Source organism: Streptomyces blastmyceticus (assembly GCF_039521185.1).
Lineage (GTDB): Bacteria > Actinomycetota > Actinomycetes > Streptomycetales > Streptomycetaceae > Streptomyces > Streptomyces blastmyceticus.
In genome coordinates this window covers 149,135-204,913 of record NZ_BAAABW010000028.1, presented here as the reverse complement: position 1 = coordinate 204,913, position 55,779 = coordinate 149,135, and the positions used below count along the sequence as shown (strand labels likewise).

General features: G+C 70.3%; 52 protein-coding genes, 1 tRNA gene and 1 pseudogene. 34 read left to right on the top strand and 20 right to left on the bottom strand.

All coding sequences use genetic code 11. The annotated features are described in order from the left end of the window. Window positions 1-273: 273 nt before the first annotated feature. The 4 genes from ABD269_RS28610 to ABD269_RS28595 all read left to right on the top strand — a co-directional run bounded on the left by ABD269_RS28610 (window position 274) and on the right by ABD269_RS28595 (window position 4,644). A complete protein-coding gene (locus ABD269_RS28610; RefSeq protein ID WP_344122518.1) occupies window positions 274-1,323 on the top strand; it encodes a hypothetical protein in 1,050 nt (349 codons plus the stop codon). A gap of 306 nt (window positions 1,324-1,629) precedes the next feature. Further along, window positions 1,630-2,868, top strand: a complete 1,239-nt coding sequence (locus ABD269_RS28605) for an amidohydrolase family protein (protein ID WP_344122516.1) — start codon at window positions 1,630-1,632, stop codon at window positions 2,866-2,868. A gap of 185 nt (window positions 2,869-3,053) precedes the next feature. Continuing rightward, window positions 3,054-3,521: a hypothetical protein gene (locus ABD269_RS28600; protein WP_344122514.1), complete on the top strand. Its 468-nt coding sequence runs from the start codon at window positions 3,054-3,056 to the stop codon at window positions 3,519-3,521. 199 nt (window positions 3,522-3,720) lie between these two features. Further along, a complete protein-coding gene (locus ABD269_RS28595; RefSeq protein ID WP_344122512.1) occupies window positions 3,721-4,644 on the top strand; it encodes an FkbM family methyltransferase in 924 nt (307 codons plus the stop codon). Window positions 4,645-4,890: 246 nt separating this feature from the next. Here the strand turns inward: ABD269_RS28595 and ABD269_RS28590 are convergent, their stop codons facing one another. After that, on the bottom strand, window positions 4,891-6,018 hold the full coding sequence (locus ABD269_RS28590; protein ID WP_344122510.1) for a GntR family transcriptional regulator: 1,128 nt from the start codon (window positions 6,016-6,018) through the stop codon (window positions 4,891-4,893). A 345-nt stretch (window positions 6,019-6,363) separates the two neighbouring features. Beyond that, window positions 6,364-6,645, bottom strand: a complete 282-nt coding sequence (locus tag ABD269_RS28585) for a hypothetical protein (RefSeq protein WP_344122508.1) — start codon at window positions 6,643-6,645, stop codon at window positions 6,364-6,366. 116 nt (window positions 6,646-6,761) lie between these two features. Between ABD269_RS28585 and ABD269_RS28580 the strand changes: the two are divergent. Next, window positions 6,762-7,518 (top strand): annotated as a pseudogene (locus tag ABD269_RS28580) (GntR family transcriptional regulator). On the opposite strand, the gene ABD269_RS28575 reads toward ABD269_RS28580, so the two are convergent. After that, complete coding sequence (locus ABD269_RS28575) at window positions 7,508-8,269, bottom strand: glycosyltransferase family 2 protein (protein ID WP_425573001.1); 762 nt, start codon at window positions 8,267-8,269, stop codon at window positions 7,508-7,510. The pseudogene ABD269_RS28580 and the gene ABD269_RS28575 overlap by 11 nt on opposite strands. A gap of 5 nt (window positions 8,270-8,274) precedes the next feature. Then, window positions 8,275-9,063, bottom strand: coding sequence for a GntR family transcriptional regulator (locus ABD269_RS28570; RefSeq protein ID WP_344122503.1), 789 nt, complete (start codon window positions 9,061-9,063; stop codon window positions 8,275-8,277). Window positions 9,064-9,422: 359 nt separating this feature from the next. Here ABD269_RS28570 and ABD269_RS28565 point away from each other — a divergent pair, with 359 nt between their 5' ends. The 8 genes from ABD269_RS28565 (at window position 9,423) to ABD269_RS28530 (ending at window position 16,372) form a co-directional block, all read left to right on the top strand. Next, window positions 9,423-9,797 (top strand): hypothetical protein, encoded by a 375-nt coding sequence (locus ABD269_RS28565; RefSeq protein ID WP_344122501.1) that lies wholly within the window; start codon window positions 9,423-9,425, stop codon window positions 9,795-9,797. Window positions 9,798-9,984: 187 nt separating this feature from the next. Continuing rightward, on the top strand, window positions 9,985-12,138 hold the full coding sequence (locus ABD269_RS28560) for a P-loop NTPase family protein (protein ID WP_344122499.1): 2,154 nt from the start codon (window positions 9,985-9,987) through the stop codon (window positions 12,136-12,138). A gap of 209 nt (window positions 12,139-12,347) precedes the next feature. Next, complete coding sequence (locus ABD269_RS28555) at window positions 12,348-12,530, top strand: hypothetical protein (RefSeq protein ID WP_344122497.1); 183 nt, start codon at window positions 12,348-12,350, stop codon at window positions 12,528-12,530. Between the two features lie 21 nt (window positions 12,531-12,551). Further along, entirely contained in the window at window positions 12,552-12,746 is a 195-nt protein-coding gene (locus ABD269_RS28550) for a hypothetical protein (RefSeq protein WP_301893686.1), read from the top strand. 41 nt (window positions 12,747-12,787) lie between these two features. Next, window positions 12,788-13,030 carry a hypothetical protein gene (locus ABD269_RS28545; protein WP_344122494.1) on the top strand — a complete coding sequence of 81 codons (243 nt, stop codon included), beginning with the start codon at window positions 12,788-12,790 and terminating at the stop codon, window positions 13,028-13,030. Between the two features lie 85 nt (window positions 13,031-13,115). Continuing rightward, window positions 13,116-13,760: a hypothetical protein gene (locus ABD269_RS28540; protein WP_344122491.1), complete on the top strand. Its 645-nt coding sequence runs from the start codon at window positions 13,116-13,118 to the stop codon at window positions 13,758-13,760. After that, window positions 13,757-14,119: a hypothetical protein gene (locus tag ABD269_RS28535; protein ID WP_344122489.1), complete on the top strand. Its 363-nt coding sequence runs from the start codon at window positions 13,757-13,759 to the stop codon at window positions 14,117-14,119. The genes ABD269_RS28540 and ABD269_RS28535 overlap by 4 nt, the downstream gene beginning before the upstream one ends. Window positions 14,120-14,812: 693 nt before the next feature. Next, window positions 14,813-16,372, top strand: coding sequence for a LacI family DNA-binding transcriptional regulator (locus ABD269_RS28530; RefSeq protein ID WP_344122487.1), 1,560 nt, complete (start codon window positions 14,813-14,815; stop codon window positions 16,370-16,372). Between the two features lie 132 nt (window positions 16,373-16,504). On the opposite strand, the gene ABD269_RS28525 is transcribed toward ABD269_RS28530, so the two are convergent. The 3 genes from ABD269_RS28525 to ABD269_RS28515 form a co-directional block, all read right to left on the bottom strand. Next, window positions 16,505-16,578 (bottom strand) — tRNA-Pro (locus ABD269_RS28525). 47 nt (window positions 16,579-16,625) lie between these two features. Further along, on the bottom strand, window positions 16,626-17,384 hold the full coding sequence (locus tag ABD269_RS28520; RefSeq protein ID WP_344122485.1) for a Pr6Pr family membrane protein: 759 nt from the start codon (window positions 17,382-17,384) through the stop codon (window positions 16,626-16,628). A gap of 39 nt (window positions 17,385-17,423) precedes the next feature. Then, window positions 17,424-18,356: a metallophosphoesterase gene (locus ABD269_RS28515; RefSeq protein ID WP_301893679.1), complete on the bottom strand. Its 933-nt coding sequence runs from the start codon at window positions 18,354-18,356 to the stop codon at window positions 17,424-17,426. A 188-nt stretch (window positions 18,357-18,544) separates the two neighbouring features. Here ABD269_RS28515 and ABD269_RS28510 point away from each other — a divergent pair, with 188 nt between their 5' ends. Continuing rightward, window positions 18,545-19,009, top strand: coding sequence for a GatB/YqeY domain-containing protein (locus tag ABD269_RS28510; RefSeq protein ID WP_344122483.1), 465 nt, complete (start codon window positions 18,545-18,547; stop codon window positions 19,007-19,009). A 103-nt stretch (window positions 19,010-19,112) separates the two neighbouring features. On the opposite strand, the gene ABD269_RS28505 is transcribed toward ABD269_RS28510, so the two are convergent. Further along, on the bottom strand, window positions 19,113-21,341 hold the full coding sequence (locus ABD269_RS28505) for a transglycosylase domain-containing protein (protein ID WP_344122481.1): 2,229 nt from the start codon (window positions 21,339-21,341) through the stop codon (window positions 19,113-19,115). A gap of 385 nt (window positions 21,342-21,726) precedes the next feature. Here ABD269_RS28505 and ABD269_RS28500 point away from each other — a divergent pair, with 385 nt between their 5' ends. Next, on the top strand, window positions 21,727-22,062 hold the full coding sequence (locus tag ABD269_RS28500) for a WhiB family transcriptional regulator (RefSeq protein WP_205519362.1): 336 nt from the start codon (window positions 21,727-21,729) through the stop codon (window positions 22,060-22,062). Between the two features lie 168 nt (window positions 22,063-22,230). Here ABD269_RS28500 and bagB read toward each other — a convergent pair whose 3' ends face one another. Then, window positions 22,231-23,649, bottom strand: a complete 1,419-nt coding sequence (gene bagB / locus ABD269_RS28495; RefSeq protein WP_344122478.1) for an ATPase BagB — start codon at window positions 23,647-23,649, stop codon at window positions 22,231-22,233. Continuing rightward, a complete protein-coding gene (gene bagA / locus ABD269_RS28490; RefSeq protein WP_301893671.1) occupies window positions 23,646-24,641 on the bottom strand; it encodes an ATPase BagA in 996 nt (331 codons plus the stop codon). The genes bagB and bagA overlap by 4 nt, the downstream gene beginning before the upstream one ends. Before the next feature lie 240 nt (window positions 24,642-24,881). On the opposite strand from bagA, the gene sp36 reads away from it, so the two are divergent. The 4 genes from sp36 (at window position 24,882) to ABD269_RS28470 (ending at window position 27,349) form a co-directional block, all read left to right on the top strand. Continuing rightward, a complete protein-coding gene (sp36, locus tag ABD269_RS28485; protein ID WP_301893670.1) occupies window positions 24,882-25,040 on the top strand; it encodes a Sp36 family protein in 159 nt (52 codons plus the stop codon). Then, window positions 25,037-25,501 (top strand): RidA family protein, encoded by a 465-nt coding sequence (locus ABD269_RS28480; protein WP_301893669.1) that lies wholly within the window; start codon window positions 25,037-25,039, stop codon window positions 25,499-25,501. Before sp36 ends, ABD269_RS28480 begins: the two co-directional genes overlap by 4 nt. Before the next feature lie 106 nt (window positions 25,502-25,607). Continuing rightward, on the top strand, window positions 25,608-26,522 hold the full coding sequence (locus ABD269_RS28475; protein WP_344122474.1) for an NUDIX hydrolase: 915 nt from the start codon (window positions 25,608-25,610) through the stop codon (window positions 26,520-26,522). Continuing rightward, entirely contained in the window at window positions 26,519-27,349 is an 831-nt protein-coding gene (locus ABD269_RS28470) for an MBL fold metallo-hydrolase (protein ID WP_301893667.1), read from the top strand. The genes ABD269_RS28475 and ABD269_RS28470 overlap by 4 nt, the downstream gene beginning before the upstream one ends. A gap of 194 nt (window positions 27,350-27,543) precedes the next feature. Here ABD269_RS28470 and ABD269_RS28465 read toward each other — a convergent pair whose 3' ends face one another. After that, entirely contained in the window at window positions 27,544-28,218 is a 675-nt protein-coding gene (locus ABD269_RS28465) for a Crp/Fnr family transcriptional regulator (RefSeq protein WP_030367278.1), read from the bottom strand. Window positions 28,219-28,468: 250 nt separating this feature from the next. Between ABD269_RS28465 and nth the strand changes: the two genes are divergently transcribed. From nth to ABD269_RS28450, 3 genes are all read left to right on the top strand, one after another. After that, window positions 28,469-29,404, top strand: a complete 936-nt coding sequence (nth, locus tag ABD269_RS28460; protein ID WP_344122471.1) for an endonuclease III — start codon at window positions 28,469-28,471, stop codon at window positions 29,402-29,404. A gap of 57 nt (window positions 29,405-29,461) precedes the next feature. After that, window positions 29,462-30,145 carry an NUDIX hydrolase gene (locus tag ABD269_RS28455; RefSeq protein WP_344122469.1) on the top strand — a complete coding sequence of 228 codons (684 nt, stop codon included), beginning with the start codon at window positions 29,462-29,464 and terminating at the stop codon, window positions 30,143-30,145. A gap of 84 nt (window positions 30,146-30,229) precedes the next feature. Further along, a complete protein-coding gene (locus ABD269_RS28450) occupies window positions 30,230-31,429 on the top strand; it encodes a MarP family serine protease (RefSeq protein WP_344122467.1) in 1,200 nt (399 codons plus the stop codon). Between the two features lie 87 nt (window positions 31,430-31,516). Here ABD269_RS28450 and ABD269_RS28445 read toward each other — a convergent pair whose 3' ends face one another. The 7 genes from ABD269_RS28445 to ABD269_RS28415 form a co-directional block, all read right to left on the bottom strand. Continuing rightward, a complete protein-coding gene (locus ABD269_RS28445; RefSeq protein ID WP_116213082.1) occupies window positions 31,517-31,729 on the bottom strand; it encodes a hypothetical protein in 213 nt (70 codons plus the stop codon). A gap of 171 nt (window positions 31,730-31,900) precedes the next feature. Continuing rightward, entirely contained in the window at window positions 31,901-32,914 is a 1,014-nt protein-coding gene (locus tag ABD269_RS28440; RefSeq protein ID WP_344122465.1) for an alpha/beta fold hydrolase, read from the bottom strand. Continuing rightward, complete coding sequence (locus ABD269_RS28435; protein ID WP_301893660.1) at window positions 32,911-33,399, bottom strand: phage holin family protein; 489 nt, start codon at window positions 33,397-33,399, stop codon at window positions 32,911-32,913. The genes ABD269_RS28440 and ABD269_RS28435 overlap by 4 nt, the downstream gene beginning before the upstream one ends. A 66-nt stretch (window positions 33,400-33,465) precedes the next feature. Further along, complete coding sequence (nhaA, locus tag ABD269_RS28430) at window positions 33,466-34,863, bottom strand: Na+/H+ antiporter NhaA (RefSeq protein WP_301893659.1); 1,398 nt, start codon at window positions 34,861-34,863, stop codon at window positions 33,466-33,468. 202 nt (window positions 34,864-35,065) lie between these two features. After that, entirely contained in the window at window positions 35,066-37,033 is a 1,968-nt protein-coding gene (gene acs, locus ABD269_RS28425) for an acetate--CoA ligase (RefSeq protein WP_344122461.1), read from the bottom strand. A gap of 229 nt (window positions 37,034-37,262) precedes the next feature. Continuing rightward, window positions 37,263-39,575, bottom strand: a complete 2,313-nt coding sequence (locus tag ABD269_RS28420) for a SulP family inorganic anion transporter (protein WP_344122459.1) — start codon at window positions 39,573-39,575, stop codon at window positions 37,263-37,265. 298 nt (window positions 39,576-39,873) lie between these two features. Beyond that, a complete protein-coding gene (locus tag ABD269_RS28415) occupies window positions 39,874-40,869 on the bottom strand; it encodes an ATP-binding protein (RefSeq protein WP_344122457.1) in 996 nt (331 codons plus the stop codon). 101 nt (window positions 40,870-40,970) lie between these two features. Here ABD269_RS28415 and ABD269_RS28410 point away from each other — a divergent pair, with 101 nt between their 5' ends. Continuing rightward, window positions 40,971-41,792, top strand: coding sequence for a Fic family protein (locus tag ABD269_RS28410; RefSeq protein WP_344122455.1), 822 nt, complete (start codon window positions 40,971-40,973; stop codon window positions 41,790-41,792). Between the two features lie 401 nt (window positions 41,793-42,193). Here the strand turns inward: ABD269_RS28410 and ABD269_RS28405 are convergent, their stop codons facing one another. Then, the gene (locus ABD269_RS28405; protein WP_344122453.1) at window positions 42,194-43,039 is read right to left on the bottom strand and encodes an HAD family hydrolase; all 846 of its coding nucleotides are present in this window, start codon (window positions 43,037-43,039) and stop codon (window positions 42,194-42,196) included. A gap of 453 nt (window positions 43,040-43,492) precedes the next feature. On the opposite strand from ABD269_RS28405, the gene ssd reads away from it, so the two are divergent. Genes ssd through ABD269_RS28370 form a run of 7 tightly spaced genes read left to right on the top strand, consistent with a single transcriptional unit; the run spans window position 43,493 to window position 48,437 of the window. Continuing rightward, window positions 43,493-44,608 (top strand): septum site-determining protein Ssd, encoded by a 1,116-nt coding sequence (gene ssd, locus ABD269_RS28400; RefSeq protein ID WP_344122451.1) that lies wholly within the window; start codon window positions 43,493-43,495, stop codon window positions 44,606-44,608. Next, window positions 44,605-45,762, top strand: a complete 1,158-nt coding sequence (locus tag ABD269_RS28395; RefSeq protein WP_344122449.1) for a TadA family conjugal transfer-associated ATPase — start codon at window positions 44,605-44,607, stop codon at window positions 45,760-45,762. Before ssd ends, ABD269_RS28395 begins: the two co-directional genes overlap by 4 nt. Then, window positions 45,759-46,694 (top strand): type II secretion system F family protein, encoded by a 936-nt coding sequence (locus ABD269_RS28390; RefSeq protein WP_344122447.1) that lies wholly within the window; start codon window positions 45,759-45,761, stop codon window positions 46,692-46,694. The genes ABD269_RS28395 and ABD269_RS28390 overlap by 4 nt, the downstream gene beginning before the upstream one ends. Then, window positions 46,691-47,509, top strand: a complete 819-nt coding sequence (locus tag ABD269_RS28385; protein ID WP_344122445.1) for a type II secretion system F family protein — start codon at window positions 46,691-46,693, stop codon at window positions 47,507-47,509. The genes ABD269_RS28390 and ABD269_RS28385 overlap by 4 nt, the downstream gene beginning before the upstream one ends. Before the next feature lie 2 nt (window positions 47,510-47,511). After that, on the top strand, window positions 47,512-47,772 hold the full coding sequence (locus ABD269_RS28380; RefSeq protein ID WP_344122443.1) for a DUF4244 domain-containing protein: 261 nt from the start codon (window positions 47,512-47,514) through the stop codon (window positions 47,770-47,772). Next, on the top strand, window positions 47,759-48,103 hold the full coding sequence (locus ABD269_RS28375; RefSeq protein WP_344122441.1) for a TadE family type IV pilus minor pilin: 345 nt from the start codon (window positions 47,759-47,761) through the stop codon (window positions 48,101-48,103). The genes ABD269_RS28380 and ABD269_RS28375 overlap by 14 nt, the downstream gene beginning before the upstream one ends. A gap of 7 nt (window positions 48,104-48,110) precedes the next feature. Further along, window positions 48,111-48,437, top strand: a complete 327-nt coding sequence (locus ABD269_RS28370; RefSeq protein ID WP_344122439.1) for an Rv3654c family TadE-like protein — start codon at window positions 48,111-48,113, stop codon at window positions 48,435-48,437. Window positions 48,438-48,694: 257 nt separating this feature from the next. On the opposite strand, the gene ABD269_RS28365 is transcribed toward ABD269_RS28370, so the two are convergent. Beyond that, window positions 48,695-51,151, bottom strand: a complete 2,457-nt coding sequence (locus tag ABD269_RS28365; RefSeq protein WP_344122437.1) for a DEAD/DEAH box helicase — start codon at window positions 51,149-51,151, stop codon at window positions 48,695-48,697. A 54-nt stretch (window positions 51,152-51,205) separates the two neighbouring features. On the opposite strand from ABD269_RS28365, the gene bldG reads away from it, so the two are divergent. The 4 genes from bldG (at window position 51,206) to ABD269_RS28345 (ending at window position 55,747) form a co-directional block, all read left to right on the top strand. Then, window positions 51,206-51,547, top strand: a complete 342-nt coding sequence (bldG, locus tag ABD269_RS28360) for an anti-sigma factor antagonist BldG (protein ID WP_030367299.1) — start codon at window positions 51,206-51,208, stop codon at window positions 51,545-51,547. A 118-nt stretch (window positions 51,548-51,665) separates the two neighbouring features. After that, complete coding sequence (locus tag ABD269_RS28355; protein ID WP_344122435.1) at window positions 51,666-52,121, top strand: ATP-binding protein; 456 nt, start codon at window positions 51,666-51,668, stop codon at window positions 52,119-52,121. 450 nt (window positions 52,122-52,571) lie between these two features. Then, window positions 52,572-54,962: a sodium-translocating pyrophosphatase gene (locus ABD269_RS28350; protein ID WP_344122433.1), complete on the top strand. Its 2,391-nt coding sequence runs from the start codon at window positions 52,572-52,574 to the stop codon at window positions 54,960-54,962. A gap of 239 nt (window positions 54,963-55,201) precedes the next feature. Continuing rightward, the gene (locus ABD269_RS28345; RefSeq protein WP_116213095.1) at window positions 55,202-55,747 is read left to right on the top strand and encodes a small secreted protein; all 546 of its coding nucleotides are present in this window, start codon (window positions 55,202-55,204) and stop codon (window positions 55,745-55,747) included. Window positions 55,748-55,779 lie beyond the last annotated feature (32 nt).

Here is a 55,779-nt window from a genome sequence, read left to right as displayed (position 1 = left end):
TTGGGCGGGAGCTGTCGCGGCGGGGGCAGTGCTGCCATTTCTCGCAGGGCTGTCGGCGCTAGGTATGCGCCTACAGGGACAGCTGGACTCGCGGGCAAGGTTGCTCATGTCCCCACGAGCCGCTGGCTGAGCAGCGATATGCCGATCAGGGGTGCTGCCGGTAGCGCTGTCGGATTGCACGGTAAGCCGGGCCGGGGCCCCTGTTTGCCCGGGGCCAGTCCCGAAGGGCGCGGGGGCGTAGCGTTCGACGGCGGTGGTCAGCTGCGCCGCACGGTGCGCGTTTCCTGGGAGGAACGGCACGAGCGTGACGAGCAGCGCACGGTGCGGGTCTGGAACGGGGGCATGGGGGTGCGCGTCGTTGTGGATATGACGCCTGAACTAGTGACTGCTGTTGCGGCTTTGCTGGGTGTGGTTTTGGGGTTGGTTGGTGCTGTCGTGACGGCTCGGATTCAGGTGCGGGGTGCTGTTGCTCAGGCCGTTGCAGCTGAGGAGGGGGCGCGGGCTCAGGCAGAGGCTGGGTTTCGTGCGGCGGTTCATACGGCGCGGGAGCAGCGTGCGGTCACGTTGGATCAACAGGCGCGTGAGGCACGGCGTGCGGTGTATGCCCGTTTTCTTGCTGCTGCCCATGCGTGCAGGGATGGCCTCGACAGGCTGATGGACGGGAGCGCGGTTCGGGAGTCGCTGAGGGACGAGGTTGCGGAGTTGAGGCGTGAGCGGGTTTTGGTGGAGTTGGAGGGGCCGGAGGAGGTCGAGCGGCATCTGGCTGATGTGTGCCGCCTCGTCGAGCACCAGCTTTACTCTGTGTATGAACGGCGGGATCTGCTGTATGCCTTGTTTGTTTGCGAGAATTTCGAGCTGCCGGGGGGCCAGCAGCTCACGGAGGCTCAGGTGGGCGTCGTCGGGGATGTGGATGATGCTCTGCGCGAGATCGGGAGCGTGAGGGAAGGTATCTCTCCGCTTTGGTGCGACGTTCTGGTGCGCACGTTTACTGATCCTGAGCCGGAACGCGCGGAGAGGCGTGCCCGAATGATGGAGCGGAGCCGCGACCCTGTTCCGGATGAGCGGGCCTTGCAGAGGTTCGACGATGTCCTGGAGAGGGTATGGCCAGCTTTTGGCGCGGTGGTCGAGTCGGGGGCGATGACGTCGCGGCAGATGTCTGAGATCCGGCGGTATGTGGCGCGGACGGGGCGGGGTTGGGACTTGCCCCGCTATATGGAGGGCCGACGTGATGAGCTGGAGGTGGCCATTGCTGGTTTTCGCTCGACGGCGCGCCGGACTCTACATGATGCAGCGCCCGCTGGGTCCCCCTCCCCTGATCTTTAGGAGCAGAGCCGAACTGACCATCTGCGGGAGATCGCCGAGTATCTGGAGTGGAAGCCGACGAAGGCAATCGAGATCACGGATTCTCGCACCGCGTAGGTCTTTGTGAGCGGAAGTCTGCCGCTCCGAAGCCGTATTCGGCCCTCTGCTTGCGAAGCTGACGCGACGTCACCGTCACTCCAGCGAGCCTGCGCCAATGCATTCGCGACCGGATCCCGCCCGGTGTCGTTCTGCTTGCACTTCATCACGTTCTGACGCATCGTCATATATGGATGAAGGTGAGCCCAGCAGGGGCAGGGGGGAATTGCCGTGGTTGGCACCGTTGGACGGATCAGCGATCTACCCAAGGTCATCAGCGTGGACGATCACGTGATCGAGCCCGCGCACCTCTTCGAGACGTGGCTCCCGAGCAGGCATCGCGAGCAGGGCCCGCGCCCCTTCGCCGCCGGCATTGGCGATCTCCAGTACGTTGGAGGCAAGTACCGCTTCACGACGGATCCCGACGGGCAGCTGACCGATTGGTGGGAGTACGAGGGGCAGATCTTCCCCTACAAGCGCGTGATCGCGGCCGTCGGCTTCTCGCGTGACGAGATGACCCTCGACGGCATCACCCGTGAGCAGATGCGGCGCGGCTGCTGGGACCCGAAGGCCCGGCTGGAGGACATGGACCTCAACCACGTCGAGGCGTCGCTCTGCTTCCCCACCTTCCCGCGATTCTGTGGACAGACCTTCGCCGAGGCGCAGGACAAGGAGCTCGCGCTTGCGTGCGTCCGGGCCTACAACGACTGGATGGTCGAGGAGTGGTGCGGTGACAGCGGAGGCCGGCTGATACCGCTGTGCCTGATACCGCTGTGGGACGTGGACCTGGCGGTCGCCGAGATCCACCGGAACGCCGCCCGTGGCGTGCGCGCGGTGACCTTCAGCGAGATCCCGACGCACCTCGGTCTGCCGTCGATCCATTCCGGCTTCTGGGGTCCGTTCTTCGCGGCGTGTGAGGAGACCGGCACGGTGGTGAACATGCACATTGGGTCGTCGTCGCAGATGCCGGCTGCATCACCGGACGCTCCTCCCGCCGTGCAGGCGGCGCTGAGCTTCAACAACGCGATGGCGTCTATGACCGACTTCCTCTTTTCCGGCGTCCTGGTGAAGTTTCCGCGCCTCAAACTTGCCTACAGCGAAGGCCAGATGGGATGGATTCCGTACATCCTGGAACGCGCCGACAACGTCTGGCGAGAGCACCGCGCGTGGAGCGGGGTCAGAGATCTGATCCCGGAACCGCCGTCGACGTACTACTACCGGCAGATCTTCTGCTGCTTCTTCCGCGACAAGCACGGCGTCGCTTCGATCGACACCGTCGGGGTCGATAACGCCACGTTCGAGACCGACTATCCGCACGTCGACTCGACCTGGCCGCACACGAAGGAGGTGGCGGCCGAGCATGTCGTCGGGCTCTCCGAGGAGGTGGCGTACAAGATCCTCCGCGGGAACGCGATCCGGATGCTCGGTCTGCCCTTCGATGAGCACCAGGCCTCTGTGACCGTGGGCTGACGGCCCGGCCGCGGTGACGCCGCAGGGCCTGTCCGATAGGTCGGTGACGAGCTCAAGGCCCACCTTCGACCGGTTGGCGGGACCGATGTCGGGGTGCTTGTACATATCTGCCGTACGGGGGAACACACACCGGGCCCGCCCTCAAGCGCACGGTCCCGGGCCGGCCAGTCGCGACAATCGCGGTCATGACATCAATGACGGAGACCTTCCACCAGGCCCTGCAGAATGCGCTGGCCGTTCGGGAGACAGTCAGCATTCGCAGCACCCTGATCGAGGTGCTGGGGCGGGATCCCTACAAGGGGGAGATCTCGGCAGCCCACAAGGCGGCCCGAAGGATCGCCGAGGACGGGGACGCGGTCCTCATCTCCTTGCTTCCTGACCAGGCTGGCGCCGACGTCTACGTGCCTACGGCCCGTGGGGCCGGGAGGCGGGCGTCGAATTACCTAACCGTGGACGAGAAGATCATCAAGGACTTGCCCTGCCGCGTCGAGCTTGCCACAGAGAAGTGGGACGTGGTCATCGACGAAGGCATGCGGCTCACCCAGCAGAAGATCGAAAGCGACCCGATGCTATCGATGCTCCTGCCCAGCTGGAAGGCCGAACCGCGTGCCGAGAAGCGGGCCCGCCTCACGGCAGAGACAGCAGCCAGCTGACCCGCCGTTCAGTGCACCTGTGCTAGCGCACAAGGCAGGAAGCGCGGCGCAGGCGATGGAGCTTTGAAGAACACCGGCACTCCATCGCCGCACCGCCTCGATGACGCCCGCCCAGATCCGTGACCCATCGGACAGGCCCTGGGCACGTCAGCGGCCTCGGCGTACGGTTCGAACAGGACTGGCGGGGAGAGGCGATCGGATGGGCAACCACGTTGCGGAGGTCCTGGCCTCTCTCGGCCACTGGTACGTGCGCCACGGTCCCGGATCGCTCGGAAAGGCTTCGCTGGTCGCGGATTACCTGAATTCCCGGTTACGCGACCACCCTCGTCAGGGCGTTGTCCGTTCCCGAGCTGGCGACCGCTTCGTTGTAGATACGCAGGATCTGATCCAGCGGTACCTGTACCTGTTCGGGGTGTGGGAGCCGCACATGACGGGCTGGCTCCGACGCCGGCTGCGGCTCGGGGACACCTTCGTGGACGTCGGCGCGAACATCGGGTACTTCAGCGTGCTCGCGTCCCGCCTCGTCGGCAGCGAAGGCCACGTGGTGGCGATCGAGGCGTCCCCGGTCTTCCATCAGAGCCTTCTACGGAATGTTCGGCTCAATGGGTGTCACAACGTCCGCGCGATCAACACCGCCGTGTCGGGCAAGCGGGAGCTGCTGGAGTTCGTGCTCGCCAGCGATTACAACATGGGGGCGAACAGCATCGTCCCGTACGACGGCCCGGTCGCTTCGACCTTTGAGGTGGAGGCCCGGCCGCTAGCGGAGGTTCTCACGGCCACGGAGATCACCGCCGCAAGGGTGATCAAGATAGACGTGGAAGGGGCCGAAGGCAGTGTCGTTCGCGGCATGGCCCCTCTGCTCGGGAGGCTCCGATCCGACGTGGAGATCACGGTTGAGGTGACGCCAGATCGCATGGCGAAGCTGGGTGATTCCGCGGAAGAGCTGCTGAGCACCATGCGTGACCACGGGTTTCACGTCTACCGGCTCGCCAACGACTACGCCCCCGAGAGCTACCCGGCAGCGCTGCGCGGCCGCTCCTCGGTTCCGGTTCGCTGGCGAGGGCCCGTCGTCGGCGAGAGCGATCTTGTGTTCTCCCGGGTCGACGCCGAGACTCTTCCCTGAACGCAGTACGGCCCGGCTCTGATCAGAGCCGGGCCGTACGAGTCTTGCGGCGGTCACTCAAACCGAAGCGTCACCACCGAATGGGCTGCAGCTTGCCCCCAGAGCACGCCGGGCATTTGACGCGGTAAGTCCGGTTGCATGTCGAGCAGCCTTCGAAGCCGCAGCAGTCCGGGCACCAGATCGTGGCATTGCCAGCGCAGCAGCCGCAGTAGTGCTCAACCCGCTTCTTCGCAACCTTGGCCCGGGTCACCCGGTGACCCCTTTCAACGTCCCCCGGTCCTCGCTGCTGTCGACCCTCTCCTCGGGTTCTTCGCTGTCGTCGTCCTCGTCCTCCGGCTCGTCGTAGGCCGGCACGGACAACCGAGCGCCTCGGCTTTGCGCAACCCGCAGGACTTCGCCCAGCGCTTCGACGGTCCGTGCAAGGGCGAATCGGAGCAGGTACTCCCCGGCCTCCGGTTCGGCGAGTAAGGATTTGGCGCCCGACAGGACCTCGGCACCGGCGTTCGTCTGCTCCGTCTCCACGTTGTCGGCGATCTGGGACAGGGCACCGCTGCTGGCACAGTCCGCGCTGAGGAGGCACGGCTTCCCCTCGGGGGAGTCCCACGGGAGAAGCCGGAAGCCGGAGTCGACGCAGTCCTCCATCTCCGGCGGCGCCGCATTCCGGTGCGTGAAGACAGCTTCGGTGCGGTCCCCGCGGAGCACCAGGAGTGCGAGTTCCACGACGTGACCGTCCGCGTCGAACGACGTGCGTTCTATCGCGATCACGGGGGTCTTGGTCGTGATGTGGAGGAGGTTCGCTTCCTCCGTGCGGGGAAGCCGGGCGGTGACGCGTTCGACTGTCGACGTCACATCCACCCCGGCGTCGGCGAGCAGTTCCCGGATGTCCTCGCCCCATGGAGACCGGCTTGTCTTGGGGGCCTCGAACTCCGTCACGTGCCAAGGGACGTACACGCGCGCCAATGTCTGTGGAGACTGGTAGAGGTGGCTGAGGTAGGTGTACTCAGTCAGCCGCGTGCCCACCGGTACGTCGAGGAGCTCGGACAGCGCAGGGTGTGCCCCCATCTGGCAGGCGTCCACGTCGACCTTCAGCGCGTCGTCCAACGAAGCGCGTTGATCGGCAGCGTGCCCCTCACCGACGTATGTGATCCGCTCCCGCGGACGGCGGACGAAGTTGCCTCGGCCGTGGAACTTTTCAAGCAGGCCATCGGCTTGGAGCACCTCAAGCGCGCTCCTCAGCGTGGGGTGGCTGACCTTGTACCGAGCGGCGAGCTCCTTCTCCGACGGCAACTGGGAGCCTGCCGCGTACTCGCCCGATTCGATGAGATGTCGCAGGTCGTCCGCGATCTGCTGGTAGTGGGACCCCACATCGATCACCGCCCCTTGGGGAATCGATGGGCGGACCGTCGATCCGCGGGCATCAGAGCGCCACCGCCCCGCCGAAGGACGGGCAGATCAGCAGTGCCCGGCGGTTCGGTTGAGTCCAGAGCCGAATGTGTTCTTCGACGGTCAGCACGTACGGGCGGACGAGGGTGGCCTCCTCGGCGCGAACTGCCTCTGCCCAGTAGGGAGGTAGCGGCGGCCGATGTGCGGCCGGTGTGGCCGGCTCCTCGTGTCGCGTCGCCGACGTGGGCTGGCGGTGGCGTCCGGCCGGGGGAACAAATTGCCTCCTGGTCCAGGAGGCGGCGCGGCGGATAAAGTCGAACACGCTGATCAGCTCCTCTAAGGCTGATGGCCGTGCCCCCGGACAGTGCTCGCTGTCGCGGGGGTTTCCTTGTTGACCGCGGCCCAAGCCGTGCGGCCGCTTCTGCTGCCGATCGCGATCCCCCACCAGTCGGCGGCCACGAGAGCGGCTAAGAACTCACGCCACGACTCGGCGGGGACCTGGTCCGGCACCTCCGTCTCGATGTGCGTGTAGGTGTCGTGATCGGTCACCCGTGGGGTGAGGCCGACGGCGGAGAGACGTGCGGTGATGGCGTTGACTCGGGCTTCGGGCGTGCACAACGCGTTCCTCCGTCGCCGTGCGATCACTGAGCGCGCATGGGTGACCTAGATTCAAAGCTGGGCGCCCAGATGTATTCTAGGCGCCCAGCCTAGAGCTAGGGGCCTAGATTTTCCATATGCGTGAGCAGCCACCTCATCTCCAGTTCGCTGACGTGCTCCGAGAGCGCATCGAGAACCAGGATGTGGATGCCGGGCGATCGCCTGCCCTCCCGTGCGCAGTTGGCACAGGAGTGCGGTGTGACCGACGGAGTCGTTCGCCGTGCGCAGGAGGCGCTTATCGCCCAGGGCGTGCTGGAGGGCCGTGCGGGCTCAGGGACTTACGTCGCGCAGCGGCGCGAGCGTGTGCGCATCACGCGCTCACCGCGTCGAGAGCGGGCCGATGGGTCACCCTTTGCCGCTGACGTGGCAGAGGCGGGCATGCGGGGAACCTGGGAGAGCCGTACGGACGGCATGGTGCCCGCGCCGCCGGGCATTGCCGCGCGCCTCGGTATCGCCGAGGGGGACTACTGCGTGCGCACTACGTACGAGTTCCTGGCTGACGACAAGCCGGTGCAGATCTCGACGAGTTGGGAGCCGTACGACATCACCGCAGGCTCTCTGGTCATGCTGCCCGAGGCCGGTCCTCTGGCCGGCAAGGGGGTGGTGCGCCGCATGGCCGATATCGGCATCACGGTCACCCGCGCCGTGGAGCGGCCGGAGCCCGGACATGCGAATGCCGAGGAGGCGCACCTCCTCGGCATTCAGCGCGGTTCGCTCGTCACGCGCATTCAGCGGACGTACTACAGCGACGACGGGCGCCCCGTCGAGACGGCGGACATCGTTGTGCCCGCCGGTCTCGGCGAGATCGTCTACGAGGTGCCGGTCAGTCCGTAGTGGGGAACTGCCAGCGCGCATAGGCCAGCGCCCGCGCCCGCGCTTCCACGACGGCCATACGGGTGTCGCGCTCCGCGGTGTCCGTGTGGGCTGCCTGCCCGGTCGCCTGGCCCTCCCACTTGCGGTAGAGGAGCCCCACCTCGCGCGTGAAGTAGCCGCGGCTGACGGCGTCCAGCGCGAGCAGAAGCCCGGTGTCCTCCGAGGCCGGAAGTGCCATCCACCCGCCCAGGGCGAGCAGCAGGTCACGGCGGACGCACAGCGTCGCCGGGTGGACCTGGGCGCGGTAGTTGTTCGCCCGCCAGTGCGTGAGCACCGCCCCGCGCTCGATCGGACCGTCCTCCGGGTCCTGGTCGAAGCCGACGAGCTTGCCGTCGGGCATCAGGTCCAGGACGCGGGACGTGGTCCAGCCGAGGCTGGGGTCACGTTCGAGGACGGCCAGGTCGCGGGCCAGCGCACCAGGAGGGAGCTGGTCGTCGGCGTCCAGGATCTTGACGTACTCACCATCGGCGTGCGCGAGAGCCAAGGTCCGGGCGACGCCGGGGCCGCCGGGGCGGCCCTGCCGGAAGGTCACCCGTACGTCGTCCTTCGGGACGTGGGGCGCGACCGCGTCGGTCTTCCCGTCCTCCTGGACGACCCAGTGCCAGTCCCAGCCTTCCGGGAGCTCCTGCTCGCAGAGGGACTTGTATGCGTCCGCCAGGTGGTGAGCGGAAGGTGCGTGCACAGCGGTGACAATGATGATGCGCCGGCGCACGGCACTCACCACCTTTCCAGGGGAGTTGTGAACGTCATTTCCGTGCGGTCGCCGGGCAGCGTGATGTCCGACAGCTCCACGACGCGGCCGTCGGTGTCGTACGAGGTCTTCCGGAGCAGGATCACCGCGGTGCCGGGCTCCAGGTCCAGCTCCTCCGCCTCTTCCGGTGTCGGCGGGCGGGCGGTGACGCGCTCCTCGATGCGGCCGAGCTCGATGCCGACGGTGAACAGCTGGTTCTGAGTGCCCCCGGGCCAGGGCTCGTTGGCCGCGTCCAGGAGATCCGGGTTGTCCGTCACCATGTCGCGGACGAGGTAGGAGGTCACCAGGGCGAAGGGGGCTCGCTCGGCGGCGTACCGCGTTCGGTACGTGCGCTCGATGAGAGCCGAGTCCTCCGGCACGCCGAAAGCCTCCGCGATCTCCTTGCTCGCCTTGGTCTCGCGGTAGGAGGCGTGGAAGACGAGGTCGTTCACCTGAAGGCCGGTGTCGTGCTCCGTCGCGCCGGTGGCGGCTCGCCGCTCCTCCGGTTCGCGGGCGCGGTTCTTCTCCCACTGATGCCGGAGGTTCGTGCGCAGCACCGCAGTACGGGTCTTGCGGACGAAGTTGCCGCGGCCGTGCTGCTTCTCGATCAGGCCTTCGGACCGGAGGAGCCGGAGCGCGTCACGGATGGTCGGAACGCTTCGCCCGTACTTCTCGGCGAGCGCCGTCTCCGATGGCAACCGCTCACCAGGCGCGAGTTGACCTGCACGGATGGACTGGCGGAGGTCGTCCGCGATCTTTTCGTACGCGTTCGCCATGGGTGCTCACCGATCTGTTGCCTGACCGCGCTCAGCATACGACTCCTAAAGAGGACTTGACGAGTTGACGAGACCCACGTCATAGTTGGCAACTCCTAAAGAGGACTTGATGAGTTCACCTCTTTAGGAGTTGAGGCGCCCGGAGAGCCCGGTGAGACGGGATCGAAGGCAGCGTGAGTCCCTTGAGAACTGAACAGAGTGCCTGGACGAACGAGTGCTTTTGATCCCGGCGCGGCCCCTGGGGCGGCGCCGGAGGTCATGGCCACTCGTCTCGAACGAGCGGTCTCCCGGCGCTACCCCGGGGCGGGCCTGAGCGCCCGCGGCCCGGGTTTCCTGCCTCCACTCCCGAAGGGGGATCAATGAAGCTGGCAATCGGCGATGTCGTCCGCGGCCGCGATGACGCGGACCTCGGCGTCGTGGCCGGGATCGTCAACCACGGCAGTGCCGAGCTGGTCATGGTCGAGGGGCCCGGCGGAATGCCTCACCTGGCCAGGCCGAGCAAGCTGGTTGTCGTTGCCCGACGCGTCCAGCCGACGACCACGGTCCAAGGCGTCGTGGCCTTGATCGCCGTCGGTATCGCCCTGCTCGCCGCCTACATCGGCTGCCGGTCCGCTCAGGAGCTCGGCGCCGATTGGCTCTTGACCGTCCTGTCCGGCCTCGGCGGCTACGCCGCGGTGATGGGCGCCCATCAGTGGTGGGTCCTTCTCACCGGACCGCGGCGCTTCCGTGTCTGACCGCGCATCGCCCGACAACCCACGCTGATCAGCGGCGGCGACCAGCCGGCCGTCCTCAGCGCCTTCCGCTTCACCAAGCCCTGACCACGTCAGGCCGCGCTCGCCACGTTCCACACGTCGGGCCCGGCCACTGCTTTGGCGGGTAGGGCCGGGCCCGACTTCCCTCCGGTTCAGGAAGGAAGTGTCAGTGAAGCACGAAGTCAACAGTGAGTCCGATCCCGATCACCACGAGGTGGTCGACCTTGACAAGGCCCGGTTGGAGCACAACCTCCGGGCAGAGGAGGCGAGTTCTTCCTCCGCCGAGTCCGGCACCGCGGAAGCAGTCATCAACGTCGATCGCCGCGGTGGACCGCCGAGCCCCGGGCTGCTGGATCGGGTACGCGGCGCGAAACGGCGCCCCGTCGTTCCGGCGTGGGCGAAGTCGCAGCAGGAGTTCAAGGCAGCGGGCAAGGGGCTCGCCGCGTACGCATGGCACGTTGCCGCGTACCACGCGGTCCGAACGCCCTGGTACGCCTCCCGCCTTGCGTTGCAAGCACCCCAGGGCGCGGCGCGGTTCGTCGGCGGCGCGTTGCAGTGGGTGGCGGACGCCGAAGGCGAGCCGCTCCGGCAGTCCGCCGCGACCAACGAGGACATCGGCGATTACCTGAAGCTCTCCCGACAGCGGGACCGCCGGGTGCGCTGGCGGACGGTCGTCATGGTCGGTGTCTCGATCGTCGGGACCGCCACCGCGTTGTCGATGTACGTCCTCGCCCCGGCATGGCTGCTCGCGCTCTGCGGCTCCGTCGCGACGATGGCCATGGGCTGGCTGGGTCAGCCGGCCGACGCCCCGGTCATCCGCAGGGCCGTGGAGATCCCCAGGGCGCACAAGCTCACCAGCGACATCGTCCTGCGCGCCCTCGGCGCTCTCGGCATCGCCGCCATCAACCAGGCGCAGAGCAAGGGCGGGAGCGGCTTCTCCTTCACCGCTCCCATCACCCGTGACGGGGCCGGCTGGCGGGCGGAGGGCGATCTCCCGTACGGCGTGACCGTCACGGATGTGATCGACAAGCGTGACCGTCTCGCCTCCGGCCTGCGCCGCCCCCTCGGCTGCGTGTGGCCCGAGGCGGTGCCGGACGAACACACCGGACGTCTGGTGCTGTGGGTCGGGGACGAGGACATGTCCAAGGCCAAGAAGCCCACGTGGCCGCTGCTCAAGGGCGGCACGGTCGACCTGTTCAAGGCCGCCCCGTACGGGACGGATCAGCGCGGCCGCTGGGTCGACGTCACCTTGATGTACGTCTCGGGCATCATCGGCGCCATCCCGCGCATGGGGAAGACGTTCCTCCTCCGCCAGCTCCTGCTGATCGCATCACTGGATCCGCGCGCGGAGCTGCACGTGTACGACCTGAAGGGCACCGGCGACCTGGGCCCGCTGGAGCGCGTGGCGCACAGCTACCGGGCGGGTGACGACGACGAGGACATCCTTTACGCGCTGCGTGACCTACGAGCGCTGCGAGATGAGCTTCGGCGTCGCGCCAAGGTGATCCGGGACTTGCCGCGGGACATCTGCCCGGAGTCCAAGGTGACCAGCGACCTCGCCAGCAAGAAGAGCTTGGGGCTGCATCCGATCGTGGCGGGTGCGGACGAGTGCCAGGTCTGGTTCGAGCACCCCGAGCACGGCAAGGAGTTCGAGGAGATCTGCACCGACCTCGTCAAGCGCGGACCCGCCCTGGGCATCACGCTTCTCCTCGCCACGCAGCGCCCGGACGCGAAGTCGCTGCCCACCGGGATCTCCGCCAACGCCTCAAGCCGCTGGTGCCTGAAGGTCATGGGGCAGTTGGAGAACGACATGGTCCTCGGCACCTCGGCGTACAAGCGGGGCGTGCGCGCGACCATGTTCGCGTGGGGCGACAAGGGCATCCACTACTTCGTGGGTGAAGGAGCCGACGCCCGCATCGTCGCCGCCGCCTACGTCGACGCGCCCACGGCCGACGTGATCTCTCTCCGCGCGTACAAGCTCCGCAAGGAAGCCGGACTCCTCTCCGGACACGCTCTCGGCGAGGAGCCCGCGGCGGATACGCCGTCGTTCGACCTGCTGCGGGACATCGCCGCGGTCGTGTCGGCCAAGGAATCCAAGGCGTGGAACGAGACGGTGGCCGCCCGGCTGGCCGAGCTCCGGCCGGACGTCTACGGCGGGTGGGCCGCCGAGCAGCTGACGTCGGCGCTGAAGCCGTACGGGGTCCGCACCGTCCAGTTGTGGGGAACCACCGAGGACGGCAAAGGCGCGAACCGGCGCGGCATCAAGCGCGCCGACATCGTCAAGGCGATCGCGGAACGTGACGGAACGGCCGAGGCCGCATAGCCGATCGCGCCGCTAGGTCTAGCGGGCACCCCCGCTAGACCTAGCACCTCCGCTAGCGGCCTTCATGGCTTTTGACCTGCGCTCTAACGCCTAGCGGCTCTCCGCGAGCAACCCCCGAATCCGCCCTGAGAGGGGTTTCGATGGCCTCCCTGCTCCACGCTATGCCCGGCCTCATATTCATCGCTCTCTGTTACGCGTGCCTCTGCGCCGTGAGCCCCCTCGGGAACTGCCGCAAGTGCAAGGGCTGGGGCTTCCGGATGCGCCAGACCCGCAACGGGCGGCTCAAGCGCGGCCGGGACTGCCGCCGCTGCGACGGCTACGGCAAGCGCGTCCGTATCGGCCGTCGCCTCTACAACGCGACCGTCCGCCTCCACCGCGAAGGCACCCGCTGACCCTCCCGAGGAGCCTCTCCCATGTCGTTCTCGATCTCCGCTCTCCTGCTGTTCGGGCTGCTCCTGGCCATGCTGATCCGCTCGAAGTCCGTCGGCATCGGCTCGGCCGTGGTCGCCGTGCTCTTCGGTTACTACCTCAGCCGGACCGGCGCCTCCGCGCCCATCGATCAGGTCATTTCCGCTATCGGCAACGCCGTCCCCAAGTTCGGCAAGTGACCCCGCACTTCACGCCCACTTCGCACCCGAGGGGAATTCCCATGACTGACCAGTGCACGTCCACCCGACGCATTTCACTGATGGCCTCGGGGGAGCTCCGGGACGCCCTTACGGCCATCAAGGAGGGCAAGGGGCCGGCGGCCGTCGCCGCGCTGATGGCCATCGACCCCCACTCGTGGCAGGCGATCGAGCACCGGCTCACCGCCCTCGTCGGCAGCGACCTCCGCGCGCTGCTCTTCACCACGGCAGCCGAGGCCGACGCCGCGGCATCGACGGTTGGTTGACGGTTCCCTGTGCGCTCCCGACTCCCGAGCCGGGAGCGCGCCGAGGGCCGGACAACCTGCCCGTACTCCAGCCGCGGAGGACCCCATGACCCACACCACCATCGCGTGGTTCGACAGCCTGACCGAGAGCGTGGCCGCTCTCGGAGCTGCCGCCCGCGAGACCCGATTCGCCAACCAGGCAGCCCGCGCGGCCTTATGGGCCGTCGAGCCCGGACGCTTGCAGCCGGTGCACGGCCTGCTGAGCGTCCCGGGAAAGTACATGATCCGCCCCCACGACGTCGCGCTGGCGCAGCTCCACGACCTGTGCCGCGCCCACCAGTCCGGCACCGCCGCCCTGTACGAGAACATGGCGCGCGCGTACGCGTACGGAACCGCCACCGCCCTGCTGTCCGTGATCAAGGGCGAGCAGCCGCAGTTCGTCGAGCTGTGCCGTGACGAGGCTGGCCAGTACTCGACCCCGTTCAGCCTCCTGCCCGACTTCCGAGAAGCCCTGGGCCACTGGGTTGGAATCGACCGCCTCGACGCCCTCCGATGGGAGGTCGACAGCCGGCAACACGCTGCCGACGTGGCCGATGCATTCGCCCAGTGCGAGGAACTGGCCGACTACGAGTCCGCCGCACTGACCGAAGCCCGAGCCCTCGCCGCCGGTCTGGCGGACAGCTGGTGCGCGTACGGCGAGCAGACCGAGGCCGCCCTCCACTTCCTGCTCACGTCTGGAGAGAGCCAGTGACGATCGAGCCCAACACCAACAACCCCTTCGTCGCGTACGCGGGCGCGCCGGGCATCATCGCGGAACTCTGCTGGGTCGCCAGGCAGACCAACCGCTGCGCCCGCACCGGGCTGAGCCGTGAGTTCTGGCTCCGCAAGGCCGCACTGTTCGACCGCATCGCGGTCAAGGGAACAGCCATGTACGTACCGGAGTTGGCCGCCGAGACCGTGGGGACCGCCATCCAAGTGGCGCGCCGACTGGTCAAGTACGACGCCGAGAACTCCGGCCTGAGCCTCAAAGGGGCCGAGCTGGTCACCGGCGAGGACTGCCGTGAATACGTCCGCCACCAGTACTACGAGTGGCTCCACGCGCAGCACTGATCTCACCCGGGGCAGCGGCCAACCCGTCAAAGTAGCCCGCTGCCCCGGCCTCCCCATCCCATGCAGGAAGCAGGAGGTGCCATCAGGATGCACCACGACGCCCCCTGCCCGCTGCCCCGGGTCGCTGTTGAAGCGGCCGTGCGCGGCGGGCGCGTCTTACCCCTCGTTCGGGACGGCCGGCGTTCGTCCGGAGCGAAGCCCTGTCCCGCGGAGGTCTTCGAGGCCCCTGTCCTCGTTCTGAAGCGAATGCCTAACGACGTTCAGCTCGCCAGGAAGGCCGGGGGCTGCGCCCCGGGCGAGAACGGGGGGACACGCATCAACAGTCACGCTCGTCGTCACAGCGCCACCGACGCCCCCTTGCCCCGCCTCTATCGTCCGGCCGAAATCGCCGAGGCGCTGGGTTGTTCGGAGTGGTGGGTGAAGGAGCAGGCGCGGCGGCGGCGGATTCCCTTCACCCGCCTCGGTGGGGCCTACCGCTTCACCACGGAGCACTTCACCGAGATCGTCCGAGTCTTCGAGGAGCGTCCTCTCCAGAGCCAAGAGCCGAAGCCCGAGGGGTCGGTGCAGCCGCCCTCCCGTCGCCTGAGCCGCGGCGCCCCCGCGAGTGTCCGCCTTCGCGCCAAACGCCCTCGGCGAGCAAACCGTCCGGAGCCTCCGCTCGCCGCTGCGTGACCCACGAGGAAGGAGGATGCAGTGGGTTTCGGAGAGAAGCGCAAAGGCTATTACCGCGGTCGCTATTGGGTCGGCCCCGGTCAGCTTCGCACCGTCGTGGACGCCGACGGGAAGACGGTGAGGTTCGGCAACAAGCGCGCGGCCGCGAAGTCAGCCAATGATCACGAGGCTGGGTGGAGGGAGAGCGGGAAGGCAAAATCCCTCGCCGAAAAGGCTGTTGAGGTTGTGGCCCTTGTCGACAGCGAACCCGCCGTTGAGGGCGCGATCACCTTCGGTGAGTACGCGAGCCAGTGGTACGCGGAGCAGGATCTCGCCGCGTCCACCATGCAGAACTACAAACGCCACATCGAGGAGCACCTCCTCCCTGAGTTCGAGAGCGCGACTCTCGCGGACATCGAGCGCACGCACGTCGACGCGTGGGCCAAGAAGGAAAGGGCGCTTTATGAGGCCTCCAGCGTGAAGACCTGGCGGTCCACGCTGCACCTCATCCTCGCTGACGCGGTGGAGGAAGGGCACCGGGACGCCAACCCCGCGGCCCAGCGGCGCGGTCGGGGCAAGCGTGCTGGGCGCTCGCGGAATCGTGGCCCGGAGAAGGTGGTGACCGATGCGCTGGGGATGCTGCTCATCGCTGAGCGGACGGCATTGCTGTCCGGCCGCGACGACGAGTTCGTCGCGGTGATCCTCAAGGGTTACACCGGCATGCGGTGGGGCGAAATCGTCGGTTTGGAGTCCCAGTTCTGCCGTCCCAAAACGGTGAGAGTGGAATGGCAGCTGTACGAGCTGGACTCCGGCGAGCTGCATCGTTGCCCGCCCAAGGACGACTCGTACCGGAGCATCGACACGCCTGAATGGCTGTCCGCTCTGGTCTCGGACCACATCGCGAGGACCGAGCCGAAGCCGTGCAGGTGTCATGGGTTCACGTACGTCTTCAGCAGCCATGGCGAGGCCAATGGCTCTGCTCGCCGCACTGGCGCGAAGCTGGTCGACGTTGCTCGTCGTGCCGGGGTCTCGGTGGGGACGGTCTCGAATGTGCTGAACCGGCCGGAGTCCGTGAGAGAGGAGACGCGGATCAAGGTCGAAACGGCTATGGGGGAGCTCGGCTACATCCGGGGCGGACTGCCTGGGGAGACCGCTGCTCATTGGCGCCGGTCCGGATTCGCGACCTGGCTGTTCCAGCCGGCCGCTACGGGCTGGTATCCGAAGAAGGCACCCCAGGTGGAGCACCCGGTGCCCCTGCTGGCTGAACCCTGGCCGGGAGTGCCCGCGCGAGGGCGAGGCGCTTCCGGAAGGTCGGAGGCGTGCTGGGTGCCGATTGCGCGAGGGCTCACTCCGCACGGGCTGCGGCACTCCCACAAGACGGTCATGGAGGAGCTGGGGACGCCGCCGAAGCTCATGGACGAGCGGTTGGGTCATGAGGACGGCTCGGTGCAGGCCCGGTACTCGCACATCACGCCGGGGATGCGACAACGACTGCTGGATGCGCTGACTGTCCTGTGGGAGGAGGCGTTGGACGCACGATTCGCGATGTGTCCCAGATCACCCGTGAGGGTTCTCGGTGAGCTGCTGAGGGCGCGCCGGTAGCGGTCTCTCGGGGGAGTCGGCTTTCTTGATCCACTCCCCGCTCACTCCCCGCGCGCCCTCCAGGCACCCGGAAAACACTTCAGGCCCGGTTTCCCATGAAAGGAAACCGGGCCTGAAGTGCTGTTTCAGCTGTCGGGGTGGCGGGATTTGAACCCACGACCTCTTCGTCCCGAACGAAGCGCGCTGCCAAGCTGCGCTACACCCCGATCGCTGCTCCAGAACCCGTTTTCGCAGGTCCCCGGCGCAACGAGCTCTACTTTAGCGGACCGGAGCCCAGAGACGAAATCCGATTGCGGGGGGAGCGCAGGTGGGGGCGTATTCGGTCGAGGAGGGTGAGGGCGAGGGCCAGTACGTAGAAGGCCAGGCCGAAGACGACGGCGTTGCCGAGGATGCCGGCGTAGCCGTGGAGGTCGACGTCCAGGAAGGGGTAGGGGTAGCGGCCCTCCGTGCCGGGGGCGAGGAGGGCGCCGCGGAGCAGGGCGAAGGGGAAGTAGAGGAGGGGGTAGGCGAGCCACTGCCAGGCGTGGCGCAGGAGGAAGCCGCCGGGTGCGGTGAGCACGAGCCAGTCGAACGCGGCCGCGAGGGGGGTCACGGTGTGCAGGAGCTGGTTGGCGACCGATTCGAGGGGCGTGCGCTCGCTGGTCATGGAGAAGCCGCTGGAGTCGTTCGACAGAACGAAGTGGAATACGAGACCCGTGATGCTGATGTACAGCAGTGCGGCGCCCGTGATCCGTGGGGAGAGGGCGGGGCGCGCGGTCCAGGCGCGGTGGGCGGCCCAGGCGAAGGTGACGGCCACGGCGATGTTGGACTGGACCGTGAAGTAGCTGAAGAGCCGGCCCAGGTCGTCGGAGTCGATCGCGTCCAGGACGATGCCGGTGAGCGCGGCGAGGGCCACGAGCGCGCGGAAGGCCGCCGCGACGGGGCGGCGGCCTGTGGGCACGACGGCGGAGGCGGGGACGCCCGCCGCGCCGGGCGGGCCGAGCCGAGTGGTGGAGGAGGTCGGGTCGATCATCCCTCCACCGTACGGGCGGGCTCCGGAAACCTCCCCGGGTCAGTCGCGGTCGCGGGGGGTGAGGGTGAGGAGGGTGACCTCCGGGGGGCAGGCGAAGCGGACCGGGGTGTAGCGGTTGGTGCCGCAGCCCGCAGAGACGTGGAGATAGGAGCGGTGGCCGCCGGCCCGGTGGGTGGAGAGGCCCTTGACCCGCTGGGTGTCGATGTCGCAGTTGGTGACCAGCGCGCCGTAGAAGGGGATGCAGAGCTGGCCGCCGTGGGTGTGCCCGGCGAGGATCAGGGGGTACTGGTCGGCGGTGAAGGCGTCGAGCACCCGCAGATAGGGGGCGTGGACGACGGCCATGGAGAAGTCGGCGTCCTGGCGGGGGCCGCCGGTCACCTCCGCATAGCGGTCGCGCTTGATGTGCGGGTCGTCGAGGCCGGTGAGCGCGATGTCATGGCCGTCGATCTTGAGGCTGCCGCGGGTGTTGGTGAGGTTGACCCAGCCCGCGGAGTCGAAGCCGTCGCGCAGCTCCTCCCAGGGGTTGTGGATCACGCCGACGGCCGGGGCGTTGCCGTTCAGCCCGTGGCGCCCGTTGGCCTTCTCCATCAGATAGCGCGCGGGATTGCGGAGCTTCGGCCCGTAGTAGTCGTTCGACCCGAAGACATAGGCGCCGGGGAACTCCATCAGCGGGCCGAGCGCGTCGAGCGTCTCCGGGACGCCCTCCGGGTCGGAGAGGTTGTCGCCGGTATTGATCACGAAGTCCGGGCGCAGCCCGGCCAGCGACTGGAGCCAGCGCTGCTTCTTGCGCTGTCCGCCGACCATGTGGATGTCGGAGACCTGCAGCACCCGCAGTGGTCGCATCCCCGGCGGCAGCACGGGCACGCTGACCCGTCGCAGCCGGAAGGAACGGACCTCGAAGCCGGCGGCATAGGCGAGGCCCGCCGCGCCGACGGCGGTGATTCCCAGGGGTACTCCATAACGAGCGCGCATGCCGTCCATGGTCGCAGACCCCGCCCCCGTCGTGGGCACCCCGGTCCCTTCCTGTGGATAACTCCGCGGGGCCGACCTCCAAACCCCGTACGGGAGTTGTGCCGGATCCGGGTCCCGGATCGCCTCGCCGCCGCCGCACCGGCCGTTAATGCGGGGCGCCCGCCGTGGCCGGGTGCGAAGATTGCGGCATGACCACGCTCAAGTTCAGGCTGCACGACGACCTCACGACCGCCATCAAGGCGCGTGACGAACTGCGCTCTGCCACGCTCCGCCTCACCCTCTCCGCGATCGCCTACGAGGAGACCGCGGGCAAGTCCGCCCGCGAGCTCTCCGACGACGAGGTGCAGAAGGTGATCGCGCGCGAGGCGAAGAAGCGCCGCGAGGCCGCGGACGCGTTCGACAAGGGCGGCCGCGCCGACTCTGCGGAGCGGGAGCGCGCGGAGGGCGAGGTGCTCGCGGAGTACCTGCCGAAGCAGCTGTCCGACGAGGAGCTGACCGCGATCGTCGCGGACGCCGTGGCGGAGGCGAAGGCCGGGGGTGCGGAGGGTCCGCGCGCCATGGGCGCCGTCATGAAGATCGTGAACCCGAAGGTGGCCGGCCGCGCCGAGGGCGGCCGCGTGGCCGCCGCGGTGAAGAGCCTGCTCGCGGGCTGAGCCTGCACGCGTACACCGCCGGTGCGCATAAACCGGTGTGCATAAAGGGGCGCCCGGACCGCGATGGTCCGGGCGCCCCTTTCGTATGCGCGAGCGGGTGGCGTCAGTGGCCGGTGCCGCCCGGCGGGTTGTGCTTGCCGCCGCCCGGCTTGCCGCGCCCGTGGCCCGTACCCGCGTCGGCACCGGTGTTCGCACCGTTGTTGCCGTTGCCGTTGCCGTTGCCGTTGCCGGTCGCCGGGTCGGTGCCGCCGTTGTCGCGGCCCTGCGGCGCGGCGTCGCTGATGCTGCCCACGGAGTCGAACGTCGGCGCCGGCTTGCCGTCCAGGGCGCCGGTCATGGCATCGCGCCAGATGGGGCCCGGGGTGTCACCGCCGTAGACCTTGTCGTGGTAGACGCCGCCGATGGTGATGCCCTCCATCTCGACGTCCTTGCCGGGGCCGCCGACCCAGACCGCACCCGCCATGTTCGGGGTGTAGCCGACGAACCAGGCGGCGTGACGGCTGTCCGTCGTACCGGTCTTGCCCGCGCTGTCCCGGCCGTCCAGTCCGGCCTGCTTGCCGGTGCCGTCCTCGACCACGCCCTTGAGGAGGGTGTTGACGGTGTTGGCGGTCTCCTCGGACATCGCGCGCGAGCACTGCGTCTTGGGGACGTTGATGCTCTTGCCGTTCGGGTCGGTGGCCGAGTTGATGAGGACGGGGGTGCAGTACTTGCCGCCGTTTGCGAAGGCCGCGTAGGCGGCGGCCATCTTCAGGGGCGACATGCCCTGGGTGCCCAGCGCGATCGACGGCACCTGGTCCATCTTCTTGCCGGAGGCCGGCTTCAGGCCCAGCTTCGCGGCCATCTTCGTCACCGGGCAGGTGCCGATGTCACCGATCATCTGGATGAAGTAGGTGTTTACCGACTTCGCGGTCGCCTCCCGCATGCCGTACGGGCCGACCTCGCTCCGGTTCTCGTTGCTGACCGTCGCGCCCTCGCTGTTGCGCCAGGTGCCGTCGCACGTCTCGACCGAGTCGGGGTAGGCCATCTGGAAGGGCGAGCCGTAGACCTTGTTCGGCGAGATGCCCTCCTCCAGGGCGGCCGCCGCGAGGATCGGCTTGAAGGTCGAACCGGTCTGGAAGCCGTAGGTCGAGCCGCCCTGGGCGTGGTCGGCGGAGAAGTTGATCTGCGTCTGGTTCTCCCCGAAGCCGTACGGCCGGGACTGCCCCATGCCGAGCACCTTGCCGGTGCCGGGCTCGACGATCGATACCGCGGTGGCCACCGAATCGTTCTGATAGACGTGATCGCTGATCGACTTCTGCACGGACTTCTGGGTCTGCGGGTCCAGGGTCGTACGGATCGTCATGCCGCCCTCGTTCCAGCGCTTGGCCCGCGCCTCCTTCGTCTTGCCGAAGGCGGGGTCCTGGAGGAAGGTCTCGCGGACGTAGTCGCAGAAGAAGCCGGCGCCGTCGACGGCGGTGATGCAGCCGCTCTTGGGGCGGGTGACCTTGAGCTGGAGCGGCTTGGCCTGGGCGGCGGCGGCCTGGGCCGGGGTGATGTTCTTGAGCTCGGCCATCCGCTGGAGGACGGTGTTGCGCCGCTTGGTGGCTTCCTTGGGGGCGTTGACCGGGTCGTAGCGGCTGGGCGACTGGACGATGCCGGCCAGCAGGGCGGCCTCGTCCAGGGAGAGGTCCTTGGCGGGCTTGCTGAAGTAGCGCTGGGAGGCGGCCTCGACGCCGTAGGACTGCTGCCCGAAGAAGGTGATGTTCAGGAAGTTGTTGAGGATCCGCTTCTTGCCGAGTTCCTTCTCGACCTGGATGGCGTACTTCAGCTCCTTGACCTTGCGGCCGAGGGTCTGCTGGGTGGCGACGGCGACCTTGCCGGGGTCGTCGCCCGCCTCCTCGATGAAGATGTTCTTCACGTACTGCTGGGTGAGGGTCGAGGCACCTTCGGAGACGCCGCCGCTCTGCGCGTTCTTGTTGAGCGCGCGGAGGACGCCCTTGAGGTCGACCGCGCCGTGCTCGTAGAAGCGCGCGTCCTCGATGGCGACGATCGCCTGCTGCATGTAGGGCGAGATCTCGGTCAGCGGGACGACCGTGCGGTCGCGGGAGTACACCTTCGCGATCTCGCCGCCCTGGGCGTCGAGGATGGTGGTGCGCTGACTGAGCGGAGGGGTCTTGAGGCTCGCGGGGATCTCGTCGAACCCCTCCACCGAACCCTTCGCCGCGAGGCCGAAGGCGCCGACGGCGGGCAGGGCCAGGCCCGCAAGAACCGCTCCGGAGAGCACGCTGACACCGAGGAACCTGGCGGCCTGGCGGCCCCTGCTGGGGCCCCCGCCCGAACGCTTCATAGCCATGAAGGGAAGCCTACGTTCTCATTCGGCGGACAGACGCCCGTGTGTTCGCCTACGCTGTTTCACGCCAGTCACTGCGATGCGTTTCAGCATCACCTACGCCTTCACTCTTGTGAGTGATGAGACGTGTCCGTATTGCCGCCTGTGTCACTCCGTGACCACTGCGACATGGGTGAACTGCCCCGATATACCGGGGAAAGTCGCTGATGTCGCTGGGTCACTCCGTTGGGTGATCTGCCGTCTACGCATAGTCCGTTCGGGCCATCCAAGATTGGGCCCGAAGGGGGTGTTGCCCCCTGCTCGCCTTCCGTAACGTCCTCAACTGGCAACGGTGAATATGCCGCTGCCGCCGTGGGGGAGCCTCAATTCGGGAGAGGACGGCGCCAGCATGGGCTGGGTAACCGACTGGAGTGCGCAGGCAGCCTGCCGCACTACCGATCCGGATGAACTATTCGTTCAGGGCGCAGCACAGAACCGGGCCAAGGCGGTCTGCACCGGGTGCCCGGTGCGCACCGAGTGCCTGGCCGACGCGCTGGACAACCGCGTCGAGTTCGGCGTGTGGGGTGGGATGACCGAGCGGGAGCGGCGTGCGCTGCTCAGGCGCCGGCCGACCGTCACCTCGTGGCGCAGGCTCCTGGAGACCGCTCGTACGGAATACGAGCGCGGTGCGGGAATCCTGCCGCTGAGCGACGAGGAGTACGACGCCTACGCGGCGGTCGGCTAGCCGCTGAGAGCGCCGATCGCGAGCGCCCCGACATCGACGGCATTACCCACGGCGCCGTCGGTCGGGGGCCTCGGCGCGTCGGCCGGCGGCTTCGGGCCGCGCGCCCGGTCGTCCTCAACAGGCCGCCCGGTCATGCTCAACGAGCGCTCGACGGGCAGGGCGCAGTGCTCAGCCGGTCGCCTCGGTACGCGCTTCCGAGACCTTCCCCGCGGTCGTGCCGCCCGCGGTCTGACAGGCGAGTCGCTCGCCGATCGTCCGCAGGCCCGCCAGGTCGTGCACATCGCCCGGCAGGGCGGCGACTTCCGCCACCGCGACCTCGGGGTGCAGCGCGGTGAAGCGGTCCCGTGTGCGGCGCTCTCGGGCGAGCACCCGCATCCGCTCGGCGTGCAGCCTCAGCAGACCGGCGGTGAGCCGTGCGGTGGAATCCTGTGCGGTGAAGTCCTGTGCCGTGGAGCCTCCTGAGGGGGCGGGCTGGGGGAGGCCGCTCTCGGGAGTGGACGGGACCGTGGGAGCGTCGGTGCCCGGGGCATCAACGGTACGTGAGGCAGCTTGCCCGCTGTCACGATCCACAATGCCGTCGCAATCAAGATTTTCCGATGTTTCCATCGGTGTCGTCGCCAAGGCTTCACCGGGCGCGCCGAGCGAGCCGTCGAGCAGCGCTTCCGCCGCGGCGAGCGCCCGGTCCGCGGGGAGCCGGGCGGCCTCGCTGCCGTGCACCCGGTTGAGTACGAGGCCCGCCAGCGGCATCCGCTCGGCGGCCAGCCGCTCGATGAAGTACGCGGCCTCCCGCAGGGCGTCCCGCTCCGGGGCCGCGACGACCAGGAAGGCCGTACCAGGCGCCTGGAGCAGCCGGTAGGTGGCGTCCGCGCGGGTGCGGAACCCGCCGAACATCGTGTCCATGGCGGCCACGAAGGTCTGCACGTCGCGCAGGAGCTGCGCCCCCATCAGCTTGTTGAGCGGGCCGCTCATCACCGACATGCCGACGCCGAGGAACTTCATCCCGGCCCGGCCGCCGATCTTCGCCGGGGCCATCAGCACCTTGATGAACTTCCCGTCCAGGAAGGACCCCAGGCGTCCGGGCGCGTCCAGGAAGTCGAGCGCGGAGCGGCTCGGCGGGGTGTCCACGACGATCAGGTCCCACTCGTCCCGCGCGCGGAGCTGGCCGAGCTTCTCCATGGCCATGTACTCCTGCGTGCCGGCGAAACCGGCCGACAGGGACTGGTAGAACGGGTTCTCCAGAATGGCGCGGGCGCGCTCCTTGTCGGCGTGCGCCTCGACTATCTCGTCGAAGGTCCGCTTCATGTCGAGCATCATGGCGTGCAGCTCGCCACCGGCGGAGGAGTCGATTCCGGGCACCCGGCGCGGCACGTTGTCGAGTTCGTCGATGCCCATCGACTGCGCGAGCCTGCGGGCCGGGTCGATGGTGAGGACGACGACCTTCCGGCCGCGCTCCGCGGCCCGTACGCCCAGTGCCGCCGCGGTCGTCGTCTTGCCGACGCCGCCGGAGCCGCAGCACACCACGATGCGGGTGCGGGGATTGTCCAGGACGGGGTCCACGTCCAGCACGGACGCCGTGTCCAGGCTCACTCGGAGACTCCTTGCTTCCGCAGTTCGCGCGCCATGCGGTAGAGGCCCGCCAGGTCCACGCCGTCGCCGAGCAGTTCCAGTTCGTAGGTGGGCAGGGCGAGCCCCGATATCTCCGTGCGGCCGCGGTGCTCCAGGGCGAGCCGCTCGGTGTGCTCGCGCGCCTGTGCCACCAGGGGGTCGACCAACTGCTCGGCCAGGCCCGCGTGGCGCGCGCCGCCGAAGCCGGTGCCCTCCAGGGCGTGCGCCAGCGTGTGGGCGACGGCGGCGCGGCGGCCGTTCGCGGCGATCTCCACGGCCGTCTCGTCCAGGATCTCCGGGCGCACCATGTTGATGACGACGCCGCCCACCGGCAGCCCGGCGGCGCGCAGTTCGGCGATGCCGTCCACCGTCTCCTGGACCGGCATCTCCTCCAGGAGCGTCACGAAGTGCACGGCCGTCTCGGGGGACTTCAGGACGCGCATCACGGCCTGCGCCTGATTGTGGATCGGGCCGATCCGGGCCAGCCCGGCCACCTCGTCGTTGACGTTGAGGAAGCGGGTGATGCGGCCGGTCGGCGGGGCGTCCATGACCACGTGGTCGTAGACATAGCGGCCCGTGCGGTCCTTGCGGCGCACCGCCTCGCAGGCCTTGCCGGTCAGCAGGACGTCCCGCAGGCCGGGGGCGATGGTCGTCGCGAAGTCGATCGCGCCGAGTTTCTTGAGCGCGCGCCCGGCGCTGCCGAGCTTGTAGAACATCTGGAGGTAGTCCAGGAGCGCCCGCTCGGCGTCGATCGCGAGCGCGTGGACCTCGCCGCCCCCGCCGGGAGCGACCGCGATCTTCCGTTCCTCGTACGGCAGCGCCTCGGTCTCGAAGAGCTGCGCGATGCCCTGCCGCCCCTCCACTTCGACCAGAAGGGTCCGCTTGCCCTCGGCGGCGAGGGCAAGCGCGAGTGCCGCGGCGACCGTGGTCTTGCCGGTTCCGCCCTTGCCGCTGACGACATGGAGCCTGCTCATGATTCGGAGCCTAATTCCTTCGCGGGGGCCGCGTGGCGTCAGGTGGCGACATGAGGTCGTTCGCGTGGTGAGGCCCGTCACGCCCGTGCCGGGCGGGGTTCGTGAAGCCTCTGGTCATGGCGGTGTTCGTGTCCTCGCGGCCGCCACCACCGGCCCGGCGTGTGGCTGTTGAGCTTGTCCGGACGTTCGCCGTGCGGGCTACGCACGGGGCTGTCGGTGTCAGGCATTACAGTCGGGCCCATGACCAAGTGGGAATACGCAACCGTGCCGCTCCTCGTGCACGCGACCAAGCAGATTCTGGACACCTGGGGCGAGGACGGCTGGGAGCTCGTCCAGGTCGTCCCGGGCCCGAACAACCCGGAGCAGCTGGTGGCCTACTTCAAGCGGGCGAAGGCGTGAGCGCCGTCGAGGCCAGGCTCGCCGAGCTGGGCCTGACGCTGCCCGACGTGGTGCCGCCGCTGGCCGCCTATCAGCCGGCCGTGCGCTCCGGCGCGTACGTCCACACCGCCGGCCAGCTGCCGATGGTCAAGGGCTCGATCCCGGTGACCGGCAAGGTCGGTGCCGAGGTCAGCGCCGAGCAGGCGAAGGAGCTGGCGGCGACCTGCGCGCTCAACGCCCTCGCCGCCGTGAAGTCGGTCGTCGGCGACCTCGACAAGATCGTCCGTGTGGTGAAGGTCGTGGGCTTCGTCGCCTCCGCACCGGACTTCACCGGTCAGCCCGGTGTCCTCAACGGCGCCAGCGAGCTCCTGGGCGAGGTGCTGGGCGACAAGGGCGTCCACGCGCGCTCGGCCGTGGGCGTGGCGGTCCTGCCGCTGGATGCCCCGGTGGAGGTCGAGATCCTGGTGGAGGTCGGGGACTGACCCCGATGACGGGTCCGGGCGGGCCGGTGGCCGGTCCGGACCGGAGTTCACCGCGCCGCGCCCGGCAGCCCTCGAACATCCGCGCGTGAGCGCATAGCATCCGGCCATGTCGACTTCGAACGGCCAGTGGTACCCGCCGGAGTGGCCGGACCGGATCAGAGCGCTCACCGACGGAGAGCTCCGGCCCGTCGCGCCCCGGCGCGCCGCGACCGTACTGCTGCTCCGTGACGGAGCCGACGGCCCCGCCGTCCACATGCTGCGCAGACGCGCCTCCATGGCCTTCGCCGGAGGCGCGTACGCGTATCCGGGCGGCTCCGTCGACCCGCGTGACGAGCGCGAGGTGCCCTGGGCCGGGCCGTCGCGCACCGAGTGGGCGCAACGCCTCGGAGTGGACGCCGCCGGAGCCCAGGCCATCGTCTGCGCGGCCGTCCGGGAGACCTTCGAGGAAGCGGGCGTGCTGCTGGCGGGCCCGGCGCCCGACACGGTCGTCGCGGACACCACAGGCGCCGACTGGGAGGCCGACCGGGCCGCCCTGGTGAGCCGCGAGCTGTCCTTCGCCGAACTCCTCGACCGGCGCGGTCTCGTGCTGCGCAGCGACCTCCTGGGGGCCTGGGCGCGCTGGATCACCCCGGAGTTCGAGCCGCGCCGCTACGACACCTGGTTCTTCGTGGCCGCGCTCCCCGAAGGGCAGCGCACCCGCAACGCCTCCACGGAGGCGGACCGCACCCAGTGGATCCGGCCCGCGGCGGCTGCCGACGGCTACGACCGGGGCGAGCTGCTGATGATGCCGCCCACCGTCGCCACCCTGCGCGCGCTGCGCCCGTACGGCAGCGTGCGGGAGGTGCTGGGCGCGGCGGGTGACCGGGATCTCACCCCTGTTCTGGCGCGAGCCCGGCTCGTCGCGGGCGAGATCGTGCTGAGCTGGCCGGGGCACGACGAATTCACCAAACACATCGCTCCGGCAGCGCCGGAGCCCGGTGACCCCACGGGAACCCCGCGAGCTTTGGGAGCCGACTCATGACCACGACAGCCGACCTTCCCGGCAGGCCGCGCGCCGGCGCCATCGGCGGACCCGCGACCGCCCGCGCGACCTGTGTGCTCGCGCACAACCCCTCCGCGATGACCCTGGACGGCACCAACACCTGGATCGTCGCCGAGCCCGACTCCGACCTCGCGGTCGTCGTCGACCCCGGCCCGCTGGACGAGGCCCACCTCGCCGCGGTCGTGGCCACGGCGGAGGCGGCGGGCAAGCGCGTCGCCCTGACGCTGCTCACCCACGGCCACCCCGATCACTCGGACGGCGCGGCCCGCTTCGCGGAACTGACCGGCACGCACGTACGGGCGCTGGACCCGGCGTTGCGGCTCGGTGGCGAGGGGCTCGGCGTGGGCGACGTGATCACCACCGGCGGTCTCGAACTGCACGTCGTCCCCGTGCCCGGCCACACCGCGGACTCCCTCGCCTTCCACCTACCGGCGGATCGCGCCCTGCTCAGCGGCGACACGGTCCTGGGCCGTGGCACCACGGTCGTCGCCCACCCCGACGGCCGGCTCGGCGACTACCTCGACTCCCTGCGCAGGCTGCGCGCGCTCACCGTCGAGGAGGGCGTGGAGACGGTGCTGCCCGGCCACGGCCCGGTGCTGGAGGACGCCCGGGGCGCCATCGACTATTACCTGGTGCACCGTGCGAAGCGGCTCGCGCAGGTCGAGACGGCCGTCGAGAGCGGCTGCCGGACGCCACAGGAAGTGGTCGCCCATGTCTACGGCGACGTCGACCGCTCGCTGTGGCCTGCGGCGGAGCTGTCCGTACGGGCGCAACTGGACTATCTGGGGGAGCACGGCCTGATCTGAGGGGCGCTCGGGTCCGGGCGCGCGCCTGCGAGGTCGCGTGCGCCCGCGGGACCGGCGGCGCCCAGTGGGTGCTCGGCGGTGCTCGGTCGTGCGAGCGCACGCCGAAGGCCCCCGTCGTCTCCGGCGGGGGCCTTCGGTGCGTTTGTCGGCGCGGTCCCTCTCGGGTGCGCCCGGGGGCGTGCGCCCCCTTCGCGTCAGCGGGAACGCTTGGCGAGCCGCTCCACGTCGAGGAGGATCACCGCACGGGCCTCCAGGCGGAGCCAGCCGCGGCCCGCGAAGTCCGCGAGGGCCTTGTTGACCGTCTCGCGGGAGGCGCCGACCAGCTGGGCCAGCTCCTCCTGGGTGAGGTCGTGCACCACGTGGATGCCCTCCTCGGACTGCACGCCGAACCGGCGGGACAGGTCCAGGAGCGCCTTGGCGACACGGCCCGGGACGTCGGAGAAGACCAGGTCCGACATCGAGTCGTTGGTGCGGCGCAGGCGGCGCGCGACGGCGCGCAGCAGGGCGGTGGCCACCTCGGGGCGGGCGTTGAGCCAGGGCTGGAGGTCGCCGTGGCCGAGGCCGAGCAGCTTGACCTCGGTGAGGGCGGTGGCGGTGGCGGTGCGCGGCCCCGGGTCGAAGAGCGACAGCTCCCCGATGAGCTCACCCGGGCCGAGGACGGCGAGCATGTTCTCGCGGCCGTCGGGCGAGGTGCGGTGCAGCTTCACCTTGCCCTCGGTCACCACGTAGAGGCGGTCGCCGGGGTCCCCTTCGTGGAACAGGGCGTCGCCCCTCGCGAGGGTGGCCTCGCCCATGGAGGCGCGCAGCTCAGCGGCCTGCTCGTCATCGAGCGCCGCGAAAAGCGGGGCGCGCCGCAGAACGTCGTCCACGAGTTCTCTCCTTGTCGACATGCACAGAGGACCGTGGTCCCCATGATGCCCGTCGGTAAAACTGTGTGATCAAACACAAGTGTCGCGCATCGTCGGCGGAAGCCCTACGGCAGGGGTCCGATTGGGCTGTGGTTTTCCTGCGCGCGGGCCGGATGTCAGTGCTGGGCTCTAGTCTGGCCGGGTGTCCAATACGCCGGTGAGAGCACAGGGCAAGGGGGCCGGGAGGGTGACCGGGAGCCGCGATTCCGCTGTGGGCGAACGCTCGTCCGCACAGCGGGCGAATGCCGCGAGCGAGAACAAAACGCCGGGCGCGGCGTCGGGCGGTGGCAAGCCCGCGAAGCGCGCCGCCGCGCCCGCGAAACGCGCTGCCAAGACCGCGACCAAGGCGGCCAAGGTCGCCCCGGCGAAGACCGCCTCCTGGACCGAGTCGCGGACCGCGCTCGTCCGCCGCGCGCGCCGGATCAACCGCGAGCTCGCCGAGGTCTATCCGTACGCCCATCCGGAGCTCGACTTCGAGAACTCCTTCGAGCTGCTGGTCGCCACGGTCCTCTCCGCGCAGACCACCGACCTGAGGGTCAACCAGACGACCCCGGCGCTCTTCGCCGCCTACCCGACGCCCGAGGACATGGCCGCGGCCGACCCCGAGGCGCTGGAGCAGCTGATCCGGCCGACCGGGTTCTTCCGGGCCAAGGCCAAGTCGCTCATAGGGCTCTCGACGGCGCTGCGCGACCGGTTCGACGGCGAGGTGCCGGGGCGGCTGGAGGATCTGGTCTCGCTGCCCGGCGTCGGCCGCAAGACCGCCAATGTCGTGCTGGGCAATGCCTTCGGGGTGCCCGGCATCACCGTGGACACCCACTTCGGGCGGCTCGTCCGGCGCTGGAAGTGGACCGACGAGACGGATCCGGAGAAGGTCGAGGCCGTGGTCTGCGACCTCTTCCCCAAGAACGAGTGGACGATGCTCTCGCACCGGGTCGTCTTCCACGGGCGGCGCATCTGCCACTCCCGCAAGCCCGCCTGCGGGGCCTGCCCGATCGCCCCGCTCTGCCCGTCCTACGGAGAGGGTGAGACGGATCCGGAGAAGGCGAAGAAGCTGCTGAAGTACGAGAAGGGGGGACTGCCGGGCCAGCGGCTGAAGCCCCCGCCGGACTACCCGGGCCTGCCCGCGCGCCCGCTGGGCGCCGAGTGAGCGTGCCGGAGGGCACGCGTGAAGTGAGTCGTTGAGCGCACGTACGAGGGGAAGCGCATGACCAGCACGTACGGCCGCGGAGCCGCTGTCACCGCGGAGGGGCTGCCGGAGTGGCTCGAACCGGTGGCGCGCGCCTCCGAGACGATCGAACCCCAGCAGCTCAGCCGCTTCCTGCCGCCGGACACGGGCGGCCGGCAGTCCGCCGTGCTCGTCCTCTTCGGCGACGGCCCCAAGGGGCCGGAGCTGCTGCTCCTGGAGCGCGCCGGGACGCTGCGCTCGCACGCGGGACAGCCGTCGTTCCCCGGTGGCGCGCTCGACCCGGAGGACGGCGACCCGGCAGGCGGCGGGCCGGTGCGGGCCGCGCTGCGGGAGGCCGAGGAGGAGACCGGGCTCGACCCGTCCGGTGTGCAGGTCTTCGGCGTGCTGCCCCGGCTGTACATCCCGGTGAGCGACTTCGTGGTGACGCCCGTGCTCGGCTGGTGGCGCGCGCCCAGCCCCGTCGGGCCGGTCGACAAGGGCGAGACCGCACGGGTCTTCGCGGTGCCGGTGGCCGATCTGGCCGACCCGGCGAACCGGGCCATGGCCAAGCACCCCAGCGGCCACATAGGGCCCGCGTTCCGGGTCCAGGGCGCGCTCGTATGGGGGTTCACCGCAGGGGTGATCGACCGGATCCTGCACTACTCCGGCTGGGAGCGGCCCTGGGACCGGGCACGGCTGGTCCCACTGGACCAGCACGCCTGACAGGCATGAGACGGTGACCTCGGCCCCACCCCCGGGCGCGGGGCCGCCGACCCCGCCGACAACATCATTGCGAGGCATTTCCCGGTGAACGTGCTGGATGTCGTGCTGCTGATCGCTGCCGTGTGGTTCGCCGTCGTCGGCTACCGCCAAGGCTTCGTCGTCGGGGTGCTGTCCGTGATCGGCTTCATCGGCGGCGGCCTCGTCGCCGTCTATGTGCTGCCCCTCATCTGGGACAGCGCCACGGGCGATGCCACACCGGGCACGGCTGCCGCCGTCGCGGCCGTCGTCATCGTCATCGTCTGCGCCTCGATCGGCCAGGCCGCGACGACCCACCTCGGCAACAAGCTGCGCCGCCACATCACCTGGTCCCCGGCCCGCGCGCTGGACGCCACCGGGGGCGCCCTCGTCAACGTCCTGGCGATGCTGCTGGTCGCCTGGCTGATCGGCTCCGCCCTCGCCGGCACGTCCCTGCCGACGCTCGGCAAGGAGGTCCGCAACTCCAAGGTGCTGCTCGGCGTCGCCCGGGTCGTCCCCTCGCAGGCCAACACCTGGTTCGCGGACTTCAGCACGGCCCTGGCGCAGAACGGCTTCCCGCAGGTCTTCGCGCCGTTCTCCACCGAGCCCATCACCTCCGTCCCCGCGCCCGACCCCGCGCTCGCCGAGAGCCCCGTGGCCACCTCCGCCCAGCGCAGCGTCGTCAAGGTCGTCGGCACGGCGCCCAGCTGCGGCAAGGTCCTGGAGGGCTCGGGCTTCGTCTTCGCCCGGCACCGCGTGATGACCAACGCCCATGTCGTCGGCGGCGTGGACGAGCCGACCGTCCAGATCGGCGGGCAGGGCCGGCAGTACGAGGCGAAGGTCGTCCTCTACGACTGGAAGCGGGACATCGCCGTCCTGGACGTGCCCCAGCTGGAGGCGCCCGCCCTGCGGTTCGCCGAGGGCGACGCCGGGACGGGCCGGAGCGCCATCGTCGTCGGCTTCCCCGAGAACGGCTCGTACGACGTGCGCGCCGCCCGCGTCCGCAGCCGGGTCCAGGCCAACGGCCCGGACATCTACCACCGCGGCAACGTCCGCCGTGACGTCTACTCGCTCTACACCACCGTGCGCCAGGGCAACTCCGGTGGCCCCTTGCTCACGCCGGACGGCCGGGTCTACGGCGTGGTCTTCGCGAAGTCGCTCGACGACGCCGACACCGGCTACGCCCTCACGGCGGACGAGGTGCGCCCCGACGTCGTCGACGGCCGTACGGCCGTCGACAGGGTCAACACCCAGAGCTGCGCCCTCTGAGCCGCCACAAGGGCCCTGTGCGGGCTCCTGGGGGCCGTTCCGGCACCGGGGGAGCGGTGCGGGCTCGCGCGGGCGCGTGAGGTCGCGTCAGCGGCCGCGCGGGTGGTGCCGCAGCCGCGCGGACACCCAGCGGGCGCGCCGTCGGATGATGCGGGGGATTCCGATGAGCGGATCCGGCCCGGCCACCGGCCGGTGCTCCGCCCTCGCGGCCCTGTCGGTCACCTCGCTCACAGCCACTGCGGCGTCGCCCTCGGCGGCCCGCTCCTGTGTCGCGTCACGGTAGTCGTGCGTCCAGCCCATACAGAGCTCTGTGCCCGGGGCCAAAGGTCGGTAATCGCCCCGGGGTCCCCCAATTGGCCTATGCGCCGGGCAATTGGCCGTTCGGGGAACGGGCGTTCCCTCGCGCGTCGTAGGGGAGCAGACAGCCCGCGCCGGGCGGTTTCCGGCCGGTCGCCGGGCCATCGACGGAGGCTAGCGGTCCGGTTCCGGATCCTTGAGCCAGTTGACCAGTTCGGTGGAGAACGCCGCCGGGTCCTCCTCGTGCGGGAAGTGTCCCAGCCCGTCGAAGAGCCGCCAGCGGTACGGCGCCTCCACGTACTCCCCGGACCCGGCGGCACTGCGCGTACGCATCACCGGATCGAGGGAACCGTGCAGGTGCAGCGTCGGCACCCGCACCGGCCGCTTCATCCGGCGGTTGAACTGGATGCCGTCGGGGCGCGCCATCGACCGCACCATCCAGCGATAGGGCTCGATCGAGCAGTGCGCCGTGGAGGGGATCGACATGGCCCGTCGGTAGGCGTCGACCGCGTCGTCGTCCGGCAGCCGGGGACCCGACCACTCCCGCATCAGCCGCCCCACCAGCGCCGCGTCGTCCGCGACCAGCCGCCGCTCGGGCAGCCAGGGTTGCTGGAAGCCCCAGACGTACGAACCGGCCGCGCTCTGCTTGACGTCGGAGAGCATCGCCGAACGCCAGCGGCGCGGGTGCGGCATCGAGGAGACCGCGAGCCTGCGCACCAGCTTCGGCCGCATCACGGCCGCCGTCCACGCCAGATAGCCGCCCAGGTCGTGGCCCACCAGCGCGGCGTCCGGCTCCCCGAGGGAGCGGATCACGCCGGTGATGTCGAGGGCGAGGTTCGCCGGGTCGTAGCCGCGCGGCGTGCGGTCGCTGCCGCCCACCCCACGCAGGTCCATCGCGACCGCCCGGAAACCGGCCTCCGAGAGTGCCTGCAACTGATGCCGCCACGTCCACCAGAACTGCGGGAACCCGTGCAGCAGCAGCACCAGGGGCCCCTCGCCCATCTCGGCGATGTGGAACCGCGCGCCGTTCGCCGCGACGTCCCGGTGGGTCCAGGGCCCCTCGGGACGGACGACCGATGCCCCGGAGACCGCCGGGGCCGGGGCCGTCCGCGCCGCCGGGGAGCCGGCGGAGGGATCGTGTCCGGGGTCGGGGGACGCGGGCGCTGCGGAGGTATCGGGCACCGTCATACGGCCGAGCGTGTCACAGATGCGTCGGCGCGGCCCGAGTCGACCAGCGGATGCGGATGCGGCTTGACGGTGCCCAGGACGGCGGCCGTCTGCTTTGCGGAGGCAATGCTCTTCTCGGGCTTCTTGACCTTCTTGAACCGGTTCACGGCCAGCAGCCCGAGGATCGCCGCGACCAGCAGGAACGCGCCACCGACGATCAGGAACGACCAGGCGAGACCCATACCGAGGTTATGGACGCCGTACGCCGCCGCGAAGCTCAGCACGGGCAGCGAGAACAGCGCAAGCACCCCGGCCGCGGCGATCGCGCCACCGCCGATGCCGACCCGCTTGGCGTCCTGCCGCAGCTCGGCCTTGGCCAGCGCGATCTCGTCGTGCACCAGCGCGGACAGCTCGGTGGTGGCCGTCGCCACCAGCTGGCCGAGGCTGCGGTCCGCGCCGTCGGCACCGTTCACACCGGTCGCCGCACCGTCGTCGGCTGCGCTCATCGGCTGCTCCCTCATCGTCATCAGCTCGTCATCTGCGGGTCTCCAGCGGATGTGAAGACTCTCAGATCATGCCGGACCATCGTCCCCGGTGGTGCGCCCGGCAGCGACTTCGGCCAGCCTGCGGTGCTCGGCCGCCTTCGCCTCCAGGATCGCCGCCATCCGGAGGTGGTACGCGGGATTGTCCTGCTCATAGATGTCGGGGATGCCGTCGTGGTCCTCGTCGAGGTCCTCCTCGGCGCACAGCTTCTTGTACTTGTTGTCGCGCAGCTTGAGCAGCACGCTCGCGAGCACCGCGGCTATCAGCGAACCGACGAGCACGGATGCCTTGATCTCGTCGGTGAGCAGCTGGTTCCCCTTGAAGGCGAGCTCGCCGATCAGCAGGGAGACCGTGAAGCCGATGCCGGCCAGCGAGGCGACGGCCAGCACGTCCGGCCACTTGAGGTCGGGGTTGAGCTCGGCCTTGGTGAAGCGCGCCGCCAGCCAGGTGCCGCCGAACACGCCGATCGCCTTGCCCACGACCAGCCCGAGGACGACCCCCAGCGTCTCGGGCCGGGTGAAGACGTCCGACAGTGCGCCGCCGGAGATCGCGACACCCGCCGAGAACAGCGCGAACAGCGGCACGGCCAGCCCCGCCGACAGGGGGCGCACGAGGTGCTCGATGTGCTCGCCGGGGGAGTGCGCCTCGTCCTCGTGCCGGGTGCAGCGCAGCATCAGGCCCATGGCGACGCCCGCGATGGTCGCGTGGACGCCGCTGTTGTACATCAGCGCCCAGTTGACGATGCCCAGGGGGACGTAGACGTACCAGCCGCGCACGCCCTTGCGGAGCAGCAGCCAGAAGACGGCCAGACCCAGCACGGCGAAGCCGAGGGCGGCGAAGTTCAGCTGCTGCGTGAAGAAGACCGCGATGATCAGGATCGCGAAGAGGTCGTCGACGACGGCCAGGGTCAGCAGGAACGCCCGGAGCGCCGACGGCAGCGAAGTGCCGATGACGGCGAGCACGGCGAGCGCGAAGGCGATGTCGGTGGCGGTGGGCACGGCCCAGCCCGCCGTCGAGCCGCCGCCGGTCGTCACCACGGTGAAGTAGACGAGCGCGGGCACGGCCATGCCGCAGACCGCCGCGACGACGGGCAGGACCGCCGCCTTGGGGTCGCGCAGCTCGCCCGCGACCAGCTCGCGCTTGAGCTCGATGCCCGCCACGAAGAAGAAGACGGCCAGCAGTCCGTCGGCCGCCCAGTGCTGGACCGAAAGATTCAGGCCGAGGGAGCCGGGGCCGAAGTGGAACGAGCTGACCGACTGATAGCTGCCGCGCAGTGGGGTGTTCGCCCAGATCAGTGCGGCGACGGCCGCGATGAGCAGCAGCACACCGCCCACGGTCTCGGTACGCAGGGCGTCGGCGAGGTAATTCCGCTCGGGCAGCGGCAACCGGCCGAGGAAGACGGAGCGGCGGTTCTTGGGCGCGGCCACGGCGGAGGACCTCCTGGGGTCGACTGGATACACGTGTGCTGTGTGCCGACCAGACTTCCCGGCGCGCCCATGATTCTTGTCGCGTTTTTGACGCGATGAATACTTACCTTAGCCCGAAAGTGTGAGGGGCACCCGGCGCGATGCCGGGTGCCCCTCACTCGTACGGGATGTTTGCTGGCTGCCCCAAGGGCTGCGCTATGTGTCAGTCCTCGCTGCTCGCGGCCGGGAGCTGGGTCTGGATCAGGTCCATGACCGAGGAGTCGGTGAGTGTGGTGACGTCTCCGAGGGTGCGGTTCTCGGCCACGTCGCGCAGCAGTCGGCGCATGATCTTGCCGGAGCGGGTCTTGGGCAACTCGGCGACGGGGAGGATGCGCTTGGGCTTGGCGATCGGGCCGAGCTGCTTGGCGACGTGCGCCCGCAGCTCTTCGACAAGGCCCTCCTCGTTCGCGTCGGCGTTGCCGCGCAGGATCACGAAGGCGCAGATGGCCTGGGTGGTCTGTGGGTCGGCCGCGCCGACGACGGCCGCCTCGGCGACCTTGGGGTGGGAGACGAGCGCGGACTCGACCTCGGTGGTGGAGATGTTGTGGCCGGAGACCAGCATCACGTCGTCGACGCGGCCGAGGAGCCAGATGTCGCCGTCGTCGTCCTTCTTCGCCCCGTCGCCCGCGAAGTATTTGTGCTCGAAGCGGGACCAGTAGGTGTCGATGTAGCGCTGGTCGTCGCCCCAGATGGTGCGGAGCATGGAGGGCCAGGGCTCGGTGAGGACGAGGTAGCCGCCGTGGCCGTCGGGCACCTCATGGGCGTCGTCGTCCACGACGGTGGCCGCGATGCCGGGGAGTGCCACCTGGGCGGAGCCGGGCTTGGTGGCGGTGACGCCGGGCAGCGGGCTGATCATGATGCTGCCGGTCTCGGTCTGCCACCAGGTGTCGACGACGGGGGTCTTGTCGGCGCCGATGTGCTTGCGGTACCAGACCCAGGCCTCGGGGTTGATGGGTTCGCCGACCGAGCCGAGGACGCGCAGGCTGGAGAGGTCGAACTTGGCGGGGATGTCGTCGCCCCACTTCATGGCGGCGCGGATCGCGGTCGGCGCGGTGTAGAGGATGGTGACGCCGTACTTCTGGACGATCTCCCACCAGCGGCCCTGGTGCGGGCTGTCGGGCGTGCCCTCGTAGAGCACTTCGGTCGCGCCGTTGCTCAGCGGGCCGTAGACGATGTAGGAGTGGCCGGTGACCCAGCCGACGTCGGCCGTGCACCAGAAGACGTCCGTCTCCGGCTTGAGGTCGAAGACGGCGTGGTGGGTGTACGAGGCCTGGGTGAGGTAGCCGCCGGTGGTGTGCAGGATGCCCTTGGGCTTCCCCGTGGTGCCGGAGGTGTAGAGGATGAACAGCGGGTGCTCGGCGTCGAACGCCTGCGGGGTGTGCCGGTCGGACTGGCGCTCGACGAGGTCGTGCCACCACACGTCGCGGCCCTCGGTCCAGGCGACGTCCTCCTGGCCGGTGCGGCGGACGACCAGGACGCTGCGGACGTTCTCGGTGCCGGGGCGGGTCAGCGCCTCGTCGACGGCGGGCTTGAGCGCGGACGGCTTGCCGCGCCGGTAGCCGCCGTCGGCGGTGATGACGACGCGGGCGTCGGCGTCGTTGATGCGTGTCGCGAGGGCGTCCGCGGAGAAGCCGCCGAAGACGAGCGAGTGCGGGGCGCCGATCCGGGCGCAGGCGAGCATCGAGACGACGGCCTCGGGGATCATCGGCAGATAGATCGCGACCCGGTCGCCCGCCTGGACACCCAGCTCCGTCAGGGCGTTGGCGGCCTTGGAGACCTCGCGCTGGAGCTCGGCGTAGGTGATGGTGCGGGTGTCGCCGGGCTCGCCCTCGAAGTGGATGGCGACCCGGTCGCCGAGGCCGTTCTCCACATGGCGGTCCACGCAGTTGTACGCCACGTTGAGCCGGCCGTCGGCGAACCACTTGGCGAACGGCGGGTTCGACCAGTCCAACGTCTCGGTCGGCTCGGTCTCCCAGCTCAGGCGGCGGGCCTGCGCGGCCCAGAAGCCCAGCCGATCAGCCTTCGCCTGCTCGTACGCCTCTGCGGTGACATTGGCGTTCTCGGCCAGGTCGGCAGGCGGTGCGAACCGGCGCTCCTCCTTCAAGAGGTTGGCCAGGCTTTCGTTGCTCACGACATCTCCCTTTCCCAGGGTGCCCGTTGCGTCCCGGTCCATAGCTCATCAGCCCGGGGTGCACTCTGACAAGGGTTGTCGGGAAAAACTGGTTTAGACCTTTGTGCGGACAAGTTGTTCGAGGTCAGACGGGTGATGCGGGCGCGGCCGGGGCAGATGTCCCGGTGCGGACCGGGCAAGGTGCCGTGGCGGCCGGAGCCCGTACCGCTCCCGGCTCGGCCGTCATCCCTCAGACGGCGTCGAGAACTTCCGGCCGCACCGCCTTGAAGGTCCGCGAGCGCTGGTTGAGAACATAGGCCTGGGCCTCGGCCACGTGGAAATACATCCCCTGGAGCTGAAGCGTTCCTTCCGCCACGCGGCGGGCGACGGACGCATGGGCCATCAAGTGGTCGAGCTGCTGCATCACATTGACGAGCGCGAGGCGTTCGACATCGTCCGCCACGGGGCGGTCGGCCAGTGCGACCTCGCCGCGGCCCAGCCGGCCGATCCGCTGCATCCGGGCCAGGCTCGGGCGGCCGTGCCGCAACCAGCGGGTGAGCGAGGTCTGCTGAGCGCCCGGACCCTGGTCCGCGGCGTCGAGCAGCGCCTGCATCGCCCCGCATCCGGAGTGCCCGCAGACGGTGATGGTGCCGACCTTCAGCACCTCCACCGCGTACTCCACGGCGGCGCCGACCGAATCACAGGTGCCGTCGGAGCCGGGCGGAGGCATCAGATTGCCGACGTTGCGGACGGTGAACAGATCGCCGGGGCCGCTGGAGGTGATCATGCTGGTCACCAGCCGGGAGTCGGCGCAGGTGAGGAAGAGCTGGGTGGGGCGCTGCCCTTCGAGGGCGAGCCGGGCCAGCTCGTCCCGCACCAGAGGGGCCGTGTGGCGCTGGAACGCGGTGACCCCGCCGAGGAGCTGCCGCCCGCCGCCGGTGTCCGCGGTGTCGTGGTGGTCGACGGCGGGGCGGGTGCAGTGGTGGTTGCGCCAGGGGGTCCACGGGTGGCACGCGTGGGTGCTGGACGGCTCGGCGATCGGCTGCCCACCGCGCCCGCGGAGGGTGACCCAACCGCCCTGTGCCCGGTGAGCGTTGGTCCACGACTGCAGGGCGTCATAGGCCGCGTGATCCATGAACGAACCTCCCAGTTCGACCACCACGCCCGCGTGGGCGGGAACTTGCGCCAGCGCTCGGGTCAGCCGTGGCACCGCCAGGAACGTCAACTGGCCGCTGACGACAACCAGGTGACCGCTCGGCCGGTCCTCGACGGTGATACGGGTGTGGGCGAGCCGCCGCAGCGAGAGGAAGGCGGCGACCACGACCCCGACGGTGAGCCCCTGGAGCACGCCGAGCAGCACCACCGACCCCAGGGTGGCCGCGTACATCGGGAAGTCCCGGTGCCGCCGCACGTGCTTGATGTGGGCGAAGCTCACCATCCTGACGCCGACGGCCATGACCAGCGCGGCCAGCGCCGCCAGGGGGATCAGCTCCAGCACGGACGTGAGCAGGCCCGCGCAGAGCAGCACCCACACCCCGTGCAGGACCGTGGACCTACGGGTGGCGGCTCCCGCCGCGACATTCGCCGAGCCGCGCAGCGCTCCACCGGCGATCGGCAGCCCGCCCAGCAGCCCGGACACCACGTTCGCCGCCCCTTGCCCGACGAGCTCCCGGTCGAGCGAGGCAGGGTCGGCCGGTGCGTCCGGCCGCTCGGCCCGCAACCGGTCGACCGCCACCGCGGACAGCAGTGACTCCATGCTCGCGACGAGTGTGACCGTCAGGACGGCCGCGAACACCCCGAGCACCGGCCCCTCCGGCAGAGCGGGCAGCGCCTGGAACTCCCACCGTGGCAGCGAGACCCGGGGCAGGGTCAGCCCGGTGGCGGCCGCGGTGGCCACGGCCACCGCGGCCAGCGGCGCCGGGACCGCGCGCAGTCCATGGCCGAATCGCCCCGGCAGCCGGGGCCAGACGACCAGCACGGTCAGCGTGATCGCGCCGACGAGCAGGGCCGCCGGGTGCGGGTCCGTCAGCACGGAGGGAAGCGCGGCGAGATTGGCCGATGCCGAGCTGTACGGGCTGCCGCCCAGGACGACATGGACCTGGCTGAGCGCGATGGTGACGCCGATGCCCGCGAGCAGGCCGTGCACGATGGCCTGGCTGACGGCGGGAGCGGCGCGGGCCACCCGGGCCGCGCCGAGCGCCAGTTGGGCCAGGCCCGCGAGGACGGTGATCGCGCAGGTGGCCCGCCAGCCGTACCTCTGCACCAGCTCCGCGGTCACCACGACAAGCCCCGTGGCGGCGCCGCTGACCTGGAGCGGGGCACCGCCCAGCAGTCCCGCGACGATGCCGCCGACCGCCGCCGCGACCAGGCCGGCCCGGAGCGGGGCGCCGGTGGCCAGGGCGATGCCCAGGGAGAGCGGGACGGCGATCAGGAAGACGACCACGGAAGCGGAGAGATCCCGCCGCCAGGCGGACCCGCCGGAGATGTGTTTTCCGCTGCGTTGTGAGTCCGTCGAGTCCGCTGTCCTCGACGTATCCGTCGTATTCGTCGACTGAGGCTGCATGGGCTTTCCCGTCTTCGTCGGGGCGGCGCGGCCGCGGATGGGACGCGGCCGTGGTCACGGCGTGCAGCGGCGGGAGCTGGCTGCGGTGGCGGGGGTGTATCAACACTCGGTAAACGAATCGTAATGGAGAGTAAAGGTGGAGGGAAGGCTGGAAGGTCGACGGAGAGTGCGATTCCCCCTATCGGGTGAAGGTGCGTCTTTATATGTCAGCTGTTCTTCGATTTCGTTCTGTGTGAGGGGTGTTGCCTGTGTCGAGTTCGCTACGGCTGTTTCCCGCCGTTTCTTTTCGGGACCCCGATCAGGCGGGCTGCGGCGTGGTGGCCGCCTGCCTCTCGTCGAGAACGAACGAGGGGTCGACCTGGGCGGCCAGATCGGCGCCGGTCTTGGCGTTGCCCCAGCTCTCCGCGTTCTTGAGGTGGAAGTGCACCATCTGCCGCGTATAGCGCTGCCAGTCGCGCCGCTCGTACGCGCCGTCCGCCGCCTCGCGCAGCGTCCGCAGTGCCGCCCGGTTGGACTCCTCGAGCAGCCCGAAGCGGGGCGGCCGGCCCTTCTCCATGGCCCGCACCCAGTCGGAGTGGCCGACCGTGACCAGCAGGTCGTCGCCGACCTCCGCGCGCAGGAAGTCGAGGTCGTCGGCTCCCTGCACCTTGTTGCCGACCACCTTCAGGGAGACCCCGAAGTCCTGTGTGTACTCCTTGTACTGGCGGTAGACAGAGACTCCCTTGCGGGTGGGCTCGGCCACCAGGAACGTCATGTCGAAGCGGGTGAACATCCCGGACGCGAAGGAGTCGCTGCCCGCCGTCATGTCGACGACGACATACTCACCGGGGCCGTCGACAAGGTGGTTGAGGCACAGCTCGACCGCGCCGACCTTGGAGTGGTAGCAGGCGACTCCGAGATCGGACTCGGTGAACGGGCCGGTGGCCATCAGCCGGACCGAGGTGCCGTCATCCAGCGGTACCGTGCGGGCGCAGGCCGCGTAGACGGGGTTCTCCTCGTCCACCCGCAGCAGCCGTGAGCCCTCGCCCGGCGGGGTCGTCTTGATCATCGTGGCGGCGGAGGTGATCCGGGGGTTGCCGCCGCGCAGATAGTCCTTGATCAAAGGGAGCTGGGCGCCCATCGCGGGCAGTGCGGCGGCCTCCTCGTCGTCCAGCCCGAGCGCGGCGCCGAGGTGCTGATTGATATCGGCGTCCACCGCGATCAGGGGGGCGCCGTCCGCGGCGAGATGGCGGATGAACAGTGAGGACAGCGTGGTCTTGCCGCTGCCGCCCTTGCCTACGAAAGCGATCTTCATGTTCACCAAGCGTAGGGTGATGGCCGCAGAAAGTGAGAGCCGCGCGTGAAGAAGACCACTCCTTCGGGGGGTGTGAAGCCAAAGTGCGTACTGTTTTACCCATGAGTACGACTGCCGACCCGCTCGCGGCCCTGGGTTCGCTCCCTGGCGTTGCCGACTCCGTGGACTCCGTGCGCAAGGCGGTGGACCGTGTCTACGGTCACCGGGTGATGCGCCGCCGCAGCAATGAGATCGCCTCGGAGGCCGCGCTGCGCGGAGCGCGTGGTTCCGCGGCGCTCTCCGGCGCCGACTGGGCGCTCGAAGAGGTGCGTCGCCGCACCGACTTCAGTGTCGAGGGCGAGCCGCGGACGGTGGGCGCGGCCCTGAGGCTCACCGCCGAGGCTGGCCAACTGCTGAGCGTGTGGCGGCAGTCGCCGCTGCGGGTGCTGGCCAGGCTGCACCTGGTGGCGGCGGGCGGCAACCGGCCCGACGAGACGGTGGGGCGACCCCGGCTGGCGGGCGAGCCGGTCGACGAGCCGCTGATCGAATTGGAGCTGCCGGGCGCCTCCGAGGTGTCGGGGCGGCTTGACGGGCTGGCCGAGCTGCTGATCGCGGGCAGTGCGGCACCCGCGCTGGTGACGGCCGCCGTGGTGCACGGCGAACTGCTGGCGCTGCGGCCCTTCGGGTCGTGCAACGGCCTGGTGGCGCGCACCGCCGAGAGGATCGTCCTCGTCGGCAGCGGGCTCGACCCCAAGTCGATCTGTCCCGCGGAGGTGGGCCACGCCGAACTGGGCCGGGCGGCCTACACGGCGGCGCTCGACGGCTATGTGTCCGGTACGCCCGAGGGGGTGGCGGCCTGGATCATCCACTGCGCCCGCGCCCTGGAGCTGGGGGTGCGGGAGAGCACGGCCGTCTGTGAGGCGCTCCAGCGCGGAGCGGCCTGACCCGGCTCCGGTCCTTCGGCCGGGGTCGAGGCGAGCGGTTCCGGGCCGGGGCGTCCGAGGGCCGAGGAAGTCCCCGAGTCGGGAAAGGTGCCGGGAAATCCTGCCGACAGGGTTGCGGCGGTACCGGTCAAATCCGGTACCGCCGCTGGCATGTTCGCCGGGTTACCATGCGTGCACGAGGTTTGCCCATCAGGTCGAGACTTCGCTCGCCCCTGGTGCGGCTGGCCCGTAATCGACGGGTCGGCGTCGCGTGGGTGCCCGACGTTCATGCTCGGTCCGTGGGGCCGTGGTGCGTGAAGGGCTTCCTCATCGGATGTCCCTGGTCTCGCGGGCCGTTGATTCCTTTCTACTCCTGTCGCCCACGAAGCGGAAGCCCAAGCCGCAGTTCTTTGCTTTTGCCTTCAAAGGCGGGCAATGCGGGCACCGGGTGTGCGGCGTCGGCTGGCGAGCCAGACCAGGCTCGCTGTGGCGACGGCCGCGCCGACCGCGGCGGCGGTGACAAGAGCGGGGCGGGAAGGCAAAGAGAGAGCCGGAACGCGCTGCTTGAGCCGCACCGGCCGGTTGAAGGACAGGATCGGCCAGTCGCGGGCGGCCGCCTCACGGCGCAACGCGCGGTCCGGATTCACCGCGTGCGGGTGCCCCACCGATTCGAGCATCGGGATATCGGTCACCGAGTCGCTGTACGCATAGCAGCGCGCGAGATCGTATCCCTCGGACTCCGCGAGCTCCCTGATGGCCTCGGCCTTGATCGGGCCATAGGCGTAGTACTCGACTTCGCCGGTGAAGGCGCCGTCCTCGACGACCATGCGGGTGGCGACCACGCGGTCCGCGCCGAGGAGTTCACCGATCGGCTCGACGACCTCGGCGCCGGAGGTGCTCACAATCACCACGTCGCGGCCGGCGGTGTGGTGTGCTTCGATGAGAGAGGCGGCCTCGTCGTAAATGATCGGGTCGATGAGTTCGTGCAGAGTCTCCGCGACGAGCTCACGGACCTGCTGGACATTCCAGCCCCGGCAGAGCGCGGAGAGATACTCGCGCATCCGCTCCATCTGGTCGTGATCGGCGCCGCCGGCGAGGAAGACGAACTGCGCGTATGCGGTTCGCAGGACGGCGCGCCGGTTGATCAAACCGCCTTGGTAGAAGGACTTGCTGAAGGTGAGCGTGCTCGACTTGGCAATGACCGTCTTGTCCAGATCAAAGAACGCGGCTGTCCGGGACAGCGAGTGGTTTTCCACGATGCCGAGCATAGGGGCCCTCCATTCGGCGTAAGCTGAGGCGTGTGGGTTTGCCTGAGAAGGCTCTCGGGTACACCATGGAAGTCACGGATCGTTCGCGACCGTGTCTAACCCGGCCCGACTCCTCCCCCCCCGAGTCGGCCGTGGGGACGACCCCCGCTCTCCCCCCCGGCGGGGGTCGTCGCATGTCCGGATGTGTTTTGACCATCCCCACCCGCCCCCTCTCCTTCCTCTCGGCCTCGCGGCGCCGTGGTCTCCCCTCCTTCATACGCGTCACGCTGCGTAATCGCCAGGCTGCTCTCCGGAAGTCACCGGTATAGGTGACCGGGATATTCACAACGGCTCAGTTGTCCACAGTTTTCAACCAAGATCCACATGATTTTTCAGTTCCGGGCACGGTGATTCCCCGCGCTGTTCCGCGATGTTCGTGGAAGCGAGAGCGCGTAGTGGGACGGGGAGGACATCGTGGCCGGATCCAGTGCATCCGATTGGCCGCCCGCCGCCGAGGCGAGACGGGCCGGACCCTTGATCGTCGCGGAGGACGAGGCGCTGCTCGACGATCTCCTGCGGCTCTGCGCCGCGGCCGGAGCGGTGCCCGAGGTCGCGCACACAATGCCCGCGCGCAGAGGGGCCTGGGAGCGGGCACCCCTGGTCCTGGTCGGTGACGACTGCGCGGGCCGCCTCGGCAAGGACGCCGCCGCGGCCCAGGGCGAAGGGGTCGTGCTCGTCGGCAGGGACCAGGAAGACCCCGGCATCTGGCGGCGGGCCGTGGAGCTCGGCGCCCGCGGCGTCGCCCTGCTGCCGGAGAACGAGGCATGGCTGGTCGACCGGATCGCCGACGCCGTGGAGGAGGGCGGGCGGCCCGCCCTGACCGTCGGGGTGATCGGCGGCCGGGGCGGAGCGGGAGCGAGCACGCTGGCGTGCGCCCTCGCCGTCGGCGCGGCCCGCTCCGAGCGGCGCACCATGCTCATCGACGGCGACCCGCTGGGCGGGGGACTGGACGTGCTGTTCGGCGGCGAGAAGGCGGAAGGGCTCCGCTGGCCGGCCTTCGCCGACTCGCGGGGCCGGGTGGCGGGCCAGGCATTGGAAGAGGCGCTGCCCGAGCTGCACGCGCTGCGCCTGCTCAGCTGGGACAGGGGCACGTGTGCGAGCGTGCCGCCCGACGCGATGCGGGCCGTTCTCGGCGCGGCGCGCAGGCGCGGAGGGGTGGTCGTCGTCGACCTGCCGCGGCGGCTCGACGATGCCGCCGTCGAGGCCCTCGGGCAGCTGGACATGGGCCTGTTGGTGGTGCCCGCGGAGCTGCGCGCCGTGGTGGCGGCGCAGCGCGTCGCGTCCACGGTGGGGATGGTGCTCGGCGACCTCAGGGCGGTAGTCCGCGGCCCCTGCGGGTCCGGGCTCGACGGCGAGGAGATCGCCCGCCTTCTCGGCCTGCCGCTCGCCGGTGAGCTGCCCGGGGACCCCGGTCTGCCCGCCGCGCTGGCCGCCGGACGCCCGCCGGGCTCCGACCGTGGACCGCTCGCCCGGTTCTGCGCGGAGTTCTGGGGCCGGCTGACCGTCGACGGCAGCGGGGTCTCGCCATGAGCACCGAGCTGCTGGACGCCGTGCGGCTGAGGCTCGCCGAGAGCGGTACGGAGCCCACACCGGCCCGGGTGGCCGAAGCGCTGCGCCGCGAAGGGCGGTTGCTGGGGGACGCCGAAGTGCTCGGTGTCGTCACCCGGTTGCGGTCCGAGCTGGTCGGCACCGGACCGTTGGAGCGGCTGCTCGCCGAACCGGAGGTCACCGATGTGCTCGTCACCGCACCCGATCAGGTATGGGTCGACCGGGGCTCCGGCCTGGAGCGCACGGGAGTGACCTTCCCCGACGCCGCCGCGGTGCGCCGTCTCGCGCAGCGGCTCGCAGCGATCGCCGGGCGGCGCCTGGACGACGCCCGGCCGTGGGTGGACGCCCGGCTTCCGGACGGGACGAGGCTGCACGCCGTGCTGCCTCCGGTGGCCGTGGGCTCGACGTGCCTCTCGCTACGGGTGGTGCGGCCGCGCGCCTTCACCCTGGACGATCTGGTGGCCGCGGGGACCGTTCCGCCGGGCGGTGAACGCCTGTTGCGGGCAGTGCTGGAGGCACGGCTCTCTTTCGTGATCAGCGGGGGAACCGGTTCGGGCAAGACGACGTTGCTGACGACCTTGCTCGGGCTGGTGGCCCCGGACGAGCGGATCGTTCTGGCCGAGGATTCGGCGGAGCTGCGGCCGGACCATCCGCATGTCGTGCGGCTGGAGACGCGGCCCGCGAACCAAGAGGGAATCGGCCTGGTCACCCTGCGGGATCTGGTGCGCCAGGCGCTGCGGATGCGCCCGGACCGGCTGGTGGTCGGCGAGGTCCGGGGCCCCGAGGTCACCGACCTGCTGGCCGCGTTGAACACGGGGCACGAGGGAGGTTGTGGCACGGTCCACGCGAACGCCGCGGCGGACGTCCCGGCCCGCTTGGAGGCCCTCGGGTCCACGGCGGGTCTCGACCGGGCCGCGCTGCACAGCCAGTTGGCGGCGGGGCTGGCCGTGGTGATCCATCTCGTCCGGGAGCGAGGAGGGCTGCGGCGCGTCGCCGAGGTGCATGTGCTGGACCGCGACCGGGCGGGGTTCGTGACGACCGTGCCGGCGGCCGTCCGCGGTCCGGAGGGGTTCGAGCGGGCGCGCGGCTGGGATCGGCTGGCGGAGCTGTGCGAGCGCGGGGGGTGTGCGCCATGACGGCCTACGCGGCGGTGCCCCACGCCGGGCTCGGGTCGGCGGTGGCGCTGGGAGCGCTGGTCATGGCCTGGTCGATGACGCGGCCGGACCAGGAAGTCCGGCGGGCCAGACTGCTGTTCGCCGGTGGGGGCGAGGTGGGGCCCGTTGGGTTCGGGCTGCCCGAATGGGTCGATGTGTGGGCCGGTCGGTTGCGGCGGCTGGTTCGGGAGCGGCGCGAGCTGGCCTGCCTCCCGGTCGGCGGCGCCTTGGCCCTGCTGGGGGAGTCCGTGCTGCCGCTGTTGGCCGCGGTGGCGGCGATGCCGCTCGTGCGGAGATGGCTCCGTGCCCGGCGGGCGCGGGATGAGCGTGAGCGACGGGAAGCGGCGGTGATCGAGCTGTGCGGCGGCGTCGCGGGTGAACTGAGGGCGGGTCGGCAGCCCGCCGAGGCGCTCTCGGGTGCCGTGCCGGGGGAGTTGGGACGGGAATGGGCTGTGGTTCCGGCGGCGGCGCGATTCGGTGGGGACGTTCCGGAGGCCCTGCGCGCGGTGGGCCGACTGCCGGGGGCCGAGGGGCTGCAGGGCGTGGCCGCGTGCTGGAAGGTCGCGGTCGACGGTGGTGCGGGACTGGCCGCCGGGCTGGAGCGGGTGGCGGCGGCCCTGAGCGCGGAGCGCGATCAACGAGAGGAGCTGCACGCCCAGTTGGCCGGTACCCGGTCCACCGCGGTGATGCTCGCGGTGCTTCCCGTTCTGGCATTGCTGATGGGCAGCGCGCTCGGGGCCGCTCCGCTGAGGGTGCTGCTGCATACGCCGGTGGGCCTGGGCTGTCTGTGCATCGGCGGGGCGCTCGAGGGCGCCGGGCTCGCCTGGACGGGGCGGATCGTGCGTGGCGCGGCCGGAGTTCAGGGCGCGGGGCCCGATGCCGTGCCGGGTTCGGAGCGGAGGGGGATCCGGTGAGTGGAAATGTTATCCACAGCCTGTGGATGGTGATGCCGCTCTGCGCCGGGCTCGCGGGGGCGGCAGCGGCTCTCAAGGCGGCCCGCGGGAAGCGGGGTGCGCGAAGGAGGGCCGCGTCCCTGCTCGGCCGACGCGAGGCGGAGGTTACTGGACGGGCGGTGGGGTCGCTGCGGTCGTGGGCGGAGCGGCTTCCCGGGGTCCGTCGGTGGTGGCCGATGGCGGGGGCGGCCGCTGCTGGTCCCATCCTCGTCGGAGGAATCGCCGGGTGGGGGCTGGGACTCGCCGCCGTGTACGGCATGTGGCGGGTGCGACGGCGGACGGGCAGGGCAGGCGACGGTCCGGGCGTCACTTCTTCGGCGGTGCCGGCCGAAGAGGTGGAGAGGCAACTGCCGCTCGCCGCCGATCTCATGGCCGCCTGTCTCGCCGCCGGGGCGGGGCCGAGGGAGGCGGCGGAGGCAGTGGGCGCCTCCCTCGGCGGGCCGGTGGGCGAGCGGTTGGCCCAGGCGGCCGCCGAGGTCCGGCTCGGGGGCGAGCCCGCCACGGCCTGGAGCCGTGTCGGAGCCCTCCCCCGCGCCCAGGCCCTGGCGCACTGCCTGGAGCGCGCGCAGGCGACTGGGGTGCCCGCGGTGGAGCCCATGTCCCGGCTCGCGGCCCGCTTGCGCGCCGAGCGGAGCCGGGCGGCGGGCATACGGGCCCGGCGCGCGGGCGTCCTGGTGACGGCCCCGCTGGGGCTGTGCTTCCTGCCCGCGTTCCTGACGGTCGGCGTGGTGCCCGTGGTGATCGGGCTCGCAGGCGGACTCCTGAAAGGCAATTGACGATGCGTGAGACGAAAGTGGGGGAAGCAGTGATGACGGTGTCGGCGATGTCGTGGTGGTCGAATTTCCGTTCATGGCAGGAAAGGCGGGTGAGGGCGCGGTCCGGGGCCGGTGCGGAAGCGGGGATGTCCACGGCCGAATATGCCATCGGCACGCTCGCGGCCTGCGCCCTGGCCGCCGTGCTCTACAAGGTGGTCACAAGCGGCGCCGTCACCGCGGCGTTGCAGGGGCTGATCGAGAAGGCGCTCCATGCGCCGTTCTGACGATGGCTATGTGACCGCGGAGGCCGCGGTGGTGCTGCCGACGCTGACGGTGTTCGGCATGGCGCTGATCTGGGGGCTGATGGCCGCGTCCGCGCAGATCCAGTGCGTGGACGCGGCGAGGGCCGGGGCCCGGGCGGCGGCCCGGTCCGACCCTCCTGCGGTGGCCGTCGCCGCGGCCAGGGCCGCCGCGCCCGAGGGCGCGACGGTCGCTCTGGCCAGGGAGGGCGACCTGGTCCGGGTGCGCGTCGACGCCCGGGCCGCGGGGCCGGGCCCGCTGGCGGTCCGGCTGGGAGGAGAGGCGGTGGCCCTTGCGGAAGAGACCGTGGGGTGACAGCGGCATGGCGACGGTATGGGTGGCGGTGGCCGCCACGGCGTTCTGCGCGGTGTTCGCGGTGGTGCTGGCCATGGGGCAGGCGATCGAGGCCCGTCACCGGGCCGGAGGGGCGGCGGACCTGGCGGTGCTCGCGGCCGCCGACCACGCCCTCGAAGGCGAGCCGGCAGCGTGCGGTCTTGCTCGGCGGGTGGCGATGGCCCAGCAGACGAGGGTGGTGCGCTGCGCCGTGAGCGGTGAGTACGCCGAAGTGTCCGCCGAGGCCAGGGCGGGCCCGTACGAAGCGCGAGTCCGCTCGCGAGCGGGCCCGGCGACAGGGGATGCTTGGCCGTGAGCCGTGAGCCGTGAGCCGTGAGCCGTGAGCCGTGAGCCGTGAGCCGTGAGCCGTGAGCCGTGAGCCGTGAGCCGTGCCGGGTGGTGTCTCGTGGGTCGGCCGGAGGAGGCTCGGGGTCCGGTTGGTGGCGCGGCCTCAGGGAGGAGGGCGCAGGTCGCCTCAGGCCGGTCCCCTGCTCCCGCCTCTCTCCAAGGGCGCTCGCGGCCCGGGAGCGCTCCTGAGGGGCCGTTACGCGGGTGCGGAGGAGCGGGAGTTTCTCACGCCTCCTCGGGAGGCTTCGGTGGGGCGCCCTTCAGGAGGTGGGTGAGGAGGCGGATGGCGGCCTTCTTGTCGAGGGGGTCGTTGCCGTTGCCGCACTTGGGGGACTGGACGCAGGAGGGGCAGCCGGATTCGCACTCGCAGGCGGCGATCGCCTCGCGGGTGGCGGTGAGCCACTCGGCGGCGGTGTGGAAGGCGCGTTCGGCGAAGCCGGCCCCGCCCGAGTGGCCGTCGTAGACGAAGACGGTGGGCAGGAGCGTGTCGGGGTGGAGGGGGACGGAGACTCCGCCGATGTCCCAGCGGTCGCAGGTGGCGAAGAGCGGCAGCATGCCGATGGAGGCGTGTTCCGCGGCGTGCAGGGCGCCGCCGAGGGCCTCGGGGTGGATGCGGGCGTCGTCGAGCTGGTCCTCGGTGACGGTCCACCACACGGCCCGGGTGCGCAGGGTGCGGGGCGGCAGGTCCAGCTTGGACTCGCCGAGGACCTCGCCGCTGATGAGCCGGCGGCGGAGGAAGGAGACGACCTGATTGGTGACTTCGACGGAGCCGAAGCAGAGCCGCGCGTCCCCCCAGGGGATCTCGGCGGTGGTCTCCAGGATCGAGACGGAGGTGGTGTCGCGGGCCGTCGTCGAATAGGGCGGGTCGGCCTGCTCGACCAGGGCGACGCGGTCCTCCAGGTCGAGGTGGCGGACGAGATAGGTCCGGCCCTGGTGGAGGTGGACCGCGCCCTCGTGGACGGTGGTGTGCGCGGCGTCGGCGTCCACGGTGCCCAGCAGCCGCCCGGTGCCCTCCTCCACGACCTGGACGGGGCGTCCGCCCCCGCCCCGGATGTCGGTGAGGTCGACGGCGCGCTCGCGGCGCGTCCAGTGCCAGGCGGCGGCCCGGCGGCGGAGCAGCTTGCGCCCTTCGAGCTGGGTGAGGAGACCGGGGGCCTCGGGCCCGAAGAGGGAGAGATCGGCCTCGGTGAGCGGCAGCTCGGCCGCCGCCGCGCACAGATGGGGGGCGAGGACGTAGGGGTTGTCCGGGTCGAGGACGGTGGATTCCACCGGCTGCCGGAAGAGGGCCTCCGGGTGGTGGACGAGATACGTGTCCAGGGGGTCGTCGCGGGCGACGAGGACGGCGAGGGCGCCCCGGCCCGTGCGGCCCGCGCGACCCGCCTGTTGCCACAGTGAGGCGCGAGTGCCGGGGTAGCCGGAGAGCACGACGGCGTCGAGACCGGCGACGTCGACGCCGAGTTCCAGGGCGGTGGTGGCCGACAGGCCCAGCAGTTCGCCGGAGTGCAGGGCGCGCTCGATGGCGCGGCGCTCCTCGGGGAGGTAGCCGCCCCGGTAGGCGGCGACGCGGGAGGGGAGGGAGCGGTCGACGGCGGCCAGGCGTTCCTGGGCGATGAGGGAGACGAGTTCGGCGCCGCGCCGGGAGCGGACGAACGCGACCGTGCGGACGCCCTGGACGACGAGGTCGGTGAGGAGGTCGGCGGTCTCGGCGGTGGCGGTACGGCGGACGGGGGCGCCCTTCTCGCCGTGGAGCTCGGTGAGCGGGGGCTCCCAGAGGGCGAAGACCAGTTCGCCACGCGGGGAGGAATCCTCGGTGATCTCCGCCACGGGCACGCCGGTGAGCCTGGACGCGGCGGTGGCCGGGTCGGAGACGGTGGCGGAGGCGAGGAGGAAGACGGGATACGAGCCGTAGCGGGCGCAGACACGCCGGAGCCGGCGCAGCACCTGGGCGACGTGCGAGCCGAAGACGCCCCGGTAGGTGTGGCACTCGTCGATGACGACATAGCGCAGGGCGCGCAGGAAGGAGGACCACTTGGGGTGGGCGGGCAGGATCGAGCGGTGGAGCATGTCGGGGTTGGTGAGCGCGTAATTGGCGTACTGACGCACCCACTCCCGTTCCTCGACGGGCGTGTCGCCGTCGTAGACGGCGGGGCGGACGCTCTTGCCCAGGGGCTCGGCCAGGGCCCGTACGGCGCGGCGCTGGTCGGCGGCGAGGGCCTTGGTGGGGGCGAGGTAGAGGGCGGTGGCGCCACGGCCGTTCGGGGCCTCCGCCCCGTCCAGCAGGGCGCTCAGCACGGGGGCGAGGTAGGCGAGGGACTTTCCGGAGGCGGTTCCGGTGGCCACCACCACGGACTCGCCGCGCAGGGCGTGCTCGGCCGTGAGAGCCTGGTGAGCCCAGGGGCGTTCGATGCCGGCCAGCCGGATGGCGTCGACCACTTCCGGCCGGATCTTCTCGGGCCAGGGGGCATGACGTCCCGGACGCGGGGGCAAGTGCTCCGTATGAGTGATGCGTGCAGCCCGGTCGGCCCCGGCGGTCAGCCTGTCGAGGACCGTCCGGGGAGCGGGGTGTATGCCCGCCTCCGGCGGGAGTTGATCGTTGGCCATTGACACCGAGTGTGTCACTGGCGTGGCGGACAATGGCGCCAAGGCGTCGTGCACGCCTGCCGGTAAGTGATTGAATGCCATCGCGGCTGCCGATCCATGGGGGGCGACCGCTCGATGCAAGGTGCTGGAGGATCCGTGGACCTGTCCCTGTCGACCGAGACCGTAGGCGACCGTACGGTTGTCCGGGTCGGTGGCGAGATTGATGTGTACACCGCGCCCAAGCTGCGTGAGCAGTTGGTCGAGCTTGTCAACGACGGCAGCTATCACCTCGTCGTGGACATGGAGGGCGTCGACTTCCTCGACTCCACCGGGCTCGGCGTGCTGGTCGGCGGCCTCAAGCGGGTGCGAGCCCATGAGGGCTCGCTGCGCCTGGTCTGCAACCAGGAGCGCATTCTGAAGATTTTCCGTATCACCGGCCTCACCAAGGTGTTCCCGATTCACACCTCGGTCGAGGACGCGGTGCAGGCGACCGACTGACGGTCGTCGCAGGAAGACTGCCACGTGGGGGGATCCGGGCCCGAGGGTCCGGCCCTCCCTGCGAGTCCGCCCTTTTCCGGAAGAGGGGAAGGCGGCACGTACGACTGAGGGGGATGGCATGGCCACCGTCGAACTGCTCTTCAGTGCCCTTCCCGAGCATGTCCGGACCGCCCGGCTGGTGGCGGCCGCGGTGGCGCGCCGGGCCGGAGTCGACGAGGCCGTGCTGGACGAGCTCCGTCTCGCCGTGGGCGAGGCGTGCTCCCGTGCGGTCGGGCTGCACATCAGCAATGGTGTGACCAGCCCGGTGCGGGTCGTGCTGATCGAGGACGAGAAGAAGTTCTCCATCGAGGTCGGGGACGACGCCCCAGGGCCGTCCGCCGCGGCGCTCACGGCCGCGCGGGGCGCGGGCGGTGCCCCGGGCTCCGCTCAGGACGACGGCGGGGCCGACGGTGAGGACGACATGGGTCTCGCCGTGATCAGCGGCCTGGTCGACGATGTCGAGGTCTCCGCCGACGAGAGCGGCGGCCTGATCCGCATGAGCTGGCCGACGACGCCGGCGCACGTGCTGTCGTAGCCCGCCGTCACCGTATTGCCGTAGCGGGCCGTCCCGGATTCGGCGTAACCGTCAGGGGTCCTGCTGAGGGCCCCGTTTCGGCGTGCGGCCGCGCGGGCGGGGCTGGGCGCGCCCCGGGCCGGGCCCGAGCTCCTCGCGCCGGGGGGCGGATTTCCGCCGTGCGGCATGAGCCGCGGGTCTATTTCCGAGCCCTTTTCGATCTCCTCGCGTCGATCTTTCCTTTACGGATCTACGACCGCGCATTCGGGATCTTTCTCGGCGATCTTCTGCCGCGCGATCATTCACTCGATCTTCACCGCGGTAAGGCCGGTTCCGTTTGCCGCGCTCTGTTTTGATCTCGCCATGCTCCCTACAATCCGTCCATCTTGAGATCAGGACGCCTGAGCGTGGCGGCTGTTCCGCGTTCGCGGTGCTGCCGCGCGCCCATGTGCCAAACGTCAAGGAGGACGAATGGCGGGGCCCCTTACCCCTCGACAGGTGGACTTCACTCAGAATCTCGCGGCCGAGCTGACCCGGGGCAATCGCACGCTGGTGCTGGTGATCGGGGTCGTGGCGCTCGCCGCGCTCGGGGTCGCCGTGGTGCTCGTACGGCAGGTGCTCGCGGCGCGCGAGGGCACCGACAGCATGAGAAAGATCGCCGCGGCGGTGCAGGAAGGCGCGAATGCCTATCTCGCCCGCCAGTTGCGCACCCTCGGCTTTTTCGCCGTGGCCGTGTTCTTCCTGCTCATGCTGTTGCCGGCGGACAACTGGTCGCAGCGCATCGGGCGTTCGGTCTTCTTCCTGATCGGCGCTCTCTTCTCCGCGGCCACCGGCTATATCGGTATGTGGCTCGCGGTGCGCAGCAATGTGCGGGTCGCCGCCGCGGCGCGCGAGGCCACCCCCGCCGAGGGCGAGCCCGAAAAGGATCTGACGGCCGTTTCCCACAAGGCCATGAAGATCGCGTTCCGCACGGGCGGGGTCGTCGGCATGTGCACGGTCGGGCTCGGCCTGCTGGGTGCCTCGTGCGTGGTGCTGGCGTACAAGGCCGACGCGCCCAAGGTGCTGGAGGGCTTCGGCTTCGGCGCGGCGCTGCTCGCGATGTTCATGAGGGTCGGCGGCGGCATCTTCACCAAGGCCGCCGACGTCGGCGCCGACCTGGTCGGCAAGGTGGAACAAGGCATTCCGGAAGATGATCCGCGCAATGCCGCCACCATCGCCGACAACGTGGGCGACAACGTCGGGGACTGCGCGGGCATGGCGGCCGACCTCTTCGAGTCGTATGCCGTGACGCTGGTCGCCGCGCTGATCCTCGGCAAGGCGGCGTTCGGCGACGCGGGCCTCGCCTTCCCGCTGCTCGTCCCCGCCATCGGGGTGGTCACCGCGATGATCGGCATCTTCGCCGTGGCACCGCGGCGCGCCGACCGCAGCGGGATGACCGCGATCAACCGCGGTTTCTTCATCTCGGCGGTCGTCTCCCTGGTGCTCGTCGCGGTGGCGGTGTTCGCGTATCTGCCGTCCAGCTACGCGGACTTGAAGGGCATCGGCGACGCGGCCATCAGCGGGCACAAGGGTGATCCCCGGGTGCTGGCCCTGGTGGCGGTGGCCATCGGCATCGTCCTGGCCGCGCTGATCCAGCAACTCACGGGCTACTTCACGGAGACGAGCCGCCGGCCCGTGCGTGACATCGGCAAGTCCTCGCTGACCGGTCCCGCGACGGTGGTGCTCGCCGGCATCTCCATCGGCCTGGAGTCGGCGGTCTATTCGGCCGTGCTCATCGCGCTCGCCGTCTATGGTGCGTTCCTGCTGGGCGGCACCTCGATCATGCTGGCGCTGTTCGCCGTCGCCCTCGCGGGCACGGGTCTGCTCACCACCGTCGGCGTCATCGTCGCCATGGACACCTTCGGCCCGGTCTCCGACAACGCCCAGGGCATCGCCGAGATGTCCGGGGACGTCGAGGGCGCGGGCGCGCAGGTGCTCACCGACCTCGACGCCGTGGGCAACACCACCAAGGCGATCACCAAGGGCATCGCCATCGCCACGGCGGTGCTGGCGGCGTCGGCGCTCTTCGGTTCGTACCGCGACGCGATCGCCACGGCGGTCGACGAGGTGCACGCGAAGTCCACGGAGATGAACCTGAGTCTGGACATCTCGCAGCCCAACAACCTCGTCGGCCTGGTGCTGGGCGCCGCGGTCGTCTTCCTCTTCTCGGGGCTCGCCATCAACGCGGTGTCGCGGTCGGCGGGCGCGGTGGTCTACGAGGTGCGGCGGCAGTTCCGCGAGCACCCCGGGATCATGGACTACAGCGAGAAGCCCGAGTACGGGCGCGTGGTGGACATCTGCACCAAGGACGCGCTGCGCGAACTCGCCACGCCCGGCCTGCTGGCCGTCATGGCGCCGATCGCGGTCGGCTTCTCGCTCGGGGTCGGCGCGCTCGGTTCGTACCTCGCGGGCGCCATCGGCACCGGCACCCTGATGGCCGTCTTCCTGGCCAACTCCGGTGGCGCCTGGGACAACGCCAAGAAGCTGGTCGAGGACGGGCACCACGGCGGCAAGGGCAGCGAGGCGCACGCCGCGACGGTCATCGGCGACACGGTCGGCGACCCGTTCAAGGACACGGCGGGGCCCGCGATCAACCCGCTGCTGAAGGTGATGAACCTGGTGGCGCTGCTGATCGCGCCCGCGGTGGTCAAGTTCTCCTACGGGGCCGACGCCAACAGGGGCCTGCGGATCGGCGTCGCGGTGCTGGCGATCGTCGTCATCGTCGGTGCCGTCTACGTCTCCAAGCGGCGTGGCGTCGCCGTGGGCGACGACGGCGAGGCGGAGCGCGCGGCGCACCCCGCGGATCCCGCGGTGGTGTCCTGACGGATCCCGGGTCCGGTCACGGGCGGACGGCGTGCTCCGGGCACGCTGTCCGCCCGTTCGCCGTCGGGCCCCGCCGTGCCGGCGAGGCCGCCCAAGGAAGTGGATCAAGGTGCGGCGAACACCACGGCGTTCTTGGTGCAAATGGCTTCAAAAGGGGGCGTACGGGGCGCTCGGCTCCGAGGTGGCAAGGCCCGGACGTGTAAGTTCCGGGGCCGGGAGCCATCGAAGGGACCAATCCGGTGAACAAGAAGCTTGTGGCTGCACTGTCCGGCGGTGCGGCACTCGTCCTGGCGCTGACGGGCTGTGGCGGCGGCGACGGCGGGAACAAGAAGCTCGACGACTGGGCCAAGAAGGTCTGCGACCAGATGCAGCCTCAGGTCAAGAAGATCCAGGACGCCAACCACTCGATCGCGGGCGTCCAGACCGAAGAGGACTCCAAGAAGGTCCAGCAGACCGACTCCGCGGCCTTCCAGGCCAACGCCGACGCGTACAGGTCGCTGGCCAGTGGCGTGGAGAACGCCGGGGCCCCGCCGGTGAAGGACGGCGAGACCAGCCAGAAGAACGCCGTCAAGGCGCTCAACGACCTCTCCGGGGCCTACGCCGGGCTGAAGAAGCGGATCGACGGGCTGGACACGGGGGACAAGGCGAAGTTCGCCGAGGGGCTCAAGGGGATCGGCGGGGACATCGGGAAGCTCAGCAGCCAGAGCGACGATGCGCTGAAGAAGCTTCAGTCGGGGGACGTGGGCAAGGCGATGGCCAAGCAGCCCGGTTGCCAGAAGAAGTAGCGGGGGCGCGGGGGGTGGGGGGGGGGGGGGGG

What these genes read in the sequence shown, in the direction of transcription:
- ABD269_RS28600 (WP_344122514.1), top strand. Translation starts at nt 3,054, where the DNA reads ATGACATCAATGACGGAGACCTTCCACCAGGCCCTGCAGAATGCGCTG.
- ABD269_RS28595 (WP_344122512.1), top strand. Translation starts at nt 3,721, where the DNA reads ATGGGCAACCACGTTGCGGAGGTCCTGGCCTCTCTCGGCCACTGGTAC.
- ABD269_RS28570 (WP_344122503.1), bottom strand. Translation starts at nt 9,063, where the DNA reads ATGGCGAACGCGTACGAAAAGATCGCGGACGACCTCCGCCAGTCCATC.
- ABD269_RS28565 (WP_344122501.1), top strand. Translation starts at nt 9,423, where the DNA reads ATGAAGCTGGCAATCGGCGATGTCGTCCGCGGCCGCGATGACGCGGAC.
- ABD269_RS28550 (WP_301893686.1), top strand. Translation starts at nt 12,552, where the DNA reads ATGTCGTTCTCGATCTCCGCTCTCCTGCTGTTCGGGCTGCTCCTGGCC.
- ABD269_RS28545 (WP_344122494.1), top strand. Translation starts at nt 12,788, where the DNA reads ATGACTGACCAGTGCACGTCCACCCGACGCATTTCACTGATGGCCTCG.
- ABD269_RS28540 (WP_344122491.1), top strand. Translation starts at nt 13,116, where the DNA reads ATGACCCACACCACCATCGCGTGGTTCGACAGCCTGACCGAGAGCGTG.
- ABD269_RS28520 (WP_344122485.1), bottom strand. Translation starts at nt 17,384, where the DNA reads ATGATCGACCCGACCTCCTCCACCACTCGGCTCGGCCCGCCCGGCGCG.
- ABD269_RS28515 (WP_301893679.1), bottom strand. Translation starts at nt 18,356, where the DNA reads ATGCGCGCTCGTTATGGAGTACCCCTGGGAATCACCGCCGTCGGCGCG.
- ABD269_RS28510 (WP_344122483.1), top strand. Translation starts at nt 18,545, where the DNA reads ATGACCACGCTCAAGTTCAGGCTGCACGACGACCTCACGACCGCCATC.
- ABD269_RS28505 (WP_344122481.1), bottom strand. Translation starts at nt 21,341, where the DNA reads ATGGCTATGAAGCGTTCGGGCGGGGGCCCCAGCAGGGGCCGCCAGGCC.
- ABD269_RS28500 (WP_205519362.1), top strand. Translation starts at nt 21,727, where the DNA reads ATGGGCTGGGTAACCGACTGGAGTGCGCAGGCAGCCTGCCGCACTACC.
- bagA (WP_301893671.1), bottom strand. Translation starts at nt 24,641, where the DNA reads ATGAGCAGGCTCCATGTCGTCAGCGGCAAGGGCGGAACCGGCAAGACC.
- sp36 (WP_301893670.1), top strand. Translation starts at nt 24,882, where the DNA reads ATGACCAAGTGGGAATACGCAACCGTGCCGCTCCTCGTGCACGCGACC.
- ABD269_RS28475 (WP_344122474.1), top strand. Translation starts at nt 25,608, where the DNA reads ATGTCGACTTCGAACGGCCAGTGGTACCCGCCGGAGTGGCCGGACCGG.
- ABD269_RS28470 (WP_301893667.1), top strand. Translation starts at nt 26,519, where the DNA reads ATGACCACGACAGCCGACCTTCCCGGCAGGCCGCGCGCCGGCGCCATC.
- ABD269_RS28455 (WP_344122469.1), top strand. Translation starts at nt 29,462, where the DNA reads ATGACCAGCACGTACGGCCGCGGAGCCGCTGTCACCGCGGAGGGGCTG.
- ABD269_RS28445 (WP_116213082.1), bottom strand. Translation starts at nt 31,729, where the DNA reads ATGGGCTGGACGCACGACTACCGTGACGCGACACAGGAGCGGGCCGCC.
- ABD269_RS28440 (WP_344122465.1), bottom strand. Translation starts at nt 32,914, where the DNA reads ATGACGGTGCCCGATACCTCCGCAGCGCCCGCGTCCCCCGACCCCGGA.
- ABD269_RS28435 (WP_301893660.1), bottom strand. Translation starts at nt 33,399, where the DNA reads ATGAGCGCAGCCGACGACGGTGCGGCGACCGGTGTGAACGGTGCCGAC.
- ABD269_RS28420 (WP_344122459.1), bottom strand. Translation starts at nt 39,575, where the DNA reads ATGCAGCCTCAGTCGACGAATACGACGGATACGTCGAGGACAGCGGAC.
- ABD269_RS28415 (WP_344122457.1), bottom strand. Translation starts at nt 40,869, where the DNA reads ATGAAGATCGCTTTCGTAGGCAAGGGCGGCAGCGGCAAGACCACGCTG.
- ABD269_RS28410 (WP_344122455.1), top strand. Translation starts at nt 40,971, where the DNA reads ATGAGTACGACTGCCGACCCGCTCGCGGCCCTGGGTTCGCTCCCTGGC.
- ABD269_RS28405 (WP_344122453.1), bottom strand. Translation starts at nt 43,039, where the DNA reads ATGCTCGGCATCGTGGAAAACCACTCGCTGTCCCGGACAGCCGCGTTC.
- ABD269_RS28395 (WP_344122449.1), top strand. Translation starts at nt 44,605, where the DNA reads ATGAGCACCGAGCTGCTGGACGCCGTGCGGCTGAGGCTCGCCGAGAGC.
- ABD269_RS28390 (WP_344122447.1), top strand. Translation starts at nt 45,759, where the DNA reads ATGACGGCCTACGCGGCGGTGCCCCACGCCGGGCTCGGGTCGGCGGTG.
- ABD269_RS28380 (WP_344122443.1), top strand. Translation starts at nt 47,512, where the DNA reads ATGCGTGAGACGAAAGTGGGGGAAGCAGTGATGACGGTGTCGGCGATG.
- ABD269_RS28375 (WP_344122441.1), top strand. Translation starts at nt 47,759, where the DNA reads ATGCGCCGTTCTGACGATGGCTATGTGACCGCGGAGGCCGCGGTGGTG.
- ABD269_RS28370 (WP_344122439.1), top strand. Translation starts at nt 48,111, where the DNA reads ATGGCGACGGTATGGGTGGCGGTGGCCGCCACGGCGTTCTGCGCGGTG.
- ABD269_RS28365 (WP_344122437.1), bottom strand. Translation starts at nt 51,151, where the DNA reads ATGGCATTCAATCACTTACCGGCAGGCGTGCACGACGCCTTGGCGCCA.
- ABD269_RS28355 (WP_344122435.1), top strand. Translation starts at nt 51,666, where the DNA reads ATGGCCACCGTCGAACTGCTCTTCAGTGCCCTTCCCGAGCATGTCCGG.
- ABD269_RS28350 (WP_344122433.1), top strand. Translation starts at nt 52,572, where the DNA reads ATGGCGGGGCCCCTTACCCCTCGACAGGTGGACTTCACTCAGAATCTC.